We start from the raw sequence: 54,615 nt of genomic DNA on the forward strand, positions 1-54,615 counted from the left end.
ACAACTGACGTAACAGGCGATATCACTCTACCTGAAGGCGTAGAAATGGTAATGCCAGGTGACAACGTTCAAATGACTGTTGAGCTAATCGCTCCAATCGCAATGGACGAAGGTCTACGTTTCGCAATCCGCGAAGGTGGCCGTACAGTTGGTGCTGGTGTTGTAGCTAAAATCTTCGCTTAATAGCATTTAGATTTTTGCACACTCTTCATTAGAAGAACTGCATAAGAAAAGGGAAGCTTCGGCTTCCCTTTTATTTTTCCACTTTCCACCACTTTTTTTGCTTTCCCTTAGTATAATCCCCGTTCCTTGTCGTTCTACTTTTGTTACACAACTTTTCTTCGAATGCTCTGCACAAATATATTCCGATTATTTTTCCAACACCACTTGCATACTAAAACGTGATCTGTATAATGCATCGCACTGGCTAACGCCGGTTTGTGAACCAATGAGCACTGAGGAGTAGGTCTTACCTAGTAATGTATACTCAGCTTATGTTCGCGGTTAATAAAAATAGTAAACCTTGTGTTTACTTCAAAAGTTAACTGACAATGCGTCCTAATCTTGGATGCTACGGTTTCACATAAATCAATCGGCATTCTCTCGTTCTTTCGAGCTTGAGTGGCGATATTGTTTGTGTAATTTTTAATAATTGGAGCTCTGTCTCATGCAGAACCAACGTATTCGTATCCGCCTTAAAGCGTTTGATTACAAGCTAATCGATGCTTCAACTGCGGAAATCGTTGAAACAGCAAAACGTACTGGCGCACAGGTTCGTGGTCCTATTCCACTTCCTACTCGTAAAGAGCGTTTCACTGTTCTTACCTCTCCACACGTCAACAAAGATGCACGTGATCAGTACGAAATTCGTACTCACAAGCGTTTGATCGACATCGTTGAGCCAACAGATAAAACTGTTGATGCTCTAATGCGTCTTGATCTTGCAGCTGGCGTTGATGTTCAAATCAGCCTAGGTTAAGGGAGATAAGAATAATGATTGGTCTAGTCGGACGTAAAGTGGGTATGACCCGCGTATTTACTGAAGAAGGCGTTTCTATCCCAGTAACTGTTGTTGAGGTTGAAGCGAACCGTATTTCTCAAGTTAAAACTCTTGAGACAGACGGCTACGCAGCAATCCAAGTAACTACTGGTGCTAAGAAAGCTAACCGTGTAACTAAACCTGAAGCTGGTCACTTCGCGAAAGCGGGTGTTGAAGCAGGTCGCGGTCTTTGGGAATTCCGTTTAGAAAACGGCGAAGAGTTTGAAGTTGGCGCTGAGCTAAACGTAGAACTTTTCAACGAAATTAAAAAAGTAGACGTTACTGGTACATCTAAAGGTAAAGGCTTCCAAGGCGCTATCAAGCGTTGGAACTTCTCTACTCAAGATATGACTCACGGTAACTCTTTGTCTCACCGCGCACCGGGTTCAATTGGCCAATGTCAAACTCCAGGCCGCGTGTTTAAAGGCAAGAAAATGGCAGGTCACATGGGTGCTGAGCGTGTAACGACTCAAAACCTAGAGATCGTACGTGTTGACGCTGAGCGCAATCTACTCCTTATTAAAGGTGCAGTACCAGGCTCAACAGGCGGTAACGTGATCGTAAAACCTGCTGTTAAAGCATAACGTCTAGGAGTAAGTAATGGAATTGATGGTTAAAGGTGCTGATGCACTAACTGTTTCCGAGACTACTTTCGGACGTGACTTTAACGAAGCTCTAGTACACCAAGTAGTTGTTGCGTATGCAGCAGGTGCTCGTCAAGGTACTCGTGCTCAAAAGACTCGTTCTGAAGTATCAGGCGGCGGTGCTAAGCCATGGCGCCAAAAAGGTACTGGCCGTGCACGTGCTGGTACAATTCGTAGCCCAATCTGGCGTACAGGTGGTGTTACTTTTGCTGCGAAACCACAAGATCACAGCCAAAAAGTTAACAAGAAAATGTACCGCGGTGCTATGAAAAGCATTCTTTCTGAGTTGATTCGTCAAGAGCGTCTAATCGTTGTTGATAACTTCTCTGTAGAAGCACCAAAAACAAAAGAACTTGTAGCTAAGCTTAAAGAGCTTGAGCTAAATGACGTTCTGATTGTGACTGGCGAAGTAGATGAAAATCTATTCTTAGCTGCTCGTAACCTATACAAAGTAGATGCACGTGATGTTGCTGGTGTTGATCCAGTATCACTAATCGCTTTCGACAAGGTTCTGATGACTGCTGATGCAGTTAAGCAAGTTGAGGAGATGCTAGCATGATCACTGAAGAGCGTATCTTAAAAGTTCTACGTGCTCCGCACATCTCTGAAAAAGCAACTATGGCAGCTGAGAAAGCGAACACTATCGTTTTCAAAGTAGCTAAAGATGCAACTAAGAAAGAGATCAAAGCAGCTGTAGAAAAGCTATTTGAAGTTGAAGTTAAGTCTGTAAATACTCTTGTATTAAAGGGTAAGACCAAACGTCAAGGTATGCGTGAAGGCCGTCGTTCAGACGTTAAGAAAGCCTACGTTACTTTGAAAGAAGGTCAAGATCTTGACTTCGTTGGCGGCGCGGAATAACAGGAGTAGTAAAAATGGCTATTGTTAAATGTAAGCCGACTTCCCCTGGTCGTCGTCACGTCGTTAAAGTTGTTAACGCTGACCTGCACAAGGGTAAGCCATACGCACCACTTCTAGAGAAAAACTCTAAGAACGGTGGTCGTAACAACAACGGTCGTATTACAGTACGTCACATCGGTGGTGGTCATAAACACCATTACCGTCTGGTTGACTTCAAACGTACTAAAGATGGCATCCCAGCGAAAGTTGAGCGTCTAGAATACGATCCAAACCGTAGTGCTAACATCGCTCTAGTTCTGTACGCAGACGGTGAGCGTCGTTACATCATTGCACCTAAAGGTGTTAACGCAGGCGACCAGATTCAATCTGGCGTAGATGCTGCAATCAAAGCAGGTAACACTCTGCCGATGCGCAACATCCCAGTAGGTTCTACTGTACACTGTGTTGAACTTAAGCCTGGTAAAGGTGCTCAACTAGCTCGTTCGGCTGGTGCTTATGCTCAAATCATCGCTCGCGATGGTGCATACGTAACTATCCGTCTACGTTCTGGTGAAATGCGCAAAGTTCTTTCTGAAGGTCGTGCAACGATCGGTGAAGTTGGTAACTCTGAGCATATGCTACGTGAACTTGGTAAAGCTGGTGCTTCACGCTGGCGCGGCGTACGTCCAACCGTACGTGGTGTAGTAATGAACCCGGTGGATCACCCACATGGTGGTGGTGAAGGCCGCACATCTGGTGGTCGTCACCCAGTTTCTCCTTGGGGCGTTCCTACTAAGGGCTTCAAGACTCGTAAGAACAAGCGCACTGACAAGTACATCGTACGTCGTCGCACTAAATAATTTATAAAGAGGAATCGCCATGCCACGTTCTCTCAAGAAAGGTCCTTTTATTGACCTACACTTGCTGAAGAAGGTAGAGAAAGCGGTGGAAAGCGGAGACAAAAAGCCTATTAAGACTTGGTCCCGTCGCTCAATGATCATCCCAACAATGATTGGTTTGACCATCGCTGTCCATAATGGTCGTCAGCACGTTCCAGTTTTCGTTACCGAAGAAATGATCGGTCACAAACTGGGCGAATTTGCACCAACTCGTACTTATCGCGGTCATGCTGCAGATAAGAAAGCTAAGAAGAAATAAGGAGTAGATGATGGAAGCTTTAGCTAAACATAACTTTGCTCGTATTTCTCCACAGAAAGCTCGCTTAGTTGCAGACCAAATTCGCGGTAAGTCGGTAGACCAGGCTCTAGAAATTCTAACTTTCAGCAACAAAAAAGCTGCTGTACTAGTTAAGAAAGTTCTTGAGTCAGCTATCGCTAACGCGGAACATAACGAAGGTGCAGATATCGACGATCTAAATGTCGCTAAAATCTTCGTAGATGAGGGCCCTATCATGAAGCGTATTATGCCTCGTGCTAAAGGTCGTGCGGATCGTATCTTGAAGCGTTCAAGCCACATCACTATTGTTGTAGCAGATCGCTAAAGACTAGGAGAGTAAGCAATGGGTCAGAAAGTACATCCTAATGGTATTCGTCTTGGCATCGTTAAGCCTTGGAATGCTACATGGTTTGCTAATACCAACGAATTCGCTGACAACCTAGACGGCGACTTCAAGGTACGTCAGTTCCTTACCAAGGAACTACAAAAAGCATCATTATCTCGTATCGTTATCGAGCGTCCAGCGAAGAGCATCCGTGTGACTATTCACACAGCTCGTCCTGGCGTTGTTATCGGTAAGAAAGGTGAAGACGTAGAGAAGCTACGCGCAGCTGTAGCTAAAATCGCAGGTGTACCAGCGCAAATTAACATCGCTGAAGTACGTAAGCCTGAGCTAGATGGTCAGCTTGTAGCTGATAGCATCGCGTCTCAACTAGAGCGTCGTGTTATGTTCCGTCGTGCAATGAAGCGTGCGGTACAAAATGCTATGCGTCTAGGCGCTAAAGGCATCAAAGTACAAGTAGGCGGCCGTCTTGGCGGTGCTGAAATCGCACGTTCAGAGTGGTACCGTGAAGGCCGTGTGCCTCTACACACTCTACGTGCAGACATTGATTACGCAACTTCTTCGGCTCACACCCAATACGGTGTGATCGGCATTAAAGTTTGGATCTTCAAAGGTGAGATTCTAGGCGGTATGCCAGCTGCTAACGCAGTAGAGCCAAAAGGCGATAAGCCTAAGAAGCAGCGTAAAGGCCGTAAGTAAGGAGTCGAACGATGCTACAACCAAAACGTACTAAGTTCCGCAAGGTTATGACTGGTCGTAACCGTGGTCTAGCTAAAGGTACTGAAGTAAGCTTCGGCGAATTCGGTCTTAAAGCTGTTGGCCGTGGTCGTCTGACTGCACGTCAAATCGAAGCGGCACGTCGTGCTATGACACGTCACATTAAGCGTCAAGGTCAAATCTGGATCCGTGTTTTCCCAGACAAACCGATTACTGAAAAGCCTCTTGAAGTTCGTCAAGGTAAAGGTAAAGGTTCAGTTGCGTACTGGGTTGCTCAAATCCAACCAGGCAAAGTTATGTACGAGATGAATGGCGTACCTGAAGAGTTGGCACGTGAAGCGTTCCGCCTAGCGGCACGTAAACTGCCTGTTAAAACTACTTTTGTAACTAAGCAGGTGATGTGATGAAAGCACAAGATCTACGCGAAAAGAACGTTGAAGAGCTTAACGCTGAGCTATTGAATTTGCTACGTGAACAGTTCAACTTGCGCATGCAAGCTGCAACTGGTCAACTACAGCAAACTCATACTCTAAAAGCTGTACGCCGTGACATCGCACGTGTGAAAACTGTTTTGACTGAAAAGGCAGGCGCATAATGAGCGAAACTAACCGCATCCAGCAAGGCCGTGTAGTAAGTGACAAGATGGACAAGTCTATCGTTGTTGCTATTGAGCGTACTGTAAAACACCCAATTTACGGTAAGTTCATCAAACGCACGACTAAAGTACACGCACACGACGAAGACAACACTTGTGGCCTAGGCGACAAAGTTGAAATCGCTGAGTGTCGTCCTCTGTCTAAGACTAAGTCTTGGACATTGGTTAAAGTTCTAGAAAAAGCGAAGATTTAATCTTTGTAATTCTATAACTTATAAGCGGCTCCAAATAATTTTTTGGAGCCGCTTGTTTTTTGTCTACCCAATTTAAAAAAAGGGTGGTACAATTCGCGTCCCTTTTAAAGAGGCAGCCCGACCCGAGAGGGTCTAGTTTTAATATTTAGCGGAGCACTAACAATGATCCAGATGCAAAGTACACTTGACGCAGCAGATAACTCTGGCGCGCGCAAGGTAATGTGTATTAAGGTTCTGGGTGGCTCTCACCGCCGTTATGCACATATCGGTGACGTCATCAAGGTTACAGTGAAGGAAGCGATTCCTCGCGGTAAAGTAAAGAAAGGTGATGTTCTGAAGGCGGTAGTAGTGCGCACCCGTAAAGGCGTTCGTCGCCCAGACGGTTCTGTCATTCGCTTCGACAGTAATGCTTGTGTATTGTTAAATGACACTACTGAGCAACCAGTCGGCACACGTATCTTTGGTCCTGTGACTCGTGAACTTCGTAACGCGAAATTCATGAAGATTGTATCACTTGCACCTGAAGTTCTGTAAGGAGCGGCAACATGGCAGCTAAAATCCGTCGTAATGACGAAGTAATCATTCTTGCTGGTAAAGATAAAGGCAAGAAAGGTAAAGTAACTAAGGTTCTGACAACTGGTAAAGTTGTTGTTGAAGGCATCAATCTTGTTAAAAAACACCAAAAGCCGGTTCCGGCTCTAGGTCAACAAGGTGGCATCGTTGAACAAGAAGCAGCTATTGATGCTTCTAACGTTGCAGTCTTTAACGCGGCTACTGGTAAAGCAGACCGTATCGGTTTCCGTATCGAAGATGGCAAGAAAGTTCGTTTCTTCAAATCTAACGGCGAAACTGTTTCTAACTAATTAGAAGTAATTTGGAGTTCTACTATGGCGAAACTGCATGATTACTACAAGTCGTCTGTAGTCGCTGAGCTTACCAAAGAGTTCAGCTACACAAGCGTCATGCAAGTCCCTAGGATTGAGAAAATCACCCTAAACATGGGCGTTGGTGAAGCAATCAACGATAAGAAACTGCTAGAAAACGCAGCATCTGATATGGCAACGATCTCTGGTCAAAAGCCTCTTATCACGAAAGCGCGTAAATCTGTAGCTGGTTTCAAAATTCGTGAAGGCTACCCAATTGGTTGTAAAGTAACCTTGCGTGGTGAGCGCATGTGGGAATTTTTAGAGCGTTTAATCTCTATCGCACTTCCACGTGTACGTGATTTCCGTGGTGTTAGCGCTAAGTCTTTTGACGGACGCGGTAACTACAGCATGGGCGTTCGCGAGCAAATCATCTTTCCGGAAATCGACTACGATAAAGTCGATCGTGTCCGCGGTCTTGATATTACTATCACGACATCTGCGGGATCCGATGAGGAAGGCCGAGCTCTGCTGGCTGCCTTTAACTTCCCATTCCGTAAGTAAGGGTAGGGTTACTGTTATGGCTAAACAATCAATGAAAGCACGTGAAGCTAAACGTGCAAAACTAGTAGTTAAGTTCGCTGAAAAGCGTTCTGCGCTAAAAGTTATCATTAGCGATGTAAACGCATCTGAAGAAGATCGTTGGAATGCGGTTCTTAAACTGCAATCTCTTCCACGTGATTCAAGTGCATCACGTCAGCGCAACCGTTGCAACCAAACTGGTCGTCCACACGGTTACCTACGTAAATTCGGTCTAAGCCGTATTAAGGTTCGCGAAGCTTGCATGAAAGGCGAGATTCCGGGTCTTCGTAAGGCTAGCTGGTAATTGCCACTTAATCATTTGGAGTAAATCTTATGAGCATGCAAGATCCGATTTCGGATATGCTGACCCGCGTTCGTAACGGTCAGGCAGCAAATAAAGTTGCTGTAAAAATGCCTTCTTCAAAGCTTAAAGTTGCAATTGCTGCATTACTTAAAGCTGAAGGTTACATCGTAGACTTCGCTGTTGACAGCGAAGCAAAACCTGAGCTAGAAGTTACTCTTAAGTACTTCCAAGCTAAACCTGTAATCGAGCAAATCAAGCGCGTATCACGTCCTGGTCTAAGAGTTTATAAAAATAAAGACTCTTTACCTACAGTGATGGGTGGTCTTGGTATTGCAGTTGTTTCTACTTCCAAGGGTCTGATGTCTGACCGTGCTGCTCGTAAAGCAGGTCTTGGCGGTGAAATCATCTGTTACGTAGCTTAAGGAGTAGATTATGTCTCGTGTTGCTAAAGCACCTGTCGCTATTCCAGCTGGCGTAGAGGTGAAACTAAACGGCCAAGAAGTTACTGTAAAAGGTAGCAAAGGTGAGCTTACTCGCGTTCTTAACAGCGCCGTAGTTATTGCACAGGAAGAAAACAACCTAACTTTCGGTCCGAAAGAAGGTGTTACTAACGCATGGGCACAAGCTGGTACAGCTCGCGCTCTAGTTAATAACATGGTTGTGGGTGTTACTGAGGGCTTCACTAAGAAGCTAACTCTTAAGGGTGTTGGTTACCGTGCTGCTATGAAAGGCAACGCTGTAGGTCTAACTCTTGGTTTTTCTCACCCAGTAGAGCACGCTCTACCTGAAGGTATTAAAGCTGAGTGCCCTAGCCAAACTGAGATCGTTATTACTGGTTGCGATAAGCAAGTAGTAGGTCAAGTTGCGGCTGACATTCGTTCTTACCGTGCTCCTGAGCCTTACAAAGGCAAAGGTGTTCGTTACGCAGATGAAAATGTGCGTACTAAAGAAGCTAAGAAGAAGTAAGGTATCACTATGGATAAGAAAGCATCTCGCATCCGTCGTGCTACACGTGCACGTCGTAAGATTGCAGAACTTGGTGCAACTCGCCTGGTAGTACATCGTACTCCTCGCCATGTTTACGCTCAAGTTATCTCGGCAAACGGCTCTGAGGTTATCGCAGCTGCTTCTACTGTAGAAAAAGCGATCCGTGAGCAAGTTAAGAACACTGGTAACGTCGATGCAGCTAAAGCAGTTGGTAAAGCTGTTGCTGAGCGCGCTCTTGAAAAAGGCGTAGCTTCAGTTGCATTTGACCGTTCTGGTTTCCAATACCACGGTCGAGTAGCGGCGCTAGCAGAATCTGCTCGCGAAGCTGGTCTGAAATTCTAAGGTAGGGTTGGAAGATGGCTAAAGAACAACAACAAGCTAATGATTTGCAAGAAAAGCTGATCGCTGTTAACCGTGTATCTAAGACGGTTAAAGGTGGTCGAATCATGAGCTTCACTGCACTAACAGTAGTTGGTGACGGTAATGGTCGCGTAGGTTTCGGTTACGGCAAAGCTCGTGAAGTACCTGCAGCGATTCAAAAAGCAATGGAAAAAGCGCGTCGTAACATGGTTACTGTTGCGCTTAACGAAGGCACTCTTCACCACCCGGTGAAAGGTCGTCATTCGGGCTCTAAAGTTTACATGCAGCCAGCTGCTGAAGGTACAGGTGTTATTGCCGGTGGTGCAATGCGTGCCGTACTTGAAGTTGCAGGCGTACATAACGTTCTTTCTAAAGCATACGGTTCAACGAACCCAATCAACGTTGTTCGCGCAACGATTGGTGCTCTAGTAGACGTTAAGTCACCAGAAATGGTTGCTGCTAAACGTGGTCTAACTGTTGAATCTATTTCGGAGTAAGCACACGATGGCAACTATTAAAGTAACTCAAACTAAAAGCTCAATTGGTCGCCTACCTAAGCACAAAGCGTGTCTTAAAGGTCTAGGTCTTCGTCGCATCAACCATACAGTAGAACTTGAAGATACTCCGTGCGTACGCGGTATGATCAACAAGGTTTACTACATGGTTAAGATTGAGGAGTAATCAGAATGCGTTTGAATACTCTATCACCGGCTGCTGGCTCTAAACCTTCTAAGAAGCGTGTAGGTCGTGGTATCGGTTCTGGCCTTGGTAAAACAGGTGGCCGCGGTCACAAAGGTCAAAAGTCACGTTCTGGCGGCTCTGTTCGTCCAGGTTTTGAAGGCGGTCAAATGCCTCTAAAACAACGTCTACCTAAATTCGGTTTCACTTCTCGTAAGAGCCTAGTGTCTGCTGAAGTTCGTCTAGCTGAGCTAGCGAAAGTAACAGGTGACGTAGTTGATCTTAACAGCCTTAAAGCTGCTAACGTTATCACTAAGAACATCGAGTTTGTTAAGATCGTTCTTTCTGGTGACCTAAGCAAAGCTGTGACTGTTAAAGGTCTACGCGTGACTAAAGGCGCTAAAGCTGCAATCGAAGCTGCAGGCGGTAAAATCGAGGAATAATCTCGAGGAACGAGGTACAGATGGCTAAGAAACCAGGAAAAGATTTTCGTAGTGCTCAGAGCGGCTTAAGTGAACTAAAGTCGCGCTTATTATTCGTAATTGGTGCACTTTTAGTATTCCGAGCCGGCTCTTTTGTGCCGATCCCTGGTATTGACGCAGCTGTACTTGCCGATTTGTTCGATCAGCAAAAAGGTACCATCGTAGAAATGTTTAACATGTTCTCCGGTGGTGCTCTTGAGCGTGCATCTATATTAGCATTGGGTATCATGCCGTACATTTCGGCATCGATCGTAGTCCAATTGCTAACTGTAGTTCATCCAGCGTTAGCGGAACTCAAAAAAGAGGGTGAAGCAGGCCGTCGTAAGATAAGCCAATATACACGCTACGGCACGCTTGTACTTGCAACATTCCAAGCTATTGGTATCGCAACAGGCTTACCAAACATGGTCGACAATCTGGTTGTTATCAACCAAACCATGTTTACGCTTATTGCTACCGTGAGTTTAGTAACTGGTACCATGTTTTTGATGTGGTTAGGTGAACAAATCACTGAGCGAGGAATCGGTAATGGTATTTCCATTCTGATTTTTGCAGGTATTGTTGCTGGATTGCCTTCTGCAATCGGTCAAACAATCGAGCAAGCGCGTCAAGGTGAATTGCATGTGCTTCTTCTGTTGTTTATCGCGGTATTGTCTTTTGCTGTAATTTACTTCGTAGTTTTCATGGAACGTGGTCAACGTCGTATCGTCGTTAACTATGCGAAGCGTCAACAAGGTCGTAAAGTTTTTGCAGCTCAAAGCTCTCACTTGCCTCTTAAGATTAATATGGCAGGTGTTATTCCAGCGATTTTTGCATCAAGTATTATTTTGTTCCCAGGAACATTAGCACAATGGTTTGGTCAAAATGGTGAAAGCAGCGCGTTCGGTTGGTTAACTGACGTGTCATTAGCTCTTAGCCCAGGTCAACCTTTGTATGTAATGCTTTATGCAGCAGCTATAATCTTCTTCTGTTTCTTCTATACAGCGTTGGTGTTTAACCCGCGTGAAACAGCTGATAATTTGAAGAAGTCTGGTGCATTCGTACCCGGTATCCGCCCAGGTGAGCAGACAGCGAAATATATCGATAAAGTGATGACTAGGCTAACCCTTGCGGGCGCTCTATACATTACTTTTATATGTCTGATTCCTGAATTCATGATGGTCGCGTGGAACGTTCGTTTCTACTTCGGCGGCACATCACTACTAATCGTAGTGGTAGTTATCATGGATTTCATGGCACAGGTACAGACTCATCTGATGTCACAACAGTATGATTCTGTGTTAAAGAAAGCGAATCTGAAAGGTTACGGCCGTTAATTCGGTAGTAATTATTTCGATTCCATTTACGGAGTTTAGCAATGAAAGTTCGTGCTTCCGTTAAAAAAATCTGCCGTAACTGTAAAGTTATCAAGCGTAACGGTGTCGTTCGCGTGATTTGCAGTGAGCCAAAGCATAAGCAACGCCAAGGCTAATCAGCAGAAATTTTTACTTGAAATACTAGGTAGAGTCGAGTATATTCCTCGGCCTACCTTTTGCGTGCAAAAGAAGTAGTATGCCGCAGCGTATCCATAACGGGCTTTGCTGCGGATAATTCTTTTATGAACCCCCTTAGGAGTGAATAATGGCCCGTATAGCCGGCATTAACATTCCTGATCATAAGCATTCTGTAATTGCACTTACTGCAATCTACGGTATTGGCAAAACTCGCTCTCAAGCTATTCTAGCTGAAGTGGGTATTGCTGAAGATGCTAAGATCAGTGAACTAACTGAAGAGCAGATCGATCAACTGCGTGATGGTGTAGCTAAATACACTGTAGAAGGTGATCTACGTCGTGAAGTATCGATGAACATCAAGCGTCTTATGGACCTTGGCTGTTACCGCGGTCTTCGTCATCGTCGCAGTCTACCACTACGTGGACAGCGTACTAAAACCAACGCTCGCACCCGTAAGGGTCCGCGCAAGCCGATCAAGAAATAGTCGGATAAGGTAGAGTACAATGGCAAAACAACCAACTCGCGCGCGTAAGCGCGTACGCAAGCAAGTAGCTGATGGCGTAGCGCACATTCATGCTTCTTTCAACAACACAATCGTAACTATCACTGACCGTCAAGGCAACGCTCTTGCATGGGCTACAGCAGGTGGTTCAGGTTTCCGTGGTTCTCGTAAATCTACTCCGTTCGCAGCACAAGTTGCAGCTGAGCGTTGTGGTGAAATGGCTAAAGAATATGGCCTAAAGAACTTGGAAGTTATGGTTAAGGGTCCAGGTCCAGGTCGCGAATCTACTGTTCGTGCACTGAACGCTGCTGGTTTCCGTATCACTAACATTGTTGATGCGACACCAATCCCTCATAACGGTTGTCGTCCACCTAAGAAACGTCGCGTTTAAGTTTCGTTTCTAGGAATATTGGAGAAAGATCATGGCAAGATATTTGGGTCCTAAGCTGAAGCTTAGCCGTCGCGAAGGTACTGACTTATTCCTTAAGTCTGGTGTCCGTGCGATCGATACCAAGTGTAAAATTGATAACGCACCAGGTGTACACGGCGCTCGTCGCGGTCGTCTATCTGAGTATGGCGTTCAGCTTCGTGAGAAGCAAAAAGTTCGTCGTATTTACGGCGTTCTAGAAAAACAATTCCGCAACTACTACAAAGAAGCTGCACGTCTTAAAGGCAACACAGGTGCAAACCTGCTTCAGCTTCTTGAAGGTCGTCTTGATAACGTAGTTTACCGTATGGGCTTTGGCGCTACTCGTGCTGAATCTCGTCAACTAGTTAGCCACAAGTCTATTCTAGTTAACGGTAAAGTTGTAAACGTTCCTTCTTTCAAAGTAGCGGCAAACGACGTTGTTTCTATCCGCGAGAAAGCTAAACAGCAATCTCGTATTAAAGCGGCTCTAGAAGTTGCTGAACAACGTGAAAAGCCAACTTGGATTGAAGTAGATGCTGGCAAAATGGAAGGTACATTCAAGCGTATGCCTGAGCGTTCTGACCTATCAGCTGACATCAATGAACACTTGATCGTCGAACTTTACTCTAAGTAAGGTTAAAAAAAGAGAGGACACAATGCAGGGTTCTGTAACAGAATTTCTTAAGCCGCGTCTTGTTGACATTGAACAGATCAATACGACACACGCGAAAGTAACTCTTGAGCCATTAGAGCGCGGTTTCGGCCATACTCTAGGTAATGCTCTTCGCCGCATTCTTCTATCTTCTATGCCGGGTTGTGCCGTAACAGAAGTTGAAATCGAAGGTGTGCTACACGAATACAGCACTAAAGAAGGCGTTCAGGAAGATATCCTGGAAATCCTTCTAAACCTTAAAGGTTTAGCTGTACGCGTTGCTGAAGGCAAAGATGAAGTGTTTATTACACTGAACAAATCAGGCTCAGGCCCTGTTGTTGCAGGTGACATCACCCACGATGGTGATGTAGAGATCGCTAACCCTGAGCACGTAATTTGTCACCTAACGGATGACAACGCTGAGATCGCTATGCGTATCAAAGTAGAACGTGGTCGTGGTTACGTTCCAGCTTCAGCTCGTATCCATACTGAAGAAGATGAGCGTCCAATCGGTCGTCTACTTGTTGACGCTACTTACAGCCCGGTCGATAAAATCGCCTATGCTGTTGAAGCGGCACGTGTAGAACAACGTACTGACTTAGACAAGCTTGTTATCGATATGGAAACGAACGGTACTCTAGAACCTGAGGAAGCAATCCGTCGTGCAGCTACTATTTTAGCTGAACAACTGGATGCGTTCGTAGATCTTCGTGATGTACGTGTACCTGAGGAGAAGGAAGAGAAGCCAGAATTCGATCCTATCCTACTACGTCCTGTAGACGATCTTGAACTAACAGTTCGCTCTGCTAACTGTTTGAAAGCAGAAGCGATTCACTACATCGGTGATCTTGTACAGCGCACTGAGGTTGAGCTACTTAAAACGCCAAACCTTGGTAAGAAATCTCTTACAGAGATTAAAGATGTGCTTGCTTCACGTGGTCTTTCTCTAGGCATGCGCCTAGAAAACTGGCCACCAGCGTCAATCGCTGAAGATTAATCGAAAAGTTAGAAGGATTAGGTCATGCGCCATCGTAAAAGTGGTCGTCAACTCAACCGCAACAGCAGTCATCGCAAAGCGATGTTCAGCAACATGGCTAGCTCTCTTGTTCGTCACGAAGTTATTAAAACTACCGTGCCTAAAGCAAAAGAACTACGTCGCGTAATTGAGCCATTGATTACCCTAGCTAAGACAGACAGTGTTGCTAACCGTCGTCTTGCATTTGCTCGCACTCGTGATAACGAAGTTGTGGCAAAACTATTTAATGAACTAGGCCCGCGTTTCGCGGCTCGCCAAGGTGGTTACACTCGCATTCTTAAATGTGGTTTCCGTACTGGTGATAAAGCTCCAATGGCTTACATTGAGCTTGTAGACCGCCCAGCTGCTGAAGAAGCTGCTGAGTAATCTATACTAGATTCTTAATACAAAAGCCGAGCATTAGCTCGGCTTTTTTGTATCTGTAGAATAAGGAGACCGACATAAGAATTGCACCACGATATTTGGCACTTTTCTTTACCTTCTCAGCTCCATTTCTCAATAATATCTCGTATCTCGTATCTCGTATCTCGTATCTCGTATCTCTTTTATTCAACGCACAAAAAAGAGCACCGAAGCGCCCTTTAAGTATTTTAAATCAATTATTAATCACTGGTTATTACAACCAAATAGCTTCGAGTGAATCAACGAGACCGCTTGTTGCGCCTTGTGACTCTAGCCCTTGAATAATGATTGGTGCAAACGCCGCAACCATTGATGAATCCATACCTAATCCTGAAAATGCATTTTCAACAGATGTTTTTGAGTCCAATACTGACGTTAAACCGGTAGAATCAAGCGTCGACATTCCAGGGAAAAGCATTTCGAGCTCTTGGTTGTCAAAGTTATCAAGGGTATTCTGGGCAAGAGCTAGCATGGAACCTACTCCACCTATAGCTTGCTCATTTGTTACAGATTCTTTGTCACTTAGGGAATTAGCAAGGGTGCTCGTAAATGGTGTTGCTTCATTTTTTTGAGACCACATGTCTACAGCGGTCATAAGGGCTGTTTGTGATAGTTGGGAATAGTTAATATCAGAAGTTGAACTAACTTGTTCTGACTCGCTAGTACTAGCGCAAGATACCACAGCAAGGCTGCTTAAAACGGTGATGAGTACTTTCTTCATTATTCGTCCTTAAGTAATAAAGTAATTTACTCTTTCACTATAAACGAAAAACGGCGATGTAGTCACATCGCCGTTGAGCTAATTCAGTCTAATTTACCTATAGTTTTTTGTTTTACTAAAGGTTTTTATAGAAATTAAAGAATTGCTAGAAGTTCTACTTCGAATACTAGAGCAGCAAATGGTGGGATTGCAGCACCTGCGCCACGCTCACCGTATGCTAGATCTTGAGGGATGTATAGCTTCCACTTAGAGCCAACAGGCATCATTTGTAGAGCTTGTACCCAACCTTGAATTACGCCAGTTACTGGGAATTCAGCAGGTTGACCGCGAGATACAGAGCTATCGAAAACTGTACCGTCAGTTAGTTCGCCGTGGTAGTGAACGCGCACTTGCTTGTCTGCAGTTGGGATTTCGCCAGTACCTTCAGTTAGTACTTCGTACTGAAGACCAGACTCAAGAACTGTAACTTCTGAACGAAGAGCGTTGTCAGCTAGGAAAGCTTCGCCGTCAGCAGCAGCAGCTTTAGCTAGTTCTTGACGTGCAGCTTCACCACGAGTGTGTAGCTCTTGTAGTGCGTTGTTGATTTCGTCAACTTCGATAGCTGGCATGTCGCCAACTAGAGCTGTTGCGATACCAGCAGCGATTGCATCAACGTTTAGGCCTTCAAGACCAGAACCAGCAAGTTGTTGGCCCATTTGTAGACCGATACCGTAGCTAGCTTTTTGCTCTACAGTTTCAAATTTTACTTCAGACATGAAAAGTCACTCTTTTTATCAGTACTAAAAGGGTAAGAATACCAGTATTAGCAGCCTGAATAAACGGCTAGCCTCTGATCACTTACGCTTTACCGTGTCCAAATCACAGCTATGTCAATTTTCTTGCTTTGCTCTCTGTTGTCGCGGAAAGATCTATACTGTTGGTACTTTGGTTTTTATACTGTAGTTATTCAATGTATAGGACGCAGTGGCATGAATCGTCGTCAAAAGAAAAAACAGAAAGTAGACCACTTAGCAGAGTTCAAGGACCGACTGAATCAGGTCAAAGAGAAACTAAGCTCGATCGATCTAAAGAAAATGAAAACCTCAACAGTGCAAACTTGGGGATCATTGCCGAAATTACACCAGAAATTATTGATGGTGATTTCGCCGATCATATTAATCTTATTGTTTGCACCGCTACCAGAGCCTAAAGTAGACAACGCACCAGCAACATCTCGTGTTGAGCTTGAGATAAATACTGTTGGCTTAAGCGAGCAGAAAAATGCTAAAAGTAATTCTTCTGAGCCAACCAGTTGGCAAGAGTATCTTGTTAAGCAAGGAGATACGTTAGCTCAAGTGTTCCGAAATAATGATCTACCGCTGTCTGATCTTAACGCTTTGGTTCGTATTGAAGGTGCAGACAAGCCGCTTAGCCAGATTCGTAAAGGCCAGCTGGTTCGATTCAAACTAGCCGAGACTGGGCAACTAGACATTCTTCAGCTTGAGAAAGGCAATACTTCGGTGATGTTTTTCCGGTTATCAGATGGTGGCTTTGGTCGCAGTAAATAGATGAATAGTGAACCTGAGTTAAAGCACTTCACCAGACACATATAAACGATAGAAAAGAGCTAAGCATTAGCTCTTTTTTTTGGTCGCTTGAAAGGGGCGAGTGGCAAGATGATGAGCATAATACCGATAAAGGTTAACGTATCTGGTATCTCATCAAACCATATTGCACCTATTAACGCGACAAACACCAGTCCTGAATACTCAGCCAAGGCAATTTGGCTAGAGTGTGCTTTTTGGTAGGCAGCAACCGCAAGGCCGTTGTAACTCAAGATTAACGTTGCACTGAGTGCTATGTATCCCAAATGCTCCACCGATACCGGTTGCCAGTATAGGAAGCACAGTACCAATGATGCTGGAATAGAGAATAACGTTGTCCACCACAGCGTAGTGATCACCGTTTGCTCACTCGGAAGCTTTCTTACCAATACATTGAACAGTGCGAGCGTCAGAGCTGTGCCTAATGCAAACAATGCAGCCCAATGAAATTGCGATGGCCTCAAGACAATCAATGCACCAATAAAACCGATAGTGGTGGCGATGACCTTGCCAAGTGCTGGTTGCTCTTTCAGTAGAAACATAGATAGAGGCAGCATCAATAAGGGCGCGACATAAAATACAGCGTTGGCGGTAGCCAAAGATAAGTGGGTAATCGCGACAACCATACATCCACTGCCAATTAGTATTAGCTGTCCGCGTATGATGGTCACTTTGGCTTGCTGTAAGCGTCGTTGTTCCTTTTTCTGCTGTAGCCACAAAGGGGTGATGATGAGCAGAGATATCAACTGTCGGAAAAAAATATACTGAAGAGGTGGCACTTCGCCATTCAACAGTTTTACCGCTACGTCGGAAAGCGAGGCAAACAAGTTACCTGCAATCAGCAATAGGATACCGACAGTGATATTCGACATCACTTCTCTAATCTCATATCAACGTGCGGAATATCGTCTTCCAAGTACATCTCAGAGATCGTTTTGAAGCCGTGGCTCGCATAGAAGTTTTCTAGGTGTTGTTGCGCACCAATATCGATAGTCGTGCTCGGCCAAAGAGCCTCACAGCGTGTTAACGCTTCTTTTATCAATTGATGCCCTAAACCATCGCCTCTTGCCGATTGCTTAGTCGCCACTCGGCCGATGCTCGTGTAGTCGTAAGAAGTTCCTGGTGGTAACAAGCGTGCACACGCCACTAACTCTTCATCAGCATAGCCAAGCAAGTGTTCAACACCTGCGAGTGTATCTTTACCATCGAGCTCTGGATAAGGGCAATTTTGCTCAACGACGAACACATCTACTCGTAATTTAAGTAGTTGATAAAGCTGTTGTGTTGAAAGTTCAGAGAAGGGAATTGAGTGCCAAGTGATCATGTTTACATCCAGAGGTTATCGATGCCCTGAATGTACTATGTGCGATGATTGTTGGCATTAACTATTGTTAATTCGACCTTTGATTCTGCTCAGGCTGATCGCGGTTATACCGAGGTAAGCAGCAATTTGATTGTCGTTCAAGCGCTGTTCAAGGTCGGGATAATGTTCGCAGAAAAGTTGATAGCGTTGCTCTGGAGTATAGAGCAGCATAAAGCGTTCTTTGTTTTCCTTATGCATCAGCTGAGTTTCTAATAACTTTAAATACAAAGGGTTGTTTGATGCGCGCCACTCGATAACTGCGTTCATTGGCAGTTCTAACATAGTAATTGGTGTGAGCGTTTCTAATAGGTAAGGGGACGCTTGGTTTTTTATCAGACTCTCAAAGCCGATGATCCAATCTTGTTCCCAGTAGAACTCTTTGCTGTATTGCTTGCCGTCATCAGTGAGATAACAAGCGTGGCACAAGCCTTCAAGTACAAAGTAGATTGAACTCGCCATTTCACCTTGATTGATCAGGATGTGTCTGGTTGGTAGCTCAAGTGGTTTCGCGACGGCTAATAGAGATTCAATCTGACTTTCAGAGAAGTCGAAGCTTTGTAGTTGTTCGATAAAAGAGGTGTGCATGGAAATAACCTAACCCAAATAAGTGTCGAAATCATCGCACTTATTTGAGTTTAGGTACAGAGCGGGCTAAATCAGCGTCGAGCGTGCTGTGCTAGATAATCTTGAGCAAGTTCTCTACCCATGTATTTACCAAGAGTTTTCAGTGGTACTTTCTTAAGGTTAACCACAATCAAGCCATCCAGAGCATCATTAAATGATGGGTCGACGTTAAAGCACACCAACTTACCGTTCATCCCTAGGTATTGGCGGAGTAGTACTGGCAGGCCTTTTCCTTGCTCCATACGCGCTAACACTTTAGAGAGCAGAGGAACACTCGCCAATGACGATAACAGATGATTTTGCCAGAACACATGATTACTGGTATTGAGTGGTGAAGAAGGAGAAACCAGGTTTGCTTTTTCTTCGTCATAATGATGTATCGATAAGGTCGTCGCAATCAACAGACGCGCATTGTGGCTGTAATCATTACTGATACTGACTGGGCCGAATAGGTGAGTGTATTGAGGATGACGATACACGAAGGCCGCGATACCTTTCCACAATAGTAATAGTGAGTTAAGGCTCTTTTGATAAGGCTTGCTCACTACAGAACGCCCAAGCTCGATACTGTTGTCTAGGGTATCGATGAATTCTTGATTGTAGTTAAACAGACTACGGGAATAGAGTTGGTCAAGCCCGTGCTCAGCGATCAACTTGTCGACCATACCAAGTCGGTACGCCCCGACCAGTTCAGCCTTAGCTTTGTTCCACACAAACAGTTGATGGTAGTAAAGGTCATACTCATCTAAATCACAGGCAAGCCCGCTGCCTTCTCCGACTTCTCGGAAACTCTCTTCTCTAACTCGACCAATTTCGCGCATTAAGTTAGGAATAGATTGGCTTGGCGTACAGTAGACCTCGAAGTCCCCTTGCTCAAGTAACTTCATCTCTTCAGGAAGAGAATCGACCTCTATTGCCAACACTTCTGGTGGAATAGGCGCAATCACTTGGGTGTCAAAAGAGGGCGCGTGGATTGGCGTATTCGGGCTATCTTGTTGACTCATTAGGTAGGTATTGAGTCGTAGGTAGTTGACGATATCCATCTCTTGTTCAAACGATTTGATCTCTGAATACGGAATCGAAGAGCCAATCGAGATAGAGATAGTCGTCGCCTGTTTATTAAGAAGTTCGCGGCCAAGTAAAGCCGTTCTCAGTAGTGGATGAACACGGCCCGCTTGGTAGAAAAGCTCACTGTTCTTGCCATTGATAAAGATAGGCACTGTGGTGGCTTGGTGACGCTTAACAAACTTTGCGACTGATTTGCTCCACTCGATGTCTGTTAGTGTCTTGGCCCCTTTACGGTAACTCGATACTTCGCCAGCAGGGAACACAATCAAGAGTCCACCGTCTGCTAAATGACGATTGGCATCTCGAATAGCTTTAGCATTGGTGCGTTTCGATTCTTTACTGTTAAAGACATCGACCCCAATGAAAAGATCATCCAGTTCAGGCAGTCGCTTGAGCAACTCATTGGCCAACACCTTCACATCCTTTCTTACCGATCCTACGAGATCTGCAAGGATCACGCCTTCAATCGCACCAAGCGGGTGGTTAGCCACAATGACTACTGGCCCTTGTTCGGGAATATTATCAGTGGCGCCTGCTGAAACGGAATAGTCGATATTCAATGCTGACAAGGTGTGATGCATGAATTCAAAGCTAGATAACTCATCAGGTCTATCTTGATAGAGCTTATCTAGCTTAGATAGCCCAGTTGCCCACTCGACAACAGACTCACCTAAACCAAAAGGCGTGTAACGTGGTAAACGAAAAGGACTATCAATCATAATGAAGCTACCTTATTGACTAAAGTTGTTTAGGAAACCGTCTTGATTCTTGAAATCTTTTACACTTAAAAATGCACCGCAAAGCCATACTAGACATGCCATGCCAAACAGTAATCCGCCGTCATAACCGACAATTTCACCCGCTGCGTTAAACTCAGGCATTTGAATACCGAGCGGCGTAAACAGATGGAAAAATATCGCGCCACTCATAATCCCCACACTCATGATGGCACCTAGGCCATGCCAACGAGTAAACAGCAAAATGGCCGCAATCAATTCAGCGAACCCAATCAAGTAGCCGCCAAATGAACCGAACCAACTTAAGCCAGACCATGTCGCCAAGGTGCCAAAGATATGCTCAGTCTCGTATGAGCCTGTGAACTTAAAAAACAGCGACTGAACAAATACGAAAGCGATAAATGCCGCAGGAATATGTTTAGCTGGAGTGAATGTCATGGTTATTCCCTTATTTGATCAGTTGCGGCCAAATGGTGTCGGCTTTTTGAATATGTTGTGCTCGGTCTTGTTCCCAACGCTGTTTAATCTCTTGGTCGTAGTTGAGGTAAAGCTTGTTATCAACAATCGTCCATTGATTCGGGTCTCCGGGTGCAAAATCACTTTTTGCTGAAACAGCCCAAGCGCAATAACCACCATATTGAGGGGCATATTTTTCAGGATTATTAACAAATAAAGTCAGATTCTTTTCAGAAGAGAAATACCAGTCCGCGCCTTTGTACTCGGTGCTGAATTTTTTACTGCCTTCAATAGGCTTACCTGAAGTGAAATAAGCCACAGTGTCGTAGCCATCGAGCGCCTTGCTGCTAAAGAATCCGGTGTAGATTTCATCGGCGGCAAATACGTAAGGGCTAACAAGTAGCATGACCATGGTTAATAGTTTTCTCATGATGGACTCCATCTATAGATTGATTGCTGGTGATAAATCGAAGGTAAAACGCTGTTGATTTATCTGGCATGGTTTAATGGGTTCACAAGGCGAGCCGGGTGCATAAAACATCGAGGCTTGGCCATGTAGATTACGTAAGTGTGTAAAGCTCACCGTATGTGCGTCTTCACGATGCATACAGGTCGCTAAATGAGGCTGTTCGCTATGATGGTGAGAGTGAAATTGAAGTAAGTTCTGCTGATTCTTACCTGTTGTCATAAGCTGATCGTATTTTTCTTGTCGGTAGGCTTGCACTCGCTCTAAATCAACACCGGATGAGAACAGCGGAGAGTCGGTTTCGACTATTTTTTGTTGAATGCCATCCCACATATAGGCGATAACCAAGCCATGGTGTTGAGTTAAGTTCGGCGCGAAAGCTAGCAAGGTAAATGGGGCAAAAGAGTGCAGATCGAGCTTATGAAATGCTTCAGAGAGCTGACTGATATTACGACTCGATGATAGGTTCTTGAGTAACAAACCACGGCTGACTAAAAGTCCATCAGGTACGATGCCTTGATAGTTATTGAGTAGGCATAACGAAAGCCCGAACTCATTGATACTGATCCAGCTACCACCGCCGGTTGGGTCGTGTGGCATGATGATATCGACGCCGTTAACTCGATATTGTTTAGGTGGCATCGCCAGTGTCCGTGTCTTTTGTTCATCACGATTAAAGAAGACCTGATAGCCATTGTCTTCAAGCAGCCAAGATACTGAACACATGATTATTGCTCCCTCAAATAGCTGCTGGTGGTTGGGGCATAACCAAAGGTGTTGCATGTTTCGACATCAAGAAAGGTCGTGATCACCTTGATCATCGCGTAATGATGATTGGCATGCAGCGCGGCAAAGGTGACCTCTCTTTCTAGCGTAGAAGGCAGGCTGGCAAACACTTGTGTATCCATTGAAACTTCGGTTTGGATCATGATGGGCGCTTCGAGATCTCTGCGGTCTATTCGTTCAAGCCAGTTGATCACGTAATGGATCTCTTTCAACGCAATCGACCTGTCGAATTCGACGGGGTGACCACGACGACGAGTGTTGTAATCAACGGTCGCATTCTCTTTTAAAATCAAAGCGTGAAAAAGATCGAGCGTGTGACGGGTATGCTCACCAATAGAACTTGTGACGTGCGGCTTTGCTCGTGTCAGATAGTCGCTGTCAGATATCGCTAACAAAAACTCTAAACCCTGATTCAATATCTCTACCGCTCCCTTGATACTAGGAGAGAAAGAAGTTAGGGCGCTCGGTTGGGCTATGGGGTTCATTCATGATCCTCGTACAAAGTTAATCGGTGGTCGGATATTGTTGAACAAGACGTCGCTCTTCTTGCCACGCGTTATATAAGCTCTTAAAAGAAGGAGGCTGGTGGCCTCGCTGTTTTTGCTGAGCGCCAATATCAAAAAGAATGCGGTATTGCAGGAGTAGCGTAGAAAATATCTCTCGCAATGGTGTGTTGCGATCCCAGATATGCCCAGCCTCACTGCTTGCGCCATTGACCTCAAGGATAGTGAAATCCTCGCCGTTCATTAGGCTGTGCATGTCCTTGAATTTGACGTCGAGTCGACCAAAGTGGAAGCCATCGAAGTCGTCGAATATTTCGTCTAAGCGTTCGGTTAAAGCCTGAGTAATGTATTGATTGCCATCGCGGAAGATGCAGCCACGGCTATGGCTACCTGCGAACGCGAGTTGGAACTCTTCGCCCTCTGCGAGCACTTGATCCAATTTATCTTCATGCCTTGGTAGATACAGGTGGCTGAGTTGCCCAGCACGCGGGCTATTTTCAATTAACTGCTTGAGTGTCGACTTGCCATCACCCATCACCATTGGTGAATATTTGAGTGTGATCGAGATGATCTCACCTTGCTTTTTGTTTGGGTAACGAACATAGAAAACCCCCGCTTCAGCTTGATAAGGCGCCTTTTCTTGCAATAGAAAGCGAGCACCATTTGGGAAAAATTCAACATACTGTTCAAGTTGATCTTGTGTGTTGATCAGCTTAACGCCAACACCTCGACAGCCAAGATCCGGTTTAGCCACAATCGGGAAATCGAGATCCGATTGTATGAGTGCACTGCGTGCATCTTCAGCTTGTTTCTTACTGCTAAGATCCGTTTTGGTTAGGGTGATAAACGGAGAGATCCAGCGCTGACTCGATGATCCGGCAAGGCTCAGTATTTCGTGTTTTGATTCGCCTACCATGCCGCTTAACTTGATGCTCGGGTTGGCGATGAGCGGCAGCGCCCAGTCAAAGTGCCGTAACCCTTGCATCAGGCTTTGAATCACCACTGGCGTGTAGAAGAACCAAGTTGGAAGAAACTCATAAGGAGAGACACTGCGCACGGTATCTTTTTCAAGCAAGGGCATGCCTGCATTGATTTGATGTGCTGGAATGATGCGAATATCTTGCGGTGAACTCATGATAATCCTCTAGAGTAGGTTCTATTCATTAATCGATTGCCGATAAACAACAAAGCGATGGCACACGGGATGATGATCCATTGATATTCAGAGGCTTGCAGCCACGCTGATGTCCCTAAATAGTAGATGGCAGAGAAGACAATGCCAGTCCAGATCGCAGTGGCACTAATAACGGCAAACAAGAAAGTAGGCAGTGGGATTGCGAAAAAGCCACTTAAGGTAAAACCGACGGTACGAAGCCCGGGAATAAAGCGGATAACAAAAAGGCTGCTGAAAGCGTTTTGACGTAATTTAGTGCGAAGTGCACGAAAGTATCGGTTGGTGAGGGCTTTGTAACGAACGCCTCGGAAATAACGTCCTGATTTACCTAGGTAATAGAGGCCGATATCTCCTGTGGCAATGCCGATGAAAATGGCAAGCAACGCATATTGAGGAAGCATGAGTCCTTGAGTTGCTAAACCTGCCGCTGTAACAATCGCCAGATCTTCAAGCAAGTAAGAAAGCGCGATAATGCCAAGCATCAGCCATAGCAGCGATTCCTCTCCCGTATTTAACCATGCTTGAATGCTCTCGACGGTGCTCATCAAATGTCCTTATCTATCCCATAGATGAATGGCTTAATGACCATTCATTGAGTGTAGTAAATTAAATAGACAGGAGGAGCGGAGAAAAACTTACAGGCGATTGCTGCTTTTTTATATTTGATTGATTTTATTGGCGGTTTGAGTCGCGCTGTTTGGGTATTGAATTAGCGGGCGTTTACGGTGAGAAAAGTAGGGCAGTGGATTTGGTTTATAAATAACAAAAGAAAAAGGCTGAGTCGTTAAACTCAGCCTTTCAGAACGTTAACTATGGATTACAAGGTAATCTATTTAGTTAGGTCAATCTGGTAAACAGCAAAACCAACATCGTCAGTCGCAACACGTTTCATCGGGTATTGCCCCTTTTCTTTGATGAACTCTGCCGCTTTGTCGCTTGGAGATGTTTCAAAGCGGATATCTAGCTTTTTATCCGTTTTGATTGGCGCAAATGACCAGTTGTTATCAGCCGTTGGGCTCACTTGACCTTGCTCTTTGCTCACTCGAGAGATGTAGTTTGCTAGAACAGTACGGTTCTCATCTGGTGCATCAAATGCGATGAAGTCTTCACCCGTACCTGGGAACTTATTGCTGTATGCTCGGTAGTTGTTGGTTGCGATCAGGAAGTCTTGCTTCACGTCGATTGGCTTACCTTGGTAAGTTAGACCTACGATACGCTCAGAGCCTTCATTAATAACTTTACAGTTACCATCGTATTTTGCTGGTTGTGTAACATCGATTTGGTACTCAACGCCATCGATGACATCAAAGTTGTAAGTGCGGAAGCCGTCCCATTCAACCAACTGCTGTGGTGCGGTCGAATTAACATCTATTTTTTGGAATTGACCAGCAGAACACTCAAGCCACTCTTTTACTTCGTGGCCTGTTACCTTCATTGCAACTAGCGTGTTCGGGTAAAGGTATAAGTCAGCCGCGTTACGGAATGTCAGTTGACCAGATTCAACTTCAGTGAAGTTCGCTGGGTCATTCTTACGGCCGCCTGCTTTGAATGGTGCAGCTGCTGAAAGTACAGGTGTGCCATCTAAGTCTGGATCACCTTGGATGAACTGCTCAACGTAATCTTTTTGCGCAAGGTTCACGATTTGAACAGTTGGATCGTCTTGTACTAGAGACAAGAAGCTGTACATCACATCGTCTGCTTTACCAATCGGTTGGTTAACAAACTCACGAGTACCTGCGTGGTCTTTTTCTAGTGCAGAAACGATGCCTTCATCAGCAGCAGCAAGAGATTTCTTTTCTACCTTGTCGTAGATTGGGCGTGCTTCTGATTGGCCTTTAACAACTTCCCACTTACCGTCTTTTTGTGCAAGTGTTAGATCCATAACACCAACGTGGCTACCCCAGCGGCCTGGCATTACAGCCGCAACGCCGTTCATTGTGCCCGTTTCGTTGTTGATGCCTTGAATGTCATCAAAACCTTTTCCTGGGAATACTGCGTGAGAGTGACCAAATGCGATTGCATCAATGCCGTCTACTTCAGATAGGTAGAACGTTGAGTTCTCTTCGCCATTTTTGTACGGGTCAGTTGATACGCCTGAGTGAGGGATAGCAACGATTACTTCAGCGCCTTCCGCTTTCATTTGAGGCACTAACTCGTTAGCTGTCTCAATGATATCGCGAGCGATCACTTTGCCTTCAAGGTTCTTCTTATCCCACGTCATGATTTGTGGTGGAACAAAACCGATGTAACCCACTTTTACTTCATGTTCTACGCCAGCAGTATCTTCAAAGGTGTGCGTCTTGATGATGTATGGCGTGAAGTAGTGTTCTTTGGTTTCTGCGTCGTAAACGTTAGCACTGATGTACGGGAAATCAGCGTCGTTAATAGATTCTTCTAGGAACTCAAGACCGTAGTTGAATTCGTGGTTACCTAGGTTTGCAGCGTCGTAGCTTAGTTGGTTCATTGCTTTATATGCAGGGTGAACTTCGCCAGCCTCGATGCCTTTGTCTGCCATGTAGTCACCCATTGGGCTACCTTGCAGCAAGTCACCGTTATCAACTAATACGCTGTTGGTTACTTCGCTTTGAGCTTCTTTTACTAGAGTTGCAGTACGTGCTAAGCCGATTTTTTTCGACGGCTTGTCTTTGTAGTAGTCGTAATCCATTAGGTTGGTATGGATATCCGTCGTTTCTACGACACGTAATTTAATCACTTCATCGGTATCTGGTGTTGTTGTGCAGCCTGCTAAAGTCAGACCAAGACCAGCAAGTACAGCCAATGACAAAGGTTTCATTGCAACTTTCATTTTGGAGCTCCAAAGTGGATTAGTAGAAAATTCGTTGCGTAATGTAACAAAATGGAATGAAACAATGATTACAACGAATGTTAATTCGTGACTTAGATCGATTACTTTATAGTGTTCTGCAAGGCGCCTCCCAAAGCTGCTCAATCGATGCGCAACTGATATCGATAATATTAGCCCATTCATTTCACCTATTTATCGATGAATCTCATCCCTTATCAGCTTTTCGAATAAAAAATGAAATTTTAGAATTTCCAGTAATATGAGAGGCTCGTCATAATGCCTATATCAAGGACGTATCAGGCAGATGAATAGCAAGGATAGCTCAAAACGAAGCTTCTGTTTTCTTCTAGTGCCAATACTCCCATTCACTTAAGTGGATGAGTTAAATCCCTTGCTTGGCAAGACCAAGTAATGAATTGCTCGTACTGCGAGCCTTAAAGGAAGCACTGAAATGGACCAAGAACGTTTAACCCACCTAAAACAGCTTGAAGCGGAAAGTATTCATATTATCCGTGAAGTTGCTGCTGAGTTTGATAACCCAGTGATGATGTACTCCATCGGTAAAGATTCTTCTGTGATGCTTCATTTAGCTCGCAAAGCGTTTTATCCAGGCAAGATTCCATTCCCACTATTGCACGTTGATACGGATTGGAAATTTCGCGAGATGATTGAGTTTCGTGATCGTACGGCTAAAAAGTACGGCTTCGACCTTTTAGTACATAAGAACCCAGAAGGTATTGAGATGGGGTGTAGCCCGTTCGTACATGGTTCTTCTAAGCACACTGACATCATGAAAACACAGGGCCTTAAGCAGGCGTTAAACAAGTATGGGTTCGATGCGGCTTTTGGTGGTGCGCGTCGTGATGAAGAAAAATCTCGAGCAAAAGAGCGTGTTTATTCTTTCCGTGATAAGAACCATACATGGGATCCAAAAAACCAGCGTCCAGAGCTTTGGCACACCTACAACGGTCAGGTTAATAAGGGCGAAAGCATTCGTGTCTTCCCACTATCTAACTGGACTGAGCTTGATATCTGGCAATACATCTACCTAGAGAGTATCGATATTGTTCCGCTTTATCTATCTGATAAACGTCCTGTGGTTGAGCGTGATGGCATGCTGATCATGGTTGATGATGACCGTATGGAACTGCAAGAAGGTGAAGTGATTGAAGAGAAAAGCGTTCGCTTCCGTACTTTGGGCTGTTACCCACTAACCGGAGCCGTTGAATCTGAGGCGAATACGCTAACAGGCATTATTGAAGAGATGCTGGTGGCGACGTCCAGTGAGCGTCAAGGTCGAGCGATTGACCATGATCAGTCGGGCTCTATGGAGCTGAAAAAGCGCCAAGGTTATTTCTAAGAATCTAAGGAAAGAAAAATGAATAGTGCAGTAGAAGCCGAATTGGCTGAACTAGGGATTGAAGGTTATCTAAGTCAGCATCAGCATAAATCTATGCTTAGATTTTTAACTTGTGGCTCGGTAGATGACGGTAAAAGTACGTTAATCGGTCGCTTACTCCATGATACAAAACAGATTTATGAAGATCAGCTAGCAGCAGTTCACTCGGATAGCCAACGAGTGGGTACCACAGGTGAGAAACCTGACTTGGCATTGCTTGTTGATGGCTTGCAGGCTGAGCGTGAGCAAGGGATTACGATCGATGTGGCTTATCGCTACTTCTCGACTCAAAAGCGTAAATTCATTATTGCTGATACCCCTGGGCATGAGCAGTACACGCGTAATATGGCAACAGGCGCTTCAACGTGTGATCTGGCAGTGATCTTGATTGATGCTCGTAAGGGCGTACTGGATCAAACACGTCGTCACTCGTTTATTTCTAACCTACTTGGTTTGAAGCATTTCATCGTTGCAGTCAACAAAATGGATCTCGTCGAGTACTCGCAAGATCGTTTTGAGGAGATTCGCGATCAGTACCTAGAGTTTGCTGAAAACCTAGAGGGCGAGACTAATATTCAGATTCTGCCAGTTTCGGCACTTGAAGGTATTAACGTTGCTGCGCCAAGCAAAGAGCTTGCATGGTTCGAAGGTCCATCGCTATTAGAAGTGTTAGAGAACGTAGACATTGACCAAAAACGTTCTGCGGGCGAATTCCGTTTCCCTGTGCAGTATGTCAATCGTCCTAACTTAGATTTCCGTGGCTTTGCCGGCACCGTGGCTTCTGGTCGTGTCAGCGTCGGTGATGAAATCAAGGCGTTGCCTTCAGGTAAAACCTCTAAGGTGGCAAGCATTGTGACCTTTGATGGTGAACTTGAATCAGCACAAGCGGGTTTGGCGGTAACACTGACTCTTGAAGATGAAATCGATATCAGCCGTGGTGATTTGATTGTGCTAGAAAATGCACAGATTGAATCAACCAACCATGTATTGGCAGACATCGTGTGGATGACAGAGCAACCACTGCAACCGGGTAAAGCTTACGACATCAAGATCGCAGGCAAGAAAACCGTCGGTCAGGTTGAAACGGTTCGTCATCAATATGATATCAACAACCTGTCGACTCACGCTGTTGATGAGTTGCCACTGAATGGTATTGGTTTGTGTGAATGGTCATTGAACGAGACCGTCGCGCTGGATAAATACCGTGAGAGTGCGGACACCGGTGGTTTCATTGTTATCGACCGCCTGACTAATGTGACGGTTGGTGCTGGTTTGATTCGAGACCGTTTGGACTCTGTTGAACAGCAAGTCGGTAACTTCTCTGCATTTGAACTTGAGTTCAACGCATTGGTACGCAAGCACTTCCCTCATTGGGATGCCAAAGATCTAAGCCAACTACTGAAGTCATAAACGACCAAGTAACAGCTTATTGAATCAGGCGGAAACCGATTGTTTCCGCCATAAAGGACGGGTATATGTGGCAACAAGGATTTGTATTAGCGATTTTGCTCGGCATCATTACTTGCCTGCTCGTTACCCGTATTAAGCCAAGCTTTATCTTTGCTGGCGCGGCTTTTATTGCTTTTATGGCTGGTATGATCGACTTGTCGAGCCTAGCCAATAACTTCACTAACTCCTCGTTACTGACTTTAATTCTTCTGATCCTCGCATCAAGTGCGTTGGAGAAAACTCGCTTAATCAGCTGGGTTAGCCGCAATATCTCTGAAGGTAGGCTAGGTACCGTGGTTGCGAAGTTGGGTATTTCCACAGCGCTACTTTCTTCTTTTACTAATAACACAGCGGTGGTTGTCTCTTTGATCGGAGCGATCAAACGCAATCAACAGCACGCGCCATCTAAGTTACTTATCCCTTTGTCATACGCTGCCATTTTAGGCGGAACCCTGACATTGATCGGCACTTCAACTAATTTGATCATCAATAGTTTTGTTGAAGATGCTGGACTGCCAAGCTTAAACTTTTTCACTCCAACCTTGATCGGTTTAGCGGTCTTGGTGGGTGGTGTTTTGATTCTTATCCCTCTGAGTTACTTCTTACCAAGCTACGATGATGGGTCGCAGGATGATCTGCCTTACTTTCTAGAGGCGCGAGTTGAACCTGGCTCACCGTTAGTTGGCCGCAGTGTTAGCGAAAATAATCTAAGAGCTTTGAGAAAATTGTTCTTAGCCGAAGTGATTCGCGACGGTAAGACCACGGCTTCGATTGACCCTGATTTTATTCTTCAAGCCCGTGACCGGTTGCTGTTTTGTGGCGACGTTGAAAGCGTAGCGACACTACAAGAAATTCAAGGGTTGACCCTGTTTGGCCAGCATCACCTTAACGGCCAGAGCTTTGTTGAAGTGGTGGTGAGTTCGTCGGCAAGCTTCTGTAATAAAACCCTCAAAACAAGCCAGTTTAGAGACCGTTTCGATGCAGTTGTAGTTGCTATTCGTCGTGGCCATGAGCGCCTTGAAGGTGGGCTAGGGAATATCACATTGACCGCTGGTGATACCTTGATTTTGGTTCCCGGTAAACGCTTTGAAGAACAGCGCCAGCAACACAACAAAGAGTTTGTGTTGATGAATGACTTGGACTCGAGTGCCAAGCTTGATGCCGATAAATCGACGTTTGTATTGCTCGGTTTTGCCAGTGTGATTGGTCTAGCCCTTGCTGAAGTCGTGCCGATTATCAAAGGGCTGGCTGGTTTCTTACTGTTGCTGGTGGCCTTTGGTGTGGTGCAACTGGGTGAACTCCGTCGCCGTTTTCCGGTTGATATTGTGGTGATCGTTGGCTCCGCTCTGTCTATTGCTCAACTGATGATTTCATCTGGGCTGTCTGAGCGTATGGGGCTGATGTTTATGGAAGCCTTTAATGGCTGGGGCGTGTTTGGTGCGTTAGTCGCGACCTATTTTATGACCTTGGTTCTAACAGAACTGGTTACCAATAATGCGGCCGCAGCACTCTCTTTCCCAATCGGCTATAGCATGGCTATCGGCTATGGCGTTGACCCTATGCCATTCATTATGGCGGTTCTATTTGGTGCCAGTGCCAGTTTTATTTCGCCATACGGCTACCAAACTAATTTACTTGTTTATAGCGTAGGTAATTACCATCTCACGGATTATCTACGTATCGGCATCCCAATCTCGATTGTCTATTCGGGCTTGGTGCTGACCCTGATTCCTTACTTTTTCCCATTTTAATGCTGTTTATTTAAAGGACTAATTATGACCGCAGTACTCAAACCAAAAGATGAGAATGTTGTGTGGCATCAACATTCGATTGATAAAACATTTCGTGCGGATCTGAAATCACAGAAACCAGCTGTGCTCTGGTTCACTGGATTATCTGGTTCTGGGAAATCAACAGTTGCTGGATCATTAGAAAACCGCTTAGCCCAACTTGGTTACCATACTTACTTATTGGATGGCGACAATGTCCGTCATGGGTTATGTAGCGACCTTGGCTTCTCAGAGCAAGACCGTCGAGAGAATATTCGTCGTATTGGTGAGCTCGCTAAATTGATGGCGGATGCGGGTTTGATCGTGTTGTCAGCGTTTATCTCTCCACATCAAGCGGAGAGACAGTTGGTACGTGATTTATTACCGGAAGGGGAGTTTCTTGAGGTGTTTGTGAACACACCACTTGAGGTGTGTGAGCAGCGTGACCCGAAAGGCCTGTATAAGAAAGCACGAGCGGGAGAAATCCCGAACTTCACGGGTATTAGCTCAGTGTACGAAGCGCCTCAGAGCCCTGAGATAGATCTACCCGCGGGCGAAAAGACACTCGATGAACTGGTCGAATTGTGTATTGAGGCTTTAGAGAAGCGTAATATTTTATCCAATTGAGATCGATGGTATGACTAAGGCTACTCTCCTGTTTATCTGCTTAATTCACTGCGGATAAATAGTGCAGCCTTGGTTTTCCGAGACAAGAACCTTATCCTCTAGATTCTCTTCACTCTTATCAATACTCTTCACAGCGTACACCGTCTATTTTTTACAGTATCGATTGTCTAGACGGTGTAGTTCACACTGCTTTTAACTTCTGTTTGAACCGTAAATTTTTGGCTCAATAGCGCAATCAGCTGGTCGTAATACTGCGTGTTAGGCTTGTTGCCAAGTAAGTTGCAAAGCTCATTGCCTGTTGGACTGAATCGGTAGTAAATCAGCTTTACCCCTTTTGATAATGGTGCCAGTGACATGCCCTTACCTTGATAAGTTAAGTGCAGAGCAGGATCGAAATCAATCTCTCCAGATTCTAGTTCTGTGCCCAGAATAATTCCGAGTTCAATCAAGTGGAGCAAGCTAGAGTAGGGAAGGTTGTGTCCACCAAGATTGATGGTGTTGGTGGTGTCCCTTTTACCAAAGCTGAAGATTCCAGCATGGGATTTAAAGCCGAGTAACAGTTTTCTGCTGTTATCACTACCAAAGCTACAACCAAGTGACGCTGCTCTTTGCAGGGTGAGCGCTTCTTTTGGTGTCATGTCTTTTAAGATCTGCAGCGCTTTCATCGAAGTCGAGCCTGGGTTGGTGACTTCTCGTTTCAGTACTTGAGCCCATAGCCTCTGCATCGATGTATTGTGGATCTCTTGTGCCATATCGAAGAAACGGTATAGCCAGTCCTGATCAGGGTCTCCAGCCGCTTCATCCTTACATGAAGAGTGTGCCAACTTTAGAATCTGTTCTAGGTTCTTTTGGCGAAGTTCTCTACGTTTTTTCTCTCGTAATAGTGCCCGTTCGATAAGCGTACTCTCAGCTTTATCGTTTGGCTTTGCACTATGACTAATTAAGGAATCGAGGCCGAAGCTTTGTGCGATGTGCCGCATTCTGCTTGCACTGTCGGCAATATGAGGCTTTTTCTCATGCTTTTGCTGTGTATCGCTAGCATGCTCAATGATCACTGGCTGTTTGGTTTCTGACATAAGAGTACCGTTAGGAGACGACTCAATACCAATCGTAGTAAATAATTGCTCGCTCTAGCTTGTTAAAACGCTCGATAACAGCGTTAGAATTTTTGATTGTAGAATAACTACTTATCAAAAAGCTCCGCCTTGTTCTCAAGCCTTTTTCCTACGCTATTTCTGAACACTTACTTATTGTGATTGGTATAACTGTCTAAAATGTAACTCTTTATCTTATTGGTGGCTAGATTTTGCGTGCAGAGTTGAAGGTTTCAACAAAATTTTACTTTTGCTAATGATAATAAAATGTTAAATTTGTTGTAATTCTCAAGGAGGAGTTATGAATCAAGTCAATGATAACAAGCTGAAGAAACAGCTTAGTATAGGGTTATTACTCGCTACTTATGTCGCTGTTCTAGCGTACTTGTCTAATTACATCGCATAATTTAGAATAAAATTATCGTTATTAAACTGTTATTGAATGATCTCACTCGTTCAGTGACGGCAGCTCATCCTTGAGCCACCCTTCTAATGACTACATGTCGTCATATTCTTCAATCGCAGTACCTTCAATAAGATAACCTGTTTGAGCTAAGTCGTGGCTTATTGACTCGGTTTTTAGTGTACCTACTAAATAAATCACATCCCATAGCTGCTGTATTGGTGCACCTTTAGGGAACTTCACGTAGATGATTTGGTTCGGCGGCGGTGGCGGTACGTGGATACATGCGCCAAAGTACGGCACTAACAGAAACTCAGTGATCATGTTCTCATCGCCTTCCAATGGAATCACAAAGCCAGGAATCTTGACTGTGCTGCCATTCAGCTCTGGGCGAACAGCGCCAAGTGTCGATTGTTGAGGTTTGTCCATACTGTCGTGGTTAACCATAGGCATACCAAATGAGTCGAGTTGTGCTCGCTCTGACTCTGGAATCAAGTCAATCCAATCGAGTGTTAATACCGATTCGTCAGTCTGAGTGGTTTCAGCGTGAGCTGTGCTGATAAATGGGAACATAAGTAACCCAAGTATCAGTAGGAATTTGCGTTGCATCGTAGGTTCCTATTTTAGATTCGGATAGTCATGCCATCAGACAATGACTGACGGTAAGCTCTGAAAGCGGGAATAAAGCCAATAATGATTCCGGCAACTTGCACCAACATAAGCAGTTTCCACTCATGAGGTGTGATTGCGGATATCGATATGTTGATACCATAACTTTGTTGCACAATAGGAGCAACTACTGCGATTAGCGCAAACAACACGGCAACACCCAATGTGATACCGAGGAAGGTTAGGGCACTTGCTTCACTGATCAGTAAACCGAACACATGACGAGGCCTTGCTCCCATCGCGCGCAGAATGGCCATCTCTCGACGTCTTTCTTGCAAGCTAGTGAGTAGACTACTCAGCATCCCTAGCAGTCCCGCGATTACCACAAACCCTGAAACAATCAGTAGTGCTTGCTCTGCTACGGCCATCATTCCCCATAATTCGTGAAGCGCAATGCCTGGCATAATGGCGCTCAAAGGTTCTTGGCGGTAGTTATTGATTTCTCGTTGCAGTGCAAAGGTTTGGATCTTCGATTTAAGGCCAACCATCATCGCGGTAATCTGCTTTGGTTGGAAGTCACGTTGCTTTAGCGCTTCAGCATTCGGTGTGTGGCCTAGGTTAGCCCCCGATTCCCAACCAACGTGAATCGCTTCAATGGCCTCTAACGAGACATGCACCGTTTTATCTACTGGTGTGCCGGTTGGCGCGAGTATTCCTACAATGGTGAAAGGCAGGTTGTCGTGGCGACTGAAGGCGACATCACTGATACCGTGCGCCAGAATGATGTGATCACCAATCTTGTAATCTAACTTCTTCGCGACATCGGCACCAATCACGACATCAAATAGCTGATTAAACTCTTTACCTTGCTGAAAAGTAAGTGGTTGCTTACTTCCATAGCGATAATTATCAAAGTAACTATGGTTCGTGCCCATTACACGAAAGCCTTTATGTGAATCTCCCAATGAGATGGGTATCGCCCACTTTACAGCATTATGCTGGCTAAATTCTTGATAGCTTTTCCAGTCGATGTTGTTGGTTGCATTACCAATTCTAAATACCGAATAAAGCAGTAGGTTTACCTGACCAGAGCGGCCACCAACAATAAGGTCGGTACCTGAAATCGTATTAGCAAAACTGCTTTTTGCTTCGGTTCTTACACGTTCAACACCGAGTAATAGAATCACTGACACTGCCACGGTGAGAATCGTCAGAATAGCGGTGGCTTTACGGTTGAGTACGCTTTTTAGGGCTAAGTGAGTAATTACTTTCATACGACAACCTTAGCTTGGTTAACGGTTTTTAAATCTATGGTTCGAGTGAATAGCGTTTCTAATGTTGGATCGTGACTGACAAATATCAGAGTAGACCCGGCTTGATTTGCTTGCTCTAGTAACAATTCGATGAAGGCTTCTCGGTTGTCATGATCCAGAGCCGAGGTTGGCTCGTCGGCAATAATGATTTTCGGTTGGCCGATCAAAGCACGAGCGGCAGCAACACGTTGTTGTTGACCAATGCTCAATTCGGTAACAGGCTTGTCCATTAGAGCTTGAGGTAGCTTTAATCTGAGCAACAACTCTTGAGCGGTTGCTTGCAGGCTGTTCTGACTTTCAGTGACTTGCTGCTTACGAATCTTAGAAAACTGACAAGGAAGCGTCACGTTGTCGATCACTGACAAGTAAGGAAGCAGATTAAATTGTTGGAATATATAGCCAATATGATCGGCTCTGAACTTGTCCCTCTGACGAGGTGTTAGCTGTGTGAGGTCTTGGCCAAGGATAGATACTTCGCCTTGTTCAGCTTGGTTGATTCCGGTCAGTAACCCTAACAATGTTGATTTCCCGCAACCACTAGGCCCTTTGATGAAAAGGTGCTCTTGGGCTTGGATATGCAGTGAGGGGATCTCTAGCGTTGGGGGTAATTCAGGCTTCCAACGAAAGCTGATATTTTCGAGTTTGACCACAAGTGATGAACTGTCAAAAGACATATTAGCTCCAATGATTAAAGCGGTGTATTTACTGGACAGCTATTAGAAAAATAAATTCCCAGAACACACCGATTTGCACAACCAAGTAAGTGACTACTTACTTGGCTGCGTATCTACGTTTAATTCAATCTAATACGGATTAGAATCGAAAACTAATACGATCTGCGTTAAGCACTTCTTGAATTTGAGCGCTGTCAGTTAGAAGGTTTACCGTCATTGATTTTGTGTTGCTGAACTTAGAGAACCATTGAGTGCTCACGGTATCTAGCTTCGCAATATCTGAACATTGGTAATGGTACTCGACAGTGAATTCGCCGTGCCCACCTTCTGAATGGTCGTGGCCTTCATGGTCATCATGATCGTGTTCTGCATGGTCATGGCCTTTGTGGTCATCATGATCGTGTTCTGCATGGTCATGGCCTTTGTGGTCATCATGGTCGTGTTCTGCGTGATCATGGCCTTTGTGGTCATCATGGTCGTGTTCAGCGTGTTCAGCGTGGTCATGGCCTTCATGGTCATCATGATCGCCTTCCAAGGTGTTCGTCACCGACTTGAACTTCAGAGTACAGCTTGCATTTTTGAAACCAAATAGCTCATCTGGCTTGTTTAATTGCGCAATCGCTTGTTCAAATACTTTCTTTTGCTCAGCAGTTTCTGGAGCATGTTCAAAGCCAACCACATCAGCGCCGGGAGCTGTTACTTCAACAAGTAGTTCTTGCCCATCTTGAGCGATGTTCACCTCAACTTTACCGTGCACGTGTGCTTCGTGAGAGCGGAATTCTTCGTTAGCTAGAACATTAGTAGAGACAGTCATACCGATAACAACGGCTAGAATAGTAGGTTTCATGTTTTTTTCCTGAATAAAGGTTAATTAAAAAGTAGTGGTAATTAAGAAATCTTTACAGGAGGTGAACGTGCTAAATAAGCGAAATACAGGCGCTGTAACGAAATGACTGACTCTGTGATAGCGACAGTAAATTCCGAATGGAACTCTGGGATCTGTGGAAGTGAATGCGCCGTTATGAACTGATTTATCGAAAACAGCTCACAGTGATGTGAAGAGTGATGATGTGGGTCGATATCTACAATATGTGTCGCTGCTAACACGCTCAACATGAGCATCAGCCCAAGCAAGAAGCCTGTTTTACGTTTCACATTATTAGGTGTGTTTTTCCACATCAGGATGATTAACCACAGAATTAAAAAAGGATACTGTTATAATATAACAATATCCTTTGGTCAGGTCTCGAAAAAGACGCGAATATCTTATTAAAGGCTCGCTTTAATCAACTCAATAACTTGAGTGACTTCTGAGTCGTTTAATGCCCCTTCTTTAACAAACAATATTTTACCTTGCTTGTCTTGAACGATAATCGCTGAGCTCTCTTCTTTTAAAGCCCATGATGACGCTACGGTTCCGTCTTCATCTAGCACCATAGAAGACCATGGAAATTCTTCTTTGCTACTTTCTGCTGACGATTTAACAAAAGACCCAGTTCCCCAAATCGCATCATCTTGGTTGATGATGGTAGTGGTTTGGTAGCTGTCTTCTGCGAATTTCGATGCTGTAATTGCTGCCATCAGTTGTGCGTTGAGCTCTTTCGAGCTGCTACGGCCAGCAATAGCTTGAACGACGCGAACTTTACCTAGAAGATCATTGGTTGCCCAAGCTTGATATCCAGTATTTCCGTCGTTTAGTACGATTTCACCATAGTTGCTAACATCGACAGCAGGCAGAGTTGCACCGACTGATAGATTATGAGCATTGGCGAAAAGTGGAGAGGCTGCGGCTAAAAAAGCCAGTAGAGTTTTGTTTTTCATTATATTTTTGTTCCGCTTATTGGTTTGCTCTGGAAGTATAATATGAAATTTGAAAAATGCCTCTTTAACTTTTTTATCGTACGGTGTGGAAATAAGTTGCAGGCTTGTTACCAAAAGGTATAATGCATCAATATCGAGATGAACAATAGATTATCTTGCTGTTTGCTAAAGGAATTAGCGATTTAATGTGCTTTGAATACGTTGGTGTTCAGGTACGTGGCTGTAGTACTCAAATGGAATTGAGGTTGTATTATGTTAAGAAAATTTTCTACTTACCGTCCACATCAGGTGGCGCGTTTCGTTAAAGTCCTGTTCAAAGGCCAGTTTGCTATAGAGGGTATCGGAGAGTTTCGCTTCGACCAAGGCAAGGTGCTTCTTCCTGAAGTTTCAGACAAACAAAAGCTAACGATTTTTAAAGAAGTTAACGGCACCATTGCTGCGCTGCCGGTGTAACTGACTGTTATAGATTTGCATTTCGTCAAATAGATTTCCAATGAAAAAGGGCTTCCTAGCGGAAGCCCTTTTTTAATGGATGTTGTTCTAGTTTGTATGCCTAATACCAATCGTAGTAAATAACTGTTCATCTTAGCTGGTTAAAACACTCGATAACATCGTTAGAAATTTTGATTGTAGAATAACTACTTATCGAAAATTTCTGCCTTGTTCTCAAGCATTTTTCCTGCGCTATTTATGATCACTTACTTACTGTGATTGGTATAACACATTATTGCGGAGGGAAGCACACACCTGTTCCACCCAATCCACAATAACCATTCGGATTTTTAGCTAAGTATTGCTGGTGGTAGGTTTCTGCGAAAAAATATTTTCCAGCAGGCAGAACTTCCGTTGTGATTTCGTTGCCCAATGATTCAGTCATTGCTCGTTGGTATTCACGTTTAGAGTGCTCAGCGATAGTCTGTTGTTCTTCGCTGAAGGTGTATATCGCAGAACGGTATTGAGTCCCTAAATCGTTGCCTTGGCGCATCCCTTGAGTTGGGTCATGACGCTCCCAAAAGGTTTCAAGTACTTGAGCGAGAGATGTTTGTTCGCTATCAAAAATGACACGAACGACTTCGGTATGGCCAGTTTGTCCGCTACATACCTGCTCATAAGTGGGGTTAATCGTGTATCCACCAGCGTAGCCAACAGATGTTGAAATAACGCCGTTCAACTGCCAGAACAAACGCTCAGCTCCCCAGAAGCATCCCATACCAAGTAGGACTTCTTGTTGAGAACCCGTAGGTGTATTGAGCAAGTCAGTTTGATTGACGAAATGGCGCTCAGTGATTCGGATTGGGTCAGCATTTCCCGGTAATGCGGTTGCTGCGGAAACCAGTTGTTGTTTGTTTAGCATATTATATTCCTTTTCGCATACGTTTACCGCGTTAGTTAACATTAGATCTAGGTTTATATTAACTGGAGGCTCATATTAACGGCTGGTTAATATTGATTAAGTCTTTACATTAGACCGTGTTATTACCAGATTTGTTACAGACTCAATGCCTTTTTAGCGGTATGATTTCTTTTCACTTATTAACGTATTGATAACTTCTTCACCAATTAAACATGATAAGAAAAACTTTACCAGTTCTGATTGGCACTCTACTGTCATCGACATTCGCTTTCGCTGACGTTTCCCTTGATATTAAAGGGTTGGATGGCGCGCTTGCAGATAATGTGGATGCTTATCTGAGTGCGATTCCTGAAGAAGAGTATTCGGTCTCATTAAGATTTCAATCTCGCTTGGAGTCGATGATCAACGAAGCGTTGAATGCATTAGGCTACTACCAACCTAATATCACATTTACTCATTCTGAAGATGATACCGAATTGACTGTTACGGTTGAGCCGGGAGAGCCGGTTGTTATTTATGCTTCAGATATTGTTCTGACTGGTGAAGCCAAAGATGATCCTGATTTTTTGGCCTTAATAGCTAAGAGCAAGTTGTCTAAAGGTTCGATTTTGAATCATGGTAATTATGACTCTTTAAAATCATCGATCCGCAATCTTGGATTAGCGAAAGGTTACTTCGATGGGGCGTATGATCTTAGCAAACTAGAAGTCGCTCCTGAATTAAACCGCGCTTATGTCCGCCTTCATTATAACAGTGGTATTCGTTATCACTTTGGCTCTACTCAGGTTACTGGTAGCCAAATAGAAGAAGAGAAGGTGCAGTCACTTAAACCATTTGAAGATGGCGAACCTTACTCGATAACCAAAGTTGGTGAATACAACCAAAACCTTTCCAATACGGATTGGTTCTCTTCAGTCTTTGTTGAGCCTGATTTAAGTCAATTGGGTGAAGGTCGAGAAATTCCGATGAAGGTAAGCCTTGCTCCGCAAGCGCGGAACCAAATTGAAACGGGTATCGGTGTATCAACAGACTTGGGTGTAAAAGGTACCCTTAAATGGAAGAAACCTTGGGTTAATGAGAAAGGTCATAGTTTTAATAGTAGTTTATCGATCTCCAAGCCTGAGCAGACGATTACGGCGGCTTATAAAATCCCATTGGATGACGTGCTTAATGACTACTATCAAATTAAGTATGGAATGAAGAATCTGGATAACCGTGATACCAAGAGTTTGGAGTCAAACTTAGCCTTAGAAAGGTACTGGCGTCTAGATAATGGTTGGCAACGCACGGTATTCATTCGATACCTAGTCGAAAACTATAAACAAGGTTTACAAGACGATTTGGCGCAGTTTGTGTTGCCAGGTGTCTCTTTCTCACGCACTCGAACCCGAGGCGGTTCAATGCCGATGTGGGGCGATAAACAAACCATCATGGTTGAAGCGGCTGATGATACCTTGTTATCTGAAACCCAAGTCGTACGTTTTCAAGGGCAAACCGCATGGATTCGAAGCATTGGTAATAACCACCGAGGTTTAACCCGCCTTCAATTCGGCGGAAACTTTGCGGACGAATTTGATAAGTTATCTCCTTCTTTAAGATTTTTTGCGGGTGGTGATAATAGCATCCGTGGTTATGGCTATGAGTCTATCTCTCCTCGAGATGAAAGTGGCGCACTAACGGGGGCGAAATTCATTGCAACCAGTTCGTTTGAATACCAATATCGCTTAGTTGGGAATTGGTGGGGAGCGGCTTTCTACGATATTGGTGATGCATTCAATGACACGCCAGAGTGGAAACATGGTACTGGTGTCGGGATTCGTTGGGCGTCCCCCGTCGGTCCTGTGAGTTTAGATTTTGCTTGGGGTCTAGATGCGAAAAAAGGTGATGAGTTCCAACTGCACTTTAGTTTAGGGCCAGAATTATGATCAAAGTGGTGGGTAAGTGTATCAAGTGGGCGTCGATTTCATTGACGTCGATTTTGCTATTGTTAATCGCCCTACTAGGTTTTGTTTTGTTCACCAATTCGGGGTTGAATACTGTGTTGTGGGGCGCCGAAAAAGCATTGCCACAACTGAAAGTGGAAAGTACTAAAGGCGCTCTTTTCCCAAGCTTTACGCTTAACAATGTTCAGTTTAAAGATGATAGCCTACATATCGATACCAAGGTTGAAAATTTGGCATTGGCTATCAATCCGCGCTGTCTGCTCGACCCTCAAGTGTGTGTTGACCGCTTAGCGATTCAAGGGCTGGATTTCGCACTTACTGAATTGCCACTAGCTTCTACAGAAGAGGCAGAACCTACTCCGCCCGTAACATCGGTAAAAACACCACTACCAATCGTCATTAATCGAATCGCTTTATCTGATATCAAACTGAATATCTTAGGTCATGAAATTGAATGGGGTTTGTTCTCTACTGCCCTGAGTATGCAGGGGGAAAAGCTGACAGTATCGCCAACTTTATTCAATGATCTTAAGGTTAAACTTGCAGAGTCTACTGAAGATCCACAATCAGAAATAGTCGAGCCAGATACTGCAACTAAGACAGCTATCGAGTTGCCTGAAGTTTGGATTCCTTTGCAGGTTGTACTTGAGCGTTTTGATCTCAACCGTTTCACTCTAGAACAAGAAGCACCAATTGTTGTGAATCACCTCGGGTTAGAAGCTCGCGCGGGTAAACACACGGTTGACGTTTCCAGTCTCGAACTCGATATGCCACAAGCAAGCGCGAACCTAACGACGAAGGTTGAGCTCAAGGGCGGCTATCCGCTAGAGCTTTCTTTGGGTGCGTTGGTGAAAGAAACCGATCTTGCTGGTCAGAAACTGTCTCTGAAAGCACAAGGCAGCGTGGCTAAGTTAAGCCTAGAGTCTCAGTTCTCCGAATTGATTGAGGCAAAGTTGTCTGGGGATATTCAACCCTTAGAACCGACTCTGCCATTTGACCTTCTTTTAGAGGGAGGTAAAGCGCAATGGCCTTTGACAGGTAAAAGTGACTACCAAGCTGCAATTGAGAAATTCAAAGCCGATGGTTCATTAGATGGTTTTAATGTGCAGCTTAAAGCTGAAGCCGATGGTAAGGAGATACCTGCCTTAACAATAGATCTACAAGGTAAAGGCACCACGGAACAGATTGAACTTGAACGCTTGAAACTGAATACCTTGGGTGGCGAACTAAATGGTGTAGTTAAAGCTAACTGGAAGAAGCTCGTTAATTGGCAAGCCGATGTGACGCTCAAAGACATACAACCGGGTCTGCAGTGGCCAGAAGCCGAGGGTAACATTAGCGGAAGCATCGTAACTTCGGGTGAACTGACACAAGCGGGTGGTTGGGCGATTGAACTACCTAAGCTCGATATCGAGGGGATCCTACGAGAATACCCTCTGGATATCAAAGGGCAGTTGTCAGCGTCAGATCGCAGCGCGAGCGGTGAACCTAAACTGAAAACCAGTGGTTTGAGCTTGGCTCACGGTGTTAATTCGATTAAGGCTCAAGGGCAACTGGATAAGCAATGGGGTATGGGCGTTGCGATTAATTTTCCACAGTTAGATAAGAGTGTTCCAGAGCTGACGGGTAAAGTGATGGGTAATATCCAGCTTAGTGGCCCAACGAAAGAGCCAAAGGTCGATCTCGCACTTAATGTTGATAAGGTCGATTGGAATAACGAAGCAACACTAGAATCCTTATCGCTTAATGGCTCAGTGGTTCCTCTGCCATTGCCTGAAGCTCAAGCCGATCTTGTATTGAAAGCTAAGAACTTAACCTATCAAGAACAAAATGTGGAAAGCATTGATTTAACCGTGAATGGCGGTGAGAAGCAGCATACCGTAACACTTGATGTGATATCCGATATAGTGTCGACCAGTTTGGCTATCTCTGGAGAATTGATTCAGAAGCCTTCTCTTATTTGGGATGGGTCGTTAGACAGAGTCAGAATTACCACTCAACAGGGGCCTTGGGTATTAGACCAACCCGTTGCGATTAAGGCGGATGTCGATAAGCAGTATGCCGACGTTCAAGCGCACTGTTGGAAGCAATCGGGTTCGAGCGTGTGTCTGGATGAGGATATCCGCGCTGGAAAGTCAGGTGAGGCCAAACTGGGCGTTAACCAATTCGACTTTGAGCAGATCCAAGCCCTCATGCCTAAAGAAACGCAATTACAGGGCTTAGTCAATGCGACCGCTTATGCCAAATGGTCGGAACAAGGTGAACCTGAGGTGACGGTAAGCGTCGATATGCCGAAAGGTCAGGCTGTTCAACAAGTTGGTGAGCCAATCACACTCGGTTGGGAAAGCGTTGCATTGAATGCCCAACTAAAAGACAACCAACTGAACGCCGACTTTAAGTTGGATGTGTCTGATAATGGTGACCTGTCTGGCACGGTGTCGTTACCAGACATTCTCGCAGAAGACAAAATGGTCGATGCGGCAATTAAGCTGACAACTTTCCATTTGGACTTCTTACAGCCAATCCTCGGCGAATACAGCCTGTTGAAGGCCGATCTTGAGAGTGACCTACAGGTAAAAGGCTCTTTGATGCATCCTCAAGTCTTTGGTCAATTCTCTGTTGATGGTATTCAAGTCAAAGGCGATGTCACACCAGTCGATATTAAAGATGGTCGTATTGACCTCGATTTTGACGGCTACAGCGCGAAGTTAGAGGCCAATGTTGAAACACCCGATGGTCACCTTGATATCGAAGGCTCCGGGGACTGGCAGGATCTTAAAGCATGGCACTCTAACGTTAGAGTGTTTGCTGATGAGTTGATGGTTGATATTCCACCTATGGTTAAGGTGAAGGTCGTGCCTGATATGACCATTGATGTCACGCCAGAGCTTGCAAAAATTACGGGTGATATCGCATTACCGTGGGGACGTATCGTTGTCGAAGACTTACCACCGTCAGCGGTCGGCGTCTCTTCTGATCAAGTTATCTTGAATAAAGATCTTGAGCCAGAGAGCGAAGACACGATTCCATTCAATGTGATGACCAATATTAATATCTCCATTGGCGATGACTTTAAACTGTCTGCTTTTGGTCTTGAAGGTGATTTGGTCGGCAAGCTCAACGTGGCTCAAAAAGACCAAGGTCCTTTTATCACAGGTGAGGTAAATATCGTCGATGGTACTTACCAATCCTTTGGACAAGATCTCTTGATCAAAGAAGGTAAGATTCTAATGAATGGGCCTCCGGATCAGCCATATGTAGCGATCAATGCGATACGTAACCCTGATAATACTCAGGATGATGTGACTGCTGGTATTCGAGTGACAGGCCCGGCGACAGAGCCGACCATCGAAATTTATTCTGATCCTGCGATGCCGCAAGCCAACGCGTTGTCTTATATTTTGCGTGGTCAAGATATTGATGGTGAGTCGAATGGTTCAATGACAACGACCTTAATTGGCTTAAGCTTGGCGAAGAGCGGCAAGGTTGTCGGCGAAATTGGTGAGGCTTTTGGCGTACAGGACTTGCAATTGGATACTGCAGGCTCTGGAGATGACTCCCAGGTTACGGTCAGCGGCTACATTCTCCCTGGTTTACAGGTGAAGTATGGCGTAGGTATCTTTAACTCGTTAGGTGAGTTTACTGTTCGTTATCGATTGATGCAGGATCTCTATGTTGAAGCCGTATCGGGGCTAGACAGTGCCGTGGATCTTCTCTATCAATTTGAATTCGAGTAACACTTGAGTCGTGAATGATTAGCGGATTACGAATGCTGAGGAGGGGTTATGCAGCAACTTGTTTTTGTTTATGGAACCTTGAGGCAAGGTCAGTCCAACCACCACTATTTGCAGCAGTGTGAGTGCTTAGGAAGATTTGACACCCCTGAGGAATACGCTCTTTTTGATTTAGGTGCCTATCCAGCGATGATTTCTGGAAAGAAAAATGTCGTTGGCGAGGTCTATACCATTAACGACGAAGTTTTGGCTTCGCTCGATCGGCTAGAAGATGTTCCTGTTGAGTATCGTCGCGAACAAATAGAAACTATATTTGGATTAGCATGGGTATATTTGTATCAGCTTGATCTAACGGCTAATAAAGAAATACTTTCGGGTGACTGGTGTAAGCGGGACAATCCGTAATAGTTATCTATCCGTAACATCTATGTATTCTGAGTTGTCGAACAAAAAGCCAGCATGTAAATGCTGGCTTTTTTAATGGCGTTAACTTGAAAAATAAGCGAGACGGTTAGTCTCGGTTAAGTTCAAGGAACTCTTCTACTTTTTTCACCATGTTCTTAGAACCGACAAAGAAAGGCACACGTTGGTGCAGTTCTGTTGGTTTTATATCCATGATGCGTTGGGCGCCATCGGAGGCAATACCGCCAGCTTGCTCCATGATGAAGGCTATTGGGTTGCACTCGTACAGCAGACGTAGTTTACCCTGAGGGTGGCTTTGCGTACTCGGGTATAAGTAGATACCGCCTTTCAGAAGATTACGGTGGAAATCTGATACTAGAGAACCGATGTAACGTGATGTGTAAGGGCGGTTGTCGCTTGGCTCATTTTCTTGGCAGTACTTGATGTACTTTTTAACACCCGTAGGGAAGCGAATGTAGTTACCTTCGTTGATGGAATAAATCTTACCTTCATCAGGGATCATCATGTTTTCATGAGACAGACAGAAGGTGCCCAGAGATGGGTCGTAGGTGAAGCCATTTACACCTGCACCAGTTGTGTAAACAAGCATAGTTGAAGAGCCGTAAATTACGTACCCCGCGGCTACTTGCTTGTGTCCTGGCTGTAGGAAGTCTTCTTGTGTTGGTGGGGTACCAACAGGTGATACTCGACGGTAGATAGAGAAGATTGTCCCAACAGATACATTGACATCGATGTTTGAAGAACCATCAAGTGGGTCCATCAGAACGACGTATTTTGCGTTTTTGTTGAGCTCTTTATTGAAGGCGACAGCTTCGTCTTCTTCTTCACTTGCAACACCACAAACTTGATCACGAGCTTCTAGAGCCGCTTTAAACTTGTCGTTCGCGTAAAGGTCTAGCTTTTGCTGTTCTTCACCTTGAACGTTGTCTGTACCAACAGCGCCAGTGATGTCGACTAGACCAGCCTTGTTGATCTCACGGTTAACAATTTTTGCAGCAAGTCGAATAGACGACAAAAGGGATGATAGATCACCGCTTGCATGGGGGAAGTCACTCTGTTTCTCAACAATGAACTCACCAAGGGTGCGCATCTCAGACATGTTATTTCCTTAAACTTCTCTCAATATTAGGGGGATTTGAGCACTATAGAATTTGCCTCTTACTCGGACTTTATTCACCTAGACGCCTACTTAAATTCTAAAGGTTAGATCTTTTTAATGGTAATGAACTAAGCGACGCAGATCTCACTTACTATGTCGACTAAATTTGTTTTGCATTGCTACTCGCTTTTAATCGCCATTTAATGATAATGAGTGCAGTAGTTTGATTTAGACATGGTTCATTTAGCCAAGCGTTTGGAAGCAATTTATGCATATTCATATCTTAGGAATTTGTGGCACCTTCATGGGAGGTGCTGCGGTATTGGCTCGTCAATTAGGTCACAAGGTTACCGGTAGTGACGCGAATGTTTACCCACCAATGAGCACTTTGTTGGAGTCTCAAGGGATTGAAATTATTGAAGGGTTTAACCCAAGCCAGTTAGAACCAAGGCCTGATCTCGTGGTGATTGGTAATGCGATGAGTCGTGGCAACCCGTGTGTTGAGTATGTATTGGATAACAACCTTAGATACACCTCAGGCCCGCAATGGTTGCAAGAGTTCTTGTTGCATGATCGTTGGGTATTAGCGGTATCGGGAACGCATGGCAAGACAACAACATCGAGCATGCTGGCTTGGATTTTAGAAGACTGTGGCTATGCGCCTGGCTTCTTAGTGGGCGGCGTGTTAGGTAACTTTGGTATCTCTGCTCGCCTTGGTGAAAGCATGTTCTTCGTGGTCGAAGCTGACGAATACGACAGTGCTTTTTTTGATAAACGATCTAAGTTCGTTCACTACCACCCAAGAACCTTGGTAATGAATAACCTCGAGTTCGATCATGCTGACATCTTCGATGATCTTGAGGCGATTAAGCGTCAGTTCCACCACTTAGTGCGCACTGTGCCAGGTAATGGCCGAATTTTCTCTCCTAAAGAAGATACGGCGATTCAAGATGTTTTATCTCGCGGATGCTGGAGTGAGACAGAATCGAGTGGTGAACAAGGTGATTGGGATGCCAAGAAGCTGGTTAAAGACGGGTCTCAATTTGGAGTGTACTTCCAAGGCGAATGCGTAGGAACTGTCGACTGGAATTTGGTTGGCGACCATAACGTCAATAATGCTTTGATGGCGATTGCAGCTGCGCGACATGTAGGGGTGACACCTGATTTAGCGTGTGAATCGTTGGCGAAGTTCATCAACACCAAACGTCGTCTAGAGTTTAAAGGCGAAGTGGCAGGCGTTTCTGTCTATGACGATTTTGCTCATCACCCAACGGCAATTGAACTTACGCTGAGCGGTTTACGTAATAAGGTCGACACGAAAAAAATAATTGCCGTTTTAGAGCCTCGTTCTGCCACAATGAAACGTGGAGTGCACAAAGAAACGCTGGCTGATTCGTTGAAGCAAGCGGATTCTACTTACTTATTCCAACCCGATAACATTGATTGGTCAGTACAAGACGTCGCCGATGCGTGTCACCAACCCGCGCACGTGAGTGATAACATGGATGCATTCGTTGCTAAAATTGTCTCTGAGGCACAAGCGGGTGACCAAATCTTGGTAATGAGTAATGGTGGCTTTGGTGGTATTCACCAGAAACTGTTGGATGGATTGGCACTCAAAGGCTAACGCATCCTCGACCTTATAATTTGAAGTAATTGAGAACATGACAAAACACGATAAAGCGATAACTCTGGCTTTCACTGGCGCATCCGGTGCGCCTTATGGCCTGCGTTTACTTGAATGCCTTTTGGCCGCCGATTATCAGGTCTACTTGCTGATATCATCGGCAGCGCGAGTAGTGTTGGCGACCGAGCATGAACTTAAGTTACCTGCTGGGCCAGATGCTGCGAAACAAGCTTTGGTTAAGCATTTAGATTGCGACCCAGAAAAGCTGGTGGTGTGTGGCAAAGATGATTGGTTCTCACCGGTTGCCTCTGGTTCAGCAGCACCGAAGCAGATGGTGGTGTGTCCATGCTCTGCGGGAAGCTTGGCATCGATTGCTCATGGCCTATCAGATAACTTGATCGAGCGTGCAGCAGACGTGGTTATGAAAGAACGAGGACAGTTGTTGTTGGTGGTTCGTGAGACGCCATTTTCTACGTTGCATTTAGAGAATATGCACAAACTCTCGACCATGGGCGTGACGATTATGCCTGCAGCTCCGGGTTTTTATCATCAACCTAAGTCGATTGAAGACCTGGTCGACTTTATGGTGGCACGTATTCTTGATCACCTTGGTATCGAGCAAGGTTTAGTGCCACGTTGGGGTTACGATCAACGTAATTGATCCAAACTTGATGGCTTATTGTTAAAAATCAAATTACAATCCTGAACACTCATCGGGGAGCGAACCATTCAAATAATGAATGCGAGCTGAGATCAAGCAAGTGCTTGGGACCCGTAAACCTGAACCAGATAATGCTGGCGTAGGAATTGAGTTAGGAACAACCTCTACCGTTCTCCTCCCTCAAACCTGTGCCGCTCAGACCATGGAGAGCGTCCAGTGAAATTAACATTAACAACTCTTGCTGTTACTACAGCCATCTCTTTTTCTGCCTTCGCAGCAGACAACACCTTAACGGTTTACACTTACGACTCTTTTGCTGCGGATTGGGGCCCTCGTCCTGCCGTTGAAAAAGCATTCGAAGAAAAGTGTGGTTGTGATGTGAATTTTGTCGCGTTAGAAGATGGAGTGTCTATTCTAAACCGCTTACGTCTTGAAGGTGGCAACAGCAAAGCTGACATCATTTTAGGCCTAGATAATAATCTCATGGCTGAAGCGAAATCTACAGGCTTATTGGCTGAGCACAGTGTTGATACATCATCTGTGACGCTTCCTAACGGTTGGAACGACAGTACCTTTGTTCCTTATGATTTTGGTTACTTTGCGTTTATCTATAACAAAGAGAAGCTAGCAAACCCGCCAAAGAGCCTGAAAGAACTGGTTGAGCAACGTGACGATCTTAAGGTTATCTATCAAGATCCACGTACATCAACACCAGGCCAAGGCATGATGCTATGGATGAAGTCGGTTTACGGTGATGAAGCAACTGCAGCATGGAAGAAGCTTGCTCAGAAAACTGTGACTGTGACTAAAGGTTGGTCTGAAGCTTACTCTATGTTCCTAGAGGGCGAGTCTGATTTAGTGTTGTCTTACACAACTTCCCCGGCTTATCACATCATTGCAGAAAGTGATTCTAAGTACGCAGCTGCAAGCTTTGAAGAAGGTCATTACACTCAAGTGGAAGTGGCAGCGAAGGTTAAAGGTAGCAAGAACGAAAAGCTTGCCGATGAGTTTATGGCATTTATCTTAAGTGATGAGTTCCAATCGGCGATGCCTACTGGCAACTGGATGTACCCAGTGACCGATGTTGAGCTACCAAAAGGGTTCGAGCAACTTACGGTTCCTCAGAAAGCGCTAAGCTTCACACCAGAAGAGATCGCCGAGAAGCGTAAGCCTTGGATTCGTGAATGGCAGAGTGCACTTACTTTTTAACTTATTATTTAAGAAAATGAGTTTTCTAACGTACTTTTAAAAAACTAGCTTTCTGTATTTAAAGGTTCATTCGTTATGTTTGGAGTGAACCATTTACGGTAAAAAATCGATTTATGATAAAGAAAACACCTAAGGTCGGGGTTTGGGTTGCGATACTCATTACCGCCTTCGTGGTTTCAGCAGTTGGGGCATTGCTTAGCAATGCCCCTTCTCTTGATATCAGCCAAGTATGGTCCGATCCTTACTATTGGCATGTAACGAAATTCAGTTTCTATCAAGCGACACTCTCAACGATGCTGAGTGTTGGCTTTGCTATACCTATTGCTCATGCTCTATGTCGCAGACAATTTTTTGGACGGGCCTTGTTGTTAAGGCTGTTTGCTTCGACCTTGGTTTTACCCGTATTAGTTGGCGTATTTGGTTTGCTAGCTATTTATGGTAACAGTGGTTGGTTAGCTAAATTTCTGGCGAACTTCGATATTGAATTGCCATTCTCGATCTATGGGTTGAATGGTATTTTGCTCGCACATGTCTTCTTTAACCTGCCTTATGCTAGCCGTTTACTTTTACAAGCTTTAGATACCGTACCTGCCGAGCAGCATAAGCTTTGTGCTCATTTGGGTATGAGCCATTGGAATAAATTCAGATGGGTTGAATGGCCTCGTTTAAGACAGCAACTGCCACATGTGTGTGGTTTGGTCTTCATGCTGTGTTTTACCAGCTTTGCTACCGTGATGGCACTAGGCGGAGGACCTAAATCAACCACTATCGAACTCGCTATTTATCAGGCGATTAAATTCGACTTTGACCTGCAGGCTGGTGCCTTGCTCGCGATATGGCAAATGCTGCTGTGTGGTGTGCTAGCTGTGAGCATTCAACGCCTATCGAAACCTATTTCAGTGACAGCCAGTCAATTGTCGGAAGAGAAATATTTGGTTAAGGATAGCTGGTGGTCAAAAGCTTGGGATAGCTTTTGGATCATCACCGTCTCAATGCTGGTATTGCCGCCATTAGCTATGGTTATCGTCAGTGGCATTAACTCGCAGGCATTAATCGTACTGAGCAGCGAGCCGTTTTGGGCTGCGTTAATGACCTCGGTTAAAGTCGCGTCATTAGCAAGTGTTATCGCGGTTGGTATTGGTATCGCCATACTGCTGACTAGTCGAGCATGGCGCTTACAGAATAAGAATTTTCGAGCCGATAAAATCGAGCTGATTGGCACTATTATCTTAGTTACTCCCGGGCTTGTGATCAGTACGGGGCTCTTCTTATTACTGCGTTCATTCACCGATGTTTTCAGCTTAGCTTTCTTTATCGTGATTGCAGTAAACAGTTTAATGGCGCTTCCTTACGTAATTAAAACCTTGGCTCAACCTATGCTGCATTTGTCTCAGCAGTATCAGTATGTGTGCGCAAGTTTGGGAATGACTGGTTTCACGCGTTTTAGGCTAGTGGAGTGGCGTGCATTGCGAAAACCGATGGCACAAGCTTTCTCGATCAGCTTTATGTTAGCAATGGGTGACTTAAGTGCGATTGCTTTGTTTGGTAGCCAAGATTTTAGAACTCTGCCTTTGTACCTATTCCAATTATTAGGCAGCTATCAAATGGAAGCCGCAGCTGTGGTTTCCGTGAGCTTACTGTTACTGAGTGTTGGCAGCTTTAGCCTGATTGAATTTTTATTTACTCGAAGATCTAAGCTCGATGCTAAAGAGTTGAGGAACCGATGATGTTAGTGATGAAAGATGTGGACTACCACTATCACAGAGAGTTGTTTTGCTTTGATTTTCAAGCTGAGCAGGGCGATATTGTTGCGCTGATGGGGCCAAGTGGCGCAGGTAAATCAACGCTGTTGGCATTGGTTGCTGGGTTTATTGAGCCCACTTCGGGTGAGATCTCTGTAGCGGGACAATCACTGATTGGCAAAGAAGCACATCAGCGTCCATTAGCGATGTTGTTTCAAGAGCACAATTTGTTTGCCCATCTCACCGTACGTGAAAATATTGGCTTAGGCTTGCATCCAGGGTTAAAGCTTACGGCAACTCAAAAGCACGAAGTCGAACAGGCCGCTGCACAAGTGGGTGTCGCGGAGTATTTAGATAGATTGCCTGAGCACTTATCGGGCGGTCAACGTCAGCGTGTCGCGTTAGCTAGATGCTTTGTTCAGCCTCATGATATTTGGCTGCTTGATGAACCTTTCTCTGCGCTTGACCCTTTGCTTCGTGAGGAAATGCTTAACCTTGTTAGGCGATTAGCCGCCGAGCGAAACATTACGGTATTGATGGTTACTCACCACTTAGGTGATGCACGCAGTATCGCAAATAAGTTCGTTTTTGTAGCGCTAGGTAAGGTGTTGGTTGCAGACTCGATAGAGACACTGACGGCTGAACATCCACAGCAAGAGCTAAGCTCGTTTGTTAAAGCGGGTGAATGATAATTTTTCACTCCTGTGAGTACTTCTTAATATTGAGTACTTATTGATATTGAGAGCTTCTTGATATCGAGTGCGTCAAAAACAAAAAGACCTAGCATGCGCTAGGTCTTTTATTATCTTTCTGATTAAAGGGCGGCGAAGATTAGTCGCCTAGCTTTAGCTCTTTTAAGATTTGGAATATTTCACGAGAAGACTTAGCCGGTTTGTTTGCCGCTTTCTCTTTGTTAGCTTGACGAGCGAGCTGACGAAGACGTTGACGGTCTGCTTCAGGGTACATTTCCATAACGTCTGAAATGGCCGCATCGCCTTCTGCAACAACACGATCACGCAGTTGTTCTAGTTTGTGCAGTTCAACTGTTGCTTGAGAGTGTTTGTTGCGAATCTTATCTAAAGCCGCTTGAATTGGCTCTGGATCGACACTGCGCATTACTTTACCAATGTATTGAAGTTGACGGCGTTTCGCTTCATTTTTAAAGCGTTGTGCATCTTTAATCGCTTGTGCCAAATCTTCAGACAGCGGAAATTTGTCTAATACAGAAGGCTTTAGGTCAACAAGCTCTTCTCCCAGCTTTTGCAGGGCGTCCATGTCCGTTTTCATTTCTGTCTTACTTACCCAGATGATTTCTTCTTCTGGTTCCCATGGGGCTTTTTGGTTTTTGCGAGCCATCTTTTCTGCCTATGTCACTATCTCAAACGAATATATTGCCTATTTTAGCAAGAATCTTGGGGAGAAAGCGAAATTCTTGTTATCCTACGTAATATTGACCTAAAAAATTAGAATAGATATGGATGTAAAACAGCAAGTCGCCCAACAACGAGTTGAGCTAGAAGCCGCAGTAGCTAAAGCGTTGGATATGGCATCAGTGAGTGCAGACGCCGCTGAGGTTGCTATTACTAAGTCAACGGGTTTAAGTGTTTCAACACGTATGTGTGAAGTGGAAAACGTTGAATTTAATAGTGATGGTGCTCTAGGTATTACTGTTTACCGCGGTCAGAAAAAAGGCAGCGCATCTACATCTGATCTGAGTGAGAAGGCAATTGCTCAAACAGTCGCGGCTGCGCTTGATATCGCTCAGTACACTTCTGAAGACCCGTTTGCTGGTCCTGCCGCAAAAGAATACATGGTAAAAGAAATTCCAGATTTGGATCTTTTCCACCCTGATGAACCAAACCCTGACTATGCCGCTGAGATTGCAATTGCTGCTGAGAAGCAAGCGCTAGCTTATAGCGACAAGATCAAACAGAGTGATGGCGCAAGCTACGACAGCCATTATGGCGTTAAGGTTTATGGTAACAGCCATGGCTTACTAGCCAGCTACGCTTCAAGTCGCCATAGCACGAGCTGCTGTGTGATTGGACAAGGCGCTAACGGTGAGATGGAGCGAGACTACAGCTACACCGTTGCACGTCACCGTGATGAGCTATGGACGCCTGAGCGCGTAGGTCAAGAAGCAGCTGAAAAGACAATTAGCCGTTTGGATGCGAAAAAGCTACCAACAGGCCAATACCCAATCATGTTTGCTAACGATGTCGCGACTGGCTTGATTGGCCACCTTGTGATGGCGATCAGTGGTGGTAACCTATACCGTAAGTCATCGTTCTTATTGGATCACCTAGGTCAGAAAATTCTACCTGATTGGTTTAACATTTCTGAGCGTCCTCATATCTTACGTGGTTTGGCTTCAAGCCCATTCGATAGCGAAGGTGTGTTCACTCAAGATCGTGAAATCATCACTGATGGTGTGTTAGCAACTTACCTGCTAACTAGTTATGCCGCACGTAAAATGGATATGACACCAACAGGCCATGCTGGTGGTATTCATAACTGGTTCGTTAAATCAACGGGTCAAAACTTTGAGCAGATGCTAAAAGAACTAGGCACCGGCTTCCTTGTGACTGAAGTAATGGGTCAAGGCGTTAATACCGTGACCGGTGATTATTCACGTGGCGCAGCAGGTTTCTGGGTTGAGAATGGAGAAATCCAATACCCAGTATCTGAAGTGACGATCGCGGGTAACCTAAAAGACATGTTCACTCAGATTGTTGCGGTTGGTAACGATGTTGAAACGCGTTCACAAATTCAAACGGGTTCTATCTTGCTTGAGTCGATGAAAGTCGCGGGTGACTAATGAAGTTAGCGCCAATATGATGAATTAAAAAAGGGAGCCGATGGCTCCCTTTTGGTTTTCTGTATTTCGCCAAAAATAGGCTAGCTGCTTATGATAACTAGATCAGTATGGTTGCTAAGCCTAAGAACACCGATAGGCCAATAACATCGGTTACTGTGGTCAGTGCCATACCGCCTGCCAATGCCGGGTCGATATTCATCTTTTT

The 54,615-nt window shown here is 44.8% G+C and carries 67 protein-coding genes, 1 pseudogene and 1 riboswitch (1 of these 69 only partly in view); of the genes and pseudogenes, 44 read left to right on the top strand and 24 right to left on the bottom strand.

The annotated features are described in order from the left end of the window. From tuf to rplQ, 29 genes and pseudogenes are all read left to right on the top strand, one after another. Positions 1–183: pseudogene (gene tuf, locus AB4513_RS14610) on the top strand (elongation factor Tu); the annotation flags it as partial. 484 nt (positions 184–667) lie between these two features. Then, positions 668–979 carry a 30S ribosomal protein S10 gene (gene rpsJ / locus AB4513_RS14615; RefSeq protein ID WP_004736761.1) on the top strand — a complete coding sequence of 104 codons (312 nt, stop codon included), beginning with the start codon at positions 668–670 and terminating at the stop codon, positions 977–979. A gap of 14 nt (positions 980–993) precedes the next feature. Next, complete coding sequence (gene rplC, locus AB4513_RS14620) at positions 994–1,623, top strand: 50S ribosomal protein L3 (protein WP_004736763.1); 630 nt, start codon at positions 994–996, stop codon at positions 1,621–1,623. Positions 1,624–1,639: 16 nt separating this feature from the next. After that, the gene (gene rplD, locus AB4513_RS14625; protein ID WP_004736764.1) at positions 1,640–2,242 is read left to right on the top strand and encodes a 50S ribosomal protein L4; all 603 of its coding nucleotides are present in this window, start codon (positions 1,640–1,642) and stop codon (positions 2,240–2,242) included. Further along, positions 2,239–2,541 (top strand): 50S ribosomal protein L23, encoded by a 303-nt coding sequence (rplW, locus tag AB4513_RS14630; RefSeq protein WP_004736765.1) that lies wholly within the window; start codon positions 2,239–2,241, stop codon positions 2,539–2,541. Before rplD ends, rplW begins: the two co-directional genes overlap by 4 nt. 14 nt (positions 2,542–2,555) lie before the next feature. Next, positions 2,556–3,380 (top strand): 50S ribosomal protein L2, encoded by an 825-nt coding sequence (gene rplB / locus AB4513_RS14635; RefSeq protein WP_012604912.1) that lies wholly within the window; start codon positions 2,556–2,558, stop codon positions 3,378–3,380. A gap of 19 nt (positions 3,381–3,399) precedes the next feature. After that, positions 3,400–3,678, top strand: a complete 279-nt coding sequence (gene rpsS, locus AB4513_RS14640; protein WP_004736729.1) for a 30S ribosomal protein S19 — start codon at positions 3,400–3,402, stop codon at positions 3,676–3,678. A 10-nt stretch (positions 3,679–3,688) separates the two neighbouring features. Then, positions 3,689–4,021, top strand: a complete 333-nt coding sequence (rplV, locus tag AB4513_RS14645; RefSeq protein ID WP_004736732.1) for a 50S ribosomal protein L22 — start codon at positions 3,689–3,691, stop codon at positions 4,019–4,021. 18 nt (positions 4,022–4,039) lie between these two features. Next, positions 4,040–4,738: a 30S ribosomal protein S3 gene (gene rpsC / locus AB4513_RS14650; RefSeq protein WP_004736734.1), complete on the top strand. Its 699-nt coding sequence runs from the start codon at positions 4,040–4,042 to the stop codon at positions 4,736–4,738. Positions 4,739–4,749: 11 nt separating this feature from the next. Continuing rightward, entirely contained in the window at positions 4,750–5,160 is a 411-nt protein-coding gene (rplP, locus tag AB4513_RS14655) for a 50S ribosomal protein L16 (RefSeq protein ID WP_004736736.1), read from the top strand. Continuing rightward, positions 5,160–5,351, top strand: coding sequence for a 50S ribosomal protein L29 (rpmC, locus tag AB4513_RS14660; RefSeq protein WP_004736737.1), 192 nt, complete (start codon positions 5,160–5,162; stop codon positions 5,349–5,351). Before rplP ends, rpmC begins: the two co-directional genes overlap by 1 nt. After that, positions 5,351–5,605, top strand: coding sequence for a 30S ribosomal protein S17 (rpsQ, locus tag AB4513_RS14665; protein WP_004736739.1), 255 nt, complete (start codon positions 5,351–5,353; stop codon positions 5,603–5,605). The genes rpmC and rpsQ overlap by 1 nt, the downstream gene beginning before the upstream one ends. A gap of 162 nt (positions 5,606–5,767) precedes the next feature. Next, complete coding sequence (rplN, locus tag AB4513_RS14670; RefSeq protein ID WP_004736740.1) at positions 5,768–6,139, top strand: 50S ribosomal protein L14; 372 nt, start codon at positions 5,768–5,770, stop codon at positions 6,137–6,139. Between the two features lie 11 nt (positions 6,140–6,150). Continuing rightward, on the top strand, positions 6,151–6,468 hold the full coding sequence (gene rplX / locus AB4513_RS14675; protein ID WP_004736742.1) for a 50S ribosomal protein L24: 318 nt from the start codon (positions 6,151–6,153) through the stop codon (positions 6,466–6,468). A gap of 24 nt (positions 6,469–6,492) precedes the next feature. Continuing rightward, positions 6,493–7,032, top strand: coding sequence for a 50S ribosomal protein L5 (gene rplE, locus AB4513_RS14680; protein WP_004736744.1), 540 nt, complete (start codon positions 6,493–6,495; stop codon positions 7,030–7,032). 16 nt (positions 7,033–7,048) lie between these two features. Next, the gene (gene rpsN / locus AB4513_RS14685) at positions 7,049–7,354 is read left to right on the top strand and encodes a 30S ribosomal protein S14 (protein WP_004736747.1); all 306 of its coding nucleotides are present in this window, start codon (positions 7,049–7,051) and stop codon (positions 7,352–7,354) included. 29 nt (positions 7,355–7,383) lie between these two features. Further along, complete coding sequence (gene rpsH / locus AB4513_RS14690; protein ID WP_009847785.1) at positions 7,384–7,776, top strand: 30S ribosomal protein S8; 393 nt, start codon at positions 7,384–7,386, stop codon at positions 7,774–7,776. Between the two features lie 10 nt (positions 7,777–7,786). Further along, positions 7,787–8,320 carry a 50S ribosomal protein L6 gene (rplF, locus tag AB4513_RS14695; protein ID WP_009847784.1) on the top strand — a complete coding sequence of 178 codons (534 nt, stop codon included), beginning with the start codon at positions 7,787–7,789 and terminating at the stop codon, positions 8,318–8,320. A 9-nt stretch (positions 8,321–8,329) separates the two neighbouring features. Further along, the gene (rplR, locus tag AB4513_RS14700; RefSeq protein WP_009847783.1) at positions 8,330–8,683 is read left to right on the top strand and encodes a 50S ribosomal protein L18; all 354 of its coding nucleotides are present in this window, start codon (positions 8,330–8,332) and stop codon (positions 8,681–8,683) included. A gap of 14 nt (positions 8,684–8,697) precedes the next feature. Further along, a complete protein-coding gene (gene rpsE / locus AB4513_RS14705; protein ID WP_004736754.1) occupies positions 8,698–9,198 on the top strand; it encodes a 30S ribosomal protein S5 in 501 nt (166 codons plus the stop codon). Between the two features lie 7 nt (positions 9,199–9,205). Beyond that, positions 9,206–9,382, top strand: coding sequence for a 50S ribosomal protein L30 (gene rpmD / locus AB4513_RS14710; protein WP_004736756.1), 177 nt, complete (start codon positions 9,206–9,208; stop codon positions 9,380–9,382). A 5-nt stretch (positions 9,383–9,387) separates the two neighbouring features. Then, positions 9,388–9,822, top strand: coding sequence for a 50S ribosomal protein L15 (gene rplO, locus AB4513_RS14715; protein ID WP_004736758.1), 435 nt, complete (start codon positions 9,388–9,390; stop codon positions 9,820–9,822). Between the two features lie 20 nt (positions 9,823–9,842). Then, entirely contained in the window at positions 9,843–11,177 is a 1,335-nt protein-coding gene (gene secY / locus AB4513_RS14720; protein WP_004736759.1) for a preprotein translocase subunit SecY, read from the top strand. A 41-nt stretch (positions 11,178–11,218) separates the two neighbouring features. Continuing rightward, positions 11,219–11,332, top strand: a complete 114-nt coding sequence (gene rpmJ / locus AB4513_RS14725; RefSeq protein ID WP_000868186.1) for a 50S ribosomal protein L36 — start codon at positions 11,219–11,221, stop codon at positions 11,330–11,332. Between the two features lie 149 nt (positions 11,333–11,481). Next, on the top strand, positions 11,482–11,838 hold the full coding sequence (rpsM, locus tag AB4513_RS14730) for a 30S ribosomal protein S13 (RefSeq protein ID WP_004738779.1): 357 nt from the start codon (positions 11,482–11,484) through the stop codon (positions 11,836–11,838). Between the two features lie 19 nt (positions 11,839–11,857). Next, positions 11,858–12,247 (top strand): 30S ribosomal protein S11, encoded by a 390-nt coding sequence (gene rpsK / locus AB4513_RS14735; RefSeq protein ID WP_004738778.1) that lies wholly within the window; start codon positions 11,858–11,860, stop codon positions 12,245–12,247. 31 nt (positions 12,248–12,278) lie between these two features. Further along, entirely contained in the window at positions 12,279–12,899 is a 621-nt protein-coding gene (rpsD, locus tag AB4513_RS14740) for a 30S ribosomal protein S4 (RefSeq protein ID WP_004738777.1), read from the top strand. Between the two features lie 22 nt (positions 12,900–12,921). After that, positions 12,922–13,914: a DNA-directed RNA polymerase subunit alpha gene (locus AB4513_RS14745; protein WP_004729813.1), complete on the top strand. Its 993-nt coding sequence runs from the start codon at positions 12,922–12,924 to the stop codon at positions 13,912–13,914. 24 nt (positions 13,915–13,938) lie between these two features. After that, complete coding sequence (gene rplQ / locus AB4513_RS14750) at positions 13,939–14,319, top strand: 50S ribosomal protein L17 (RefSeq protein WP_004729812.1); 381 nt, start codon at positions 13,939–13,941, stop codon at positions 14,317–14,319. Positions 14,320–14,569: 250 nt separating this feature from the next. Here rplQ and AB4513_RS14755 read toward each other — a convergent pair whose 3' ends face one another. Further along, a complete protein-coding gene (locus tag AB4513_RS14755) occupies positions 14,570–15,076 on the bottom strand; it encodes a DUF2780 domain-containing protein (RefSeq protein WP_009847779.1) in 507 nt (168 codons plus the stop codon). 134 nt (positions 15,077–15,210) lie between these two features. Beyond that, complete coding sequence (locus AB4513_RS14760) at positions 15,211–15,831, bottom strand: FKBP-type peptidyl-prolyl cis-trans isomerase (protein WP_008220519.1); 621 nt, start codon at positions 15,829–15,831, stop codon at positions 15,211–15,213. Positions 15,832–16,044: 213 nt separating this feature from the next. On the opposite strand from AB4513_RS14760, the gene AB4513_RS14765 reads away from it, so the two are divergent. Further along, positions 16,045–16,623, top strand: coding sequence for a LysM-like peptidoglycan-binding domain-containing protein (locus AB4513_RS14765; RefSeq protein WP_102257878.1), 579 nt, complete (start codon positions 16,045–16,047; stop codon positions 16,621–16,623). Between the two features lie 59 nt (positions 16,624–16,682). Here the strand turns inward: AB4513_RS14765 and AB4513_RS14770 are convergent, their stop codons facing one another. From AB4513_RS14770 to AB4513_RS14820, 11 genes are all read right to left on the bottom strand, one after another. After that, the gene (locus AB4513_RS14770) at positions 16,683–17,531 is read right to left on the bottom strand and encodes a DMT family transporter (protein ID WP_012604900.1); all 849 of its coding nucleotides are present in this window, start codon (positions 17,529–17,531) and stop codon (positions 16,683–16,685) included. After that, entirely contained in the window at positions 17,531–17,983 is a 453-nt protein-coding gene (locus tag AB4513_RS14775; protein WP_102257877.1) for a GNAT family N-acetyltransferase, read from the bottom strand. The genes AB4513_RS14770 and AB4513_RS14775 overlap by 1 nt, the downstream gene beginning before the upstream one ends. 57 nt (positions 17,984–18,040) lie before the next feature. Next, complete coding sequence (locus AB4513_RS14780; RefSeq protein ID WP_017067547.1) at positions 18,041–18,607, bottom strand: Crp/Fnr family transcriptional regulator; 567 nt, start codon at positions 18,605–18,607, stop codon at positions 18,041–18,043. Between the two features lie 71 nt (positions 18,608–18,678). Then, positions 18,679–20,433: a lysophospholipid acyltransferase family protein gene (locus AB4513_RS14785; RefSeq protein ID WP_102257876.1), complete on the bottom strand. Its 1,755-nt coding sequence runs from the start codon at positions 20,431–20,433 to the stop codon at positions 18,679–18,681. Positions 20,434–20,445: 12 nt separating this feature from the next. Further along, positions 20,446–20,889, bottom strand: a complete 444-nt coding sequence (locus AB4513_RS14790) for a hypothetical protein (RefSeq protein WP_004735264.1) — start codon at positions 20,887–20,889, stop codon at positions 20,446–20,448. A gap of 10 nt (positions 20,890–20,899) precedes the next feature. Then, positions 20,900–21,337 carry a YHS domain-containing (seleno)protein gene (locus AB4513_RS14795; RefSeq protein ID WP_012604897.1) on the bottom strand — a complete coding sequence of 146 codons (438 nt, stop codon included), beginning with the start codon at positions 21,335–21,337 and terminating at the stop codon, positions 20,900–20,902. 12 nt (positions 21,338–21,349) lie between these two features. Beyond that, a complete protein-coding gene (locus AB4513_RS14800; RefSeq protein ID WP_102257875.1) occupies positions 21,350–22,099 on the bottom strand; it encodes an NRDE family protein in 750 nt (249 codons plus the stop codon). 2 nt (positions 22,100–22,101) lie between these two features. Beyond that, on the bottom strand, positions 22,102–22,644 hold the full coding sequence (locus AB4513_RS14805) for a hypothetical protein (RefSeq protein WP_102257874.1): 543 nt from the start codon (positions 22,642–22,644) through the stop codon (positions 22,102–22,104). 19 nt (positions 22,645–22,663) lie between these two features. Further along, a complete protein-coding gene (locus tag AB4513_RS14810; RefSeq protein ID WP_102257873.1) occupies positions 22,664–23,797 on the bottom strand; it encodes an ATP-grasp domain-containing protein in 1,134 nt (377 codons plus the stop codon). Further along, a complete protein-coding gene (locus AB4513_RS14815) occupies positions 23,794–24,381 on the bottom strand; it encodes a DedA family protein (RefSeq protein ID WP_102257872.1) in 588 nt (195 codons plus the stop codon). Before AB4513_RS14815 ends, AB4513_RS14810 begins: the two co-directional genes overlap by 4 nt. A gap of 284 nt (positions 24,382–24,665) precedes the next feature. Further along, positions 24,666–26,642, bottom strand: coding sequence for a bifunctional 2',3'-cyclic-nucleotide 2'-phosphodiesterase/3'-nucleotidase (locus AB4513_RS14820; RefSeq protein WP_102257871.1), 1,977 nt, complete (start codon positions 26,640–26,642; stop codon positions 24,666–24,668). Positions 26,643–27,057: 415 nt separating this feature from the next. Here AB4513_RS14820 and cysD point away from each other — a divergent pair, with 415 nt between their 5' ends. From cysD to cysC, 4 genes are all read left to right on the top strand, one after another. Continuing rightward, positions 27,058–28,002 carry a sulfate adenylyltransferase subunit CysD gene (cysD, locus tag AB4513_RS14825; RefSeq protein ID WP_226974827.1) on the top strand — a complete coding sequence of 315 codons (945 nt, stop codon included), beginning with the start codon at positions 27,058–27,060 and terminating at the stop codon, positions 28,000–28,002. Positions 28,003–28,020: 18 nt separating this feature from the next. Continuing rightward, positions 28,021–29,451, top strand: coding sequence for a sulfate adenylyltransferase subunit CysN (gene cysN, locus AB4513_RS14830; RefSeq protein WP_004735272.1), 1,431 nt, complete (start codon positions 28,021–28,023; stop codon positions 29,449–29,451). 65 nt (positions 29,452–29,516) lie between these two features. Beyond that, entirely contained in the window at positions 29,517–31,241 is a 1,725-nt protein-coding gene (locus tag AB4513_RS14835) for an SLC13 family permease (protein ID WP_009847766.1), read from the top strand. 24 nt (positions 31,242–31,265) lie between these two features. Then, positions 31,266–31,886 carry an adenylyl-sulfate kinase gene (gene cysC / locus AB4513_RS14840; RefSeq protein ID WP_102257870.1) on the top strand — a complete coding sequence of 207 codons (621 nt, stop codon included), beginning with the start codon at positions 31,266–31,268 and terminating at the stop codon, positions 31,884–31,886. Positions 31,887–32,053: 167 nt separating this feature from the next. Here cysC and AB4513_RS14845 read toward each other — a convergent pair whose 3' ends face one another. From AB4513_RS14845 to AB4513_RS14875, 7 genes are all read right to left on the bottom strand, one after another. Continuing rightward, the gene (locus tag AB4513_RS14845; RefSeq protein WP_012604888.1) at positions 32,054–32,962 is read right to left on the bottom strand and encodes a TIGR03899 family protein; all 909 of its coding nucleotides are present in this window, start codon (positions 32,960–32,962) and stop codon (positions 32,054–32,056) included. A 514-nt stretch (positions 32,963–33,476) separates the two neighbouring features. Continuing rightward, on the bottom strand, positions 33,477–33,992 hold the full coding sequence (locus AB4513_RS14850) for a DUF3299 domain-containing protein (RefSeq protein ID WP_004735277.1): 516 nt from the start codon (positions 33,990–33,992) through the stop codon (positions 33,477–33,479). Positions 33,993–34,006: 14 nt separating this feature from the next. After that, positions 34,007–35,266 (bottom strand): ABC transporter permease, encoded by a 1,260-nt coding sequence (locus tag AB4513_RS14855; RefSeq protein ID WP_017103586.1) that lies wholly within the window; start codon positions 35,264–35,266, stop codon positions 34,007–34,009. Continuing rightward, entirely contained in the window at positions 35,263–35,979 is a 717-nt protein-coding gene (locus tag AB4513_RS14860) for an ABC transporter ATP-binding protein (RefSeq protein ID WP_102257869.1), read from the bottom strand. The genes AB4513_RS14855 and AB4513_RS14860 overlap by 4 nt, the downstream gene beginning before the upstream one ends. A gap of 139 nt (positions 35,980–36,118) precedes the next feature. Beyond that, positions 36,119–36,826 carry a DUF2796 domain-containing protein gene (locus AB4513_RS14865; protein WP_102257868.1) on the bottom strand — a complete coding sequence of 236 codons (708 nt, stop codon included), beginning with the start codon at positions 36,824–36,826 and terminating at the stop codon, positions 36,119–36,121. Between the two features lie 41 nt (positions 36,827–36,867). After that, complete coding sequence (locus tag AB4513_RS14870; protein ID WP_083784112.1) at positions 36,868–37,158, bottom strand: DUF2607 domain-containing protein; 291 nt, start codon at positions 37,156–37,158, stop codon at positions 36,868–36,870. Between the two features lie 90 nt (positions 37,159–37,248). Next, on the bottom strand, positions 37,249–37,800 hold the full coding sequence (locus tag AB4513_RS14875) for a YtfJ family protein (protein WP_009847759.1): 552 nt from the start codon (positions 37,798–37,800) through the stop codon (positions 37,249–37,251). A gap of 252 nt (positions 37,801–38,052) precedes the next feature. On the opposite strand from AB4513_RS14875, the gene AB4513_RS14880 reads away from it, so the two are divergent. Next, the gene (locus AB4513_RS14880; RefSeq protein ID WP_004735283.1) at positions 38,053–38,253 is read left to right on the top strand and encodes a DUF1107 family protein; all 201 of its coding nucleotides are present in this window, start codon (positions 38,053–38,055) and stop codon (positions 38,251–38,253) included. Positions 38,254–38,524: 271 nt separating this feature from the next. Here the strand turns inward: AB4513_RS14880 and msrA are convergent, their stop codons facing one another. Continuing rightward, positions 38,525–39,154 carry a peptide-methionine (S)-S-oxide reductase MsrA gene (gene msrA / locus AB4513_RS14885; protein WP_009847758.1) on the bottom strand — a complete coding sequence of 210 codons (630 nt, stop codon included), beginning with the start codon at positions 39,152–39,154 and terminating at the stop codon, positions 38,525–38,527. Between the two features lie 212 nt (positions 39,155–39,366). On the opposite strand from msrA, the gene AB4513_RS14890 reads away from it, so the two are divergent. Genes AB4513_RS14890 through AB4513_RS14900 form a run of 3 tightly spaced genes read left to right on the top strand, consistent with a single transcriptional unit; the run spans position 39,367 to position 45,236 of the window. Then, complete coding sequence (locus AB4513_RS14890; protein WP_009847757.1) at positions 39,367–41,079, top strand: autotransporter assembly complex family protein; 1,713 nt, start codon at positions 39,367–39,369, stop codon at positions 41,077–41,079. After that, positions 41,076–44,834, top strand: coding sequence for a translocation/assembly module TamB domain-containing protein (locus AB4513_RS14895; RefSeq protein WP_009847756.1), 3,759 nt, complete (start codon positions 41,076–41,078; stop codon positions 44,832–44,834). The genes AB4513_RS14890 and AB4513_RS14895 overlap by 4 nt, the downstream gene beginning before the upstream one ends. 48 nt (positions 44,835–44,882) lie before the next feature. After that, positions 44,883–45,236, top strand: coding sequence for a gamma-glutamylcyclotransferase (locus tag AB4513_RS14900; protein WP_009847755.1), 354 nt, complete (start codon positions 44,883–44,885; stop codon positions 45,234–45,236). A gap of 106 nt (positions 45,237–45,342) precedes the next feature. Here AB4513_RS14900 and fbp read toward each other — a convergent pair whose 3' ends face one another. Next, the gene (fbp, locus tag AB4513_RS14905) at positions 45,343–46,353 is read right to left on the bottom strand and encodes a class 1 fructose-bisphosphatase (RefSeq protein WP_009847754.1); all 1,011 of its coding nucleotides are present in this window, start codon (positions 46,351–46,353) and stop codon (positions 45,343–45,345) included. A gap of 268 nt (positions 46,354–46,621) precedes the next feature. On the opposite strand from fbp, the gene mpl reads away from it, so the two are divergent. The 5 genes from mpl to thiQ all read left to right on the top strand — a co-directional run bounded on the left by mpl (position 46,622) and on the right by thiQ (position 52,281). Then, a complete protein-coding gene (gene mpl, locus AB4513_RS14910) occupies positions 46,622–47,980 on the top strand; it encodes a UDP-N-acetylmuramate:L-alanyl-gamma-D-glutamyl-meso-diaminopimelate ligase (protein ID WP_009847753.1) in 1,359 nt (452 codons plus the stop codon). A gap of 37 nt (positions 47,981–48,017) precedes the next feature. Next, entirely contained in the window at positions 48,018–48,641 is a 624-nt protein-coding gene (locus AB4513_RS14915) for a flavin prenyltransferase UbiX (RefSeq protein ID WP_009847752.1), read from the top strand. 43 nt (positions 48,642–48,684) lie between these two features. After that, positions 48,685–48,804, top strand: a riboswitch (TPP riboswitch). A 53-nt stretch (positions 48,805–48,857) separates the two neighbouring features. Then, positions 48,858–49,850 carry a thiamine ABC transporter substrate binding subunit gene (thiB, locus tag AB4513_RS14920; protein ID WP_009847751.1) on the top strand — a complete coding sequence of 331 codons (993 nt, stop codon included), beginning with the start codon at positions 48,858–48,860 and terminating at the stop codon, positions 49,848–49,850. A gap of 113 nt (positions 49,851–49,963) precedes the next feature. Continuing rightward, the gene (gene thiP / locus AB4513_RS14925) at positions 49,964–51,577 is read left to right on the top strand and encodes a thiamine/thiamine pyrophosphate ABC transporter permease ThiP (RefSeq protein WP_009847750.1); all 1,614 of its coding nucleotides are present in this window, start codon (positions 49,964–49,966) and stop codon (positions 51,575–51,577) included. Beyond that, positions 51,577–52,281 carry a thiamine ABC transporter ATP-binding protein gene (gene thiQ / locus AB4513_RS14930; RefSeq protein ID WP_009847749.1) on the top strand — a complete coding sequence of 235 codons (705 nt, stop codon included), beginning with the start codon at positions 51,577–51,579 and terminating at the stop codon, positions 52,279–52,281. Before thiP ends, thiQ begins: the two co-directional genes overlap by 1 nt. A gap of 142 nt (positions 52,282–52,423) precedes the next feature. Here thiQ and yjgA read toward each other — a convergent pair whose 3' ends face one another. Continuing rightward, on the bottom strand, positions 52,424–52,948 hold the full coding sequence (gene yjgA / locus AB4513_RS14935; protein ID WP_009847748.1) for a ribosome biogenesis factor YjgA: 525 nt from the start codon (positions 52,946–52,948) through the stop codon (positions 52,424–52,426). A gap of 118 nt (positions 52,949–53,066) precedes the next feature. Here yjgA and pmbA point away from each other — a divergent pair, with 118 nt between their 5' ends. Then, positions 53,067–54,410, top strand: a complete 1,344-nt coding sequence (pmbA, locus tag AB4513_RS14940; RefSeq protein WP_009847747.1) for a metalloprotease PmbA — start codon at positions 53,067–53,069, stop codon at positions 54,408–54,410. Positions 54,411–54,507: 97 nt separating this feature from the next. Here pmbA and mgtE read toward each other — a convergent pair whose 3' ends face one another. Further along, positions 54,508–54,615: the 3' end of a magnesium transporter gene (gene mgtE / locus AB4513_RS14945; RefSeq protein WP_009847746.1), read on the bottom strand. The gene runs 1,248 nt beyond the window's last position; 108 of the gene's 1,356 nt are visible here — the last part of the coding sequence; the start codon falls outside the window, past its right edge — the gene reads right to left on this strand; the stop codon is at positions 54,508–54,510.

The sequence above is a fragment of the Vibrio sp. 10N.222.54.E6 genome (assembly GCF_041473955.1).
GTDB lineage: Bacteria > Pseudomonadota > Gammaproteobacteria > Enterobacterales > Vibrionaceae > Vibrio > Vibrio tasmaniensis_A.

What these genes read in the sequence shown, in the direction of transcription:
- rpmD (WP_004736756.1), top strand. Translation starts at nt 9,206, where the DNA reads ATGGCAACTATTAAAGTAACTCAAACTAAAAGCTCAATTGGTCGCCTA.
- AB4513_RS14810 (WP_102257873.1), bottom strand. Translation starts at nt 23,797, where the DNA reads ATGAGTTCACCGCAAGATATTCGCATCATTCCAGCACATCAAATCAAT.
- yjgA (WP_009847748.1), bottom strand. Translation starts at nt 52,948, where the DNA reads ATGGCTCGCAAAAACCAAAAAGCCCCATGGGAACCAGAAGAAGAAATC.
- AB4513_RS14900 (WP_009847755.1), top strand. Translation starts at nt 44,883, where the DNA reads ATGCAGCAACTTGTTTTTGTTTATGGAACCTTGAGGCAAGGTCAGTCC.
- cysN (WP_004735272.1), top strand. Translation starts at nt 28,021, where the DNA reads ATGAATAGTGCAGTAGAAGCCGAATTGGCTGAACTAGGGATTGAAGGT.
- AB4513_RS14820 (WP_102257871.1), bottom strand. Translation starts at nt 26,642, where the DNA reads ATGAAAGTTGCAATGAAACCTTTGTCATTGGCTGTACTTGCTGGTCTT.
- AB4513_RS14815 (WP_102257872.1), bottom strand. Translation starts at nt 24,381, where the DNA reads ATGAGCACCGTCGAGAGCATTCAAGCATGGTTAAATACGGGAGAGGAA.
- rplR (WP_009847783.1), top strand. Translation starts at nt 8,330, where the DNA reads ATGGATAAGAAAGCATCTCGCATCCGTCGTGCTACACGTGCACGTCGT.
- AB4513_RS14765 (WP_102257878.1), top strand. Translation starts at nt 16,045, where the DNA reads ATGAATCGTCGTCAAAAGAAAAAACAGAAAGTAGACCACTTAGCAGAG.
- rpsC (WP_004736734.1), top strand. Translation starts at nt 4,040, where the DNA reads ATGGGTCAGAAAGTACATCCTAATGGTATTCGTCTTGGCATCGTTAAG.
- rplQ (WP_004729812.1), top strand. Translation starts at nt 13,939, where the DNA reads ATGCGCCATCGTAAAAGTGGTCGTCAACTCAACCGCAACAGCAGTCAT.
- rplO (WP_004736758.1), top strand. Translation starts at nt 9,388, where the DNA reads ATGCGTTTGAATACTCTATCACCGGCTGCTGGCTCTAAACCTTCTAAG.
- AB4513_RS14890 (WP_009847757.1), top strand. Translation starts at nt 39,367, where the DNA reads ATGATAAGAAAAACTTTACCAGTTCTGATTGGCACTCTACTGTCATCG.
- rpmC (WP_004736737.1), top strand. Translation starts at nt 5,160, where the DNA reads ATGAAAGCACAAGATCTACGCGAAAAGAACGTTGAAGAGCTTAACGCT.
- AB4513_RS14845 (WP_012604888.1), bottom strand. Translation starts at nt 32,962, where the DNA reads ATGTCAGAAACCAAACAGCCAGTGATCATTGAGCATGCTAGCGATACA.
- AB4513_RS14875 (WP_009847759.1), bottom strand. Translation starts at nt 37,800, where the DNA reads ATGAAAAACAAAACTCTACTGGCTTTTTTAGCCGCAGCCTCTCCACTT.
- AB4513_RS14865 (WP_102257868.1), bottom strand. Translation starts at nt 36,826, where the DNA reads ATGAAACCTACTATTCTAGCCGTTGTTATCGGTATGACTGTCTCTACT.
- rplF (WP_009847784.1), top strand. Translation starts at nt 7,787, where the DNA reads ATGTCTCGTGTTGCTAAAGCACCTGTCGCTATTCCAGCTGGCGTAGAG.
- AB4513_RS14785 (WP_102257876.1), bottom strand. Translation starts at nt 20,433, where the DNA reads ATGATTGATAGTCCTTTTCGTTTACCACGTTACACGCCTTTTGGTTTA.
- AB4513_RS14895 (WP_009847756.1), top strand. Translation starts at nt 41,076, where the DNA reads ATGATCAAAGTGGTGGGTAAGTGTATCAAGTGGGCGTCGATTTCATTG.
- rpsH (WP_009847785.1), top strand. Translation starts at nt 7,384, where the DNA reads ATGAGCATGCAAGATCCGATTTCGGATATGCTGACCCGCGTTCGTAAC.
- rplW (WP_004736765.1), top strand. Translation starts at nt 2,239, where the DNA reads ATGATCACTGAAGAGCGTATCTTAAAAGTTCTACGTGCTCCGCACATC.
- AB4513_RS14835 (WP_009847766.1), top strand. Translation starts at nt 29,517, where the DNA reads ATGTGGCAACAAGGATTTGTATTAGCGATTTTGCTCGGCATCATTACT.
- AB4513_RS14790 (WP_004735264.1), bottom strand. Translation starts at nt 20,889, where the DNA reads ATGACATTCACTCCAGCTAAACATATTCCTGCGGCATTTATCGCTTTC.
- rpsJ (WP_004736761.1), top strand. Translation starts at nt 668, where the DNA reads ATGCAGAACCAACGTATTCGTATCCGCCTTAAAGCGTTTGATTACAAG.
- rpsQ (WP_004736739.1), top strand. Translation starts at nt 5,351, where the DNA reads ATGAGCGAAACTAACCGCATCCAGCAAGGCCGTGTAGTAAGTGACAAG.
- rpsM (WP_004738779.1), top strand. Translation starts at nt 11,482, where the DNA reads ATGGCCCGTATAGCCGGCATTAACATTCCTGATCATAAGCATTCTGTA.
- AB4513_RS14780 (WP_017067547.1), bottom strand. Translation starts at nt 18,607, where the DNA reads ATGCACACCTCTTTTATCGAACAACTACAAAGCTTCGACTTCTCTGAA.
- rpmJ (WP_000868186.1), top strand. Translation starts at nt 11,219, where the DNA reads ATGAAAGTTCGTGCTTCCGTTAAAAAAATCTGCCGTAACTGTAAAGTT.
- AB4513_RS14755 (WP_009847779.1), bottom strand. Translation starts at nt 15,076, where the DNA reads ATGAAGAAAGTACTCATCACCGTTTTAAGCAGCCTTGCTGTGGTATCT.
- AB4513_RS14915 (WP_009847752.1), top strand. Translation starts at nt 48,018, where the DNA reads ATGACAAAACACGATAAAGCGATAACTCTGGCTTTCACTGGCGCATCC.
- rpsE (WP_004736754.1), top strand. Translation starts at nt 8,698, where the DNA reads ATGGCTAAAGAACAACAACAAGCTAATGATTTGCAAGAAAAGCTGATC.
- rpsD (WP_004738777.1), top strand. Translation starts at nt 12,279, where the DNA reads ATGGCAAGATATTTGGGTCCTAAGCTGAAGCTTAGCCGTCGCGAAGGT.
- AB4513_RS14880 (WP_004735283.1), top strand. Translation starts at nt 38,053, where the DNA reads ATGTTAAGAAAATTTTCTACTTACCGTCCACATCAGGTGGCGCGTTTC.
- AB4513_RS14805 (WP_102257874.1), bottom strand. Translation starts at nt 22,644, where the DNA reads ATGAACCCCATAGCCCAACCGAGCGCCCTAACTTCTTTCTCTCCTAGT.
- AB4513_RS14800 (WP_102257875.1), bottom strand. Translation starts at nt 22,099, where the DNA reads ATGTGTTCAGTATCTTGGCTGCTTGAAGACAATGGCTATCAGGTCTTC.
- rpsN (WP_004736747.1), top strand. Translation starts at nt 7,049, where the DNA reads ATGGCTAAACAATCAATGAAAGCACGTGAAGCTAAACGTGCAAAACTA.
- rplB (WP_012604912.1), top strand. Translation starts at nt 2,556, where the DNA reads ATGGCTATTGTTAAATGTAAGCCGACTTCCCCTGGTCGTCGTCACGTC.
- rplC (WP_004736763.1), top strand. Translation starts at nt 994, where the DNA reads ATGATTGGTCTAGTCGGACGTAAAGTGGGTATGACCCGCGTATTTACT.
- AB4513_RS14770 (WP_012604900.1), bottom strand. Translation starts at nt 17,531, where the DNA reads ATGTCGAATATCACTGTCGGTATCCTATTGCTGATTGCAGGTAACTTG.
- AB4513_RS14795 (WP_012604897.1), bottom strand. Translation starts at nt 21,337, where the DNA reads ATGAGAAAACTATTAACCATGGTCATGCTACTTGTTAGCCCTTACGTA.
- AB4513_RS14860 (WP_102257869.1), bottom strand. Translation starts at nt 35,979, where the DNA reads ATGTCTTTTGACAGTTCATCACTTGTGGTCAAACTCGAAAATATCAGC.
- AB4513_RS14850 (WP_004735277.1), bottom strand. Translation starts at nt 33,992, where the DNA reads ATGCAACGCAAATTCCTACTGATACTTGGGTTACTTATGTTCCCATTT.
- thiP (WP_009847750.1), top strand. Translation starts at nt 49,964, where the DNA reads ATGATAAAGAAAACACCTAAGGTCGGGGTTTGGGTTGCGATACTCATT.
- rplD (WP_004736764.1), top strand. Translation starts at nt 1,640, where the DNA reads ATGGAATTGATGGTTAAAGGTGCTGATGCACTAACTGTTTCCGAGACT.
- rpsK (WP_004738778.1), top strand. Translation starts at nt 11,858, where the DNA reads ATGGCAAAACAACCAACTCGCGCGCGTAAGCGCGTACGCAAGCAAGTA.
- AB4513_RS14745 (WP_004729813.1), top strand. Translation starts at nt 12,922, where the DNA reads ATGCAGGGTTCTGTAACAGAATTTCTTAAGCCGCGTCTTGTTGACATT.
- thiQ (WP_009847749.1), top strand. Translation starts at nt 51,577, where the DNA reads ATGTTAGTGATGAAAGATGTGGACTACCACTATCACAGAGAGTTGTTT.
- AB4513_RS14870 (WP_083784112.1), bottom strand. Translation starts at nt 37,158, where the DNA reads ATGTGGAAAAACACACCTAATAATGTGAAACGTAAAACAGGCTTCTTG.
- mpl (WP_009847753.1), top strand. Translation starts at nt 46,622, where the DNA reads ATGCATATTCATATCTTAGGAATTTGTGGCACCTTCATGGGAGGTGCT.
- AB4513_RS14855 (WP_017103586.1), bottom strand. Translation starts at nt 35,266, where the DNA reads ATGAAAGTAATTACTCACTTAGCCCTAAAAAGCGTACTCAACCGTAAA.
- rplN (WP_004736740.1), top strand. Translation starts at nt 5,768, where the DNA reads ATGATCCAGATGCAAAGTACACTTGACGCAGCAGATAACTCTGGCGCG.
- AB4513_RS14775 (WP_102257877.1), bottom strand. Translation starts at nt 17,983, where the DNA reads ATGATCACTTGGCACTCAATTCCCTTCTCTGAACTTTCAACACAACAG.
- fbp (WP_009847754.1), bottom strand. Translation starts at nt 46,353, where the DNA reads ATGTCTGAGATGCGCACCCTTGGTGAGTTCATTGTTGAGAAACAGAGT.
- rpsS (WP_004736729.1), top strand. Translation starts at nt 3,400, where the DNA reads ATGCCACGTTCTCTCAAGAAAGGTCCTTTTATTGACCTACACTTGCTG.
- secY (WP_004736759.1), top strand. Translation starts at nt 9,843, where the DNA reads ATGGCTAAGAAACCAGGAAAAGATTTTCGTAGTGCTCAGAGCGGCTTA.
- rplP (WP_004736736.1), top strand. Translation starts at nt 4,750, where the DNA reads ATGCTACAACCAAAACGTACTAAGTTCCGCAAGGTTATGACTGGTCGT.
- msrA (WP_009847758.1), bottom strand. Translation starts at nt 39,154, where the DNA reads ATGCTAAACAAACAACAACTGGTTTCCGCAGCAACCGCATTACCGGGA.
- pmbA (WP_009847747.1), top strand. Translation starts at nt 53,067, where the DNA reads ATGGATGTAAAACAGCAAGTCGCCCAACAACGAGTTGAGCTAGAAGCC.
- AB4513_RS14760 (WP_008220519.1), bottom strand. Translation starts at nt 15,831, where the DNA reads ATGTCTGAAGTAAAATTTGAAACTGTAGAGCAAAAAGCTAGCTACGGT.
- rplX (WP_004736742.1), top strand. Translation starts at nt 6,151, where the DNA reads ATGGCAGCTAAAATCCGTCGTAATGACGAAGTAATCATTCTTGCTGGT.
- rplE (WP_004736744.1), top strand. Translation starts at nt 6,493, where the DNA reads ATGGCGAAACTGCATGATTACTACAAGTCGTCTGTAGTCGCTGAGCTT.
- rplV (WP_004736732.1), top strand. Translation starts at nt 3,689, where the DNA reads ATGGAAGCTTTAGCTAAACATAACTTTGCTCGTATTTCTCCACAGAAA.
- cysC (WP_102257870.1), top strand. Translation starts at nt 31,266, where the DNA reads ATGACCGCAGTACTCAAACCAAAAGATGAGAATGTTGTGTGGCATCAA.